General features: G+C 57.9%; 53 protein-coding genes, 1 tRNA gene and 1 riboswitch (1 of these 55 only partly in view). Of the genes, 31 read left to right on the forward strand and 23 right to left on the reverse strand.

Annotated elements, in window-relative coordinates; genetic code table 11:
• From ATHL_RS00705 to ATHL_RS00735, 7 genes are all read left to right on the forward strand, one after another.
• Nucleotides 1-423, forward strand: a 423-nt coding sequence (locus ATHL_RS00705; RefSeq protein ID WP_162787528.1) for a hypothetical protein, incomplete at its 5' end; no start/stop codon positions are given.
• On the forward strand, nt 420-1931 hold the full coding sequence (locus tag ATHL_RS00710) for an ArnT family glycosyltransferase (protein WP_062188812.1): 1512 nt from the start codon (nt 420-422) through the stop codon (nt 1929-1931). The genes ATHL_RS00705 and ATHL_RS00710, both read left to right, overlap by 4 nt.
• Entirely contained in the window at nt 1931-3361 is a 1431-nt protein-coding gene (locus ATHL_RS00715) for a DUF6056 family protein (RefSeq protein WP_062188813.1), read from the forward strand. Before ATHL_RS00710 ends, ATHL_RS00715 begins: the two co-directional genes overlap by 1 nt.
• Nucleotides 3362-3368: 7 nt before the next feature.
• On the forward strand, nt 3369-4136 hold the full coding sequence (locus ATHL_RS00720; protein ID WP_062188814.1) for a glycosyltransferase family 2 protein: 768 nt from the start codon (nt 3369-3371) through the stop codon (nt 4134-4136).
• Between the two features lie 114 nt (nt 4137-4250).
• Nucleotides 4251-4634: a YkvA family protein gene (locus ATHL_RS00725; protein ID WP_162787529.1), complete on the forward strand. Its 384-nt coding sequence runs from the start codon at nt 4251-4253 to the stop codon at nt 4632-4634.
• 94 nt (nt 4635-4728) lie between these two features.
• The gene (locus tag ATHL_RS00730; protein WP_062188816.1) at nt 4729-6066 is read left to right on the forward strand and encodes a PQQ-dependent sugar dehydrogenase; all 1338 of its coding nucleotides are present in this window, start codon (nt 4729-4731) and stop codon (nt 6064-6066) included.
• A gap of 106 nt (nt 6067-6172) precedes the next feature.
• Nucleotides 6173-6406 (forward strand): hypothetical protein, encoded by a 234-nt coding sequence (locus tag ATHL_RS00735; RefSeq protein WP_062188817.1) that lies wholly within the window; start codon nt 6173-6175, stop codon nt 6404-6406.
• Nucleotides 6407-6480: 74 nt separating this feature from the next.
• Here ATHL_RS00735 and ATHL_RS00740 read toward each other — a convergent pair whose 3' ends face one another.
• The 4 genes from ATHL_RS00740 to ATHL_RS00755 all read right to left on the reverse strand — a co-directional run bounded on the left by ATHL_RS00740 (nt 6481) and on the right by ATHL_RS00755 (nt 11628).
• Nucleotides 6481-7665, reverse strand: coding sequence for a glycine C-acetyltransferase (locus ATHL_RS00740; protein WP_062188818.1), 1185 nt, complete (start codon nt 7663-7665; stop codon nt 6481-6483).
• A gap of 146 nt (nt 7666-7811) precedes the next feature.
• On the reverse strand, nt 7812-8942 hold the full coding sequence (locus tag ATHL_RS00745) for an ATP-binding protein (RefSeq protein ID WP_062188819.1): 1131 nt from the start codon (nt 8940-8942) through the stop codon (nt 7812-7814).
• 60 nt (nt 8943-9002) lie between these two features.
• Entirely contained in the window at nt 9003-10673 is a 1671-nt protein-coding gene (locus tag ATHL_RS00750) for a hypothetical protein (protein ID WP_062188820.1), read from the reverse strand.
• Between the two features lie 22 nt (nt 10674-10695).
• Nucleotides 10696-11628 carry a diacylglycerol/lipid kinase family protein gene (locus ATHL_RS00755; RefSeq protein ID WP_062188821.1) on the reverse strand — a complete coding sequence of 311 codons (933 nt, stop codon included), beginning with the start codon at nt 11626-11628 and terminating at the stop codon, nt 10696-10698.
• 386 nt (nt 11629-12014) lie between these two features.
• On the opposite strand from ATHL_RS00755, the gene ATHL_RS00760 reads away from it, so the two are divergent.
• From ATHL_RS00760 to ATHL_RS00790, 7 genes are all read left to right on the forward strand, one after another.
• A complete protein-coding gene (locus ATHL_RS00760; protein ID WP_062188822.1) occupies nt 12015-14534 on the forward strand; it encodes an ATP-dependent Clp protease ATP-binding subunit in 2520 nt (839 codons plus the stop codon).
• 53 nt (nt 14535-14587) lie between these two features.
• Nucleotides 14588-15565, forward strand: coding sequence for a DNA-methyltransferase (locus tag ATHL_RS00765; RefSeq protein WP_236822306.1), 978 nt, complete (start codon nt 14588-14590; stop codon nt 15563-15565).
• On the forward strand, nt 15562-16341 hold the full coding sequence (locus tag ATHL_RS00770; RefSeq protein WP_062188823.1) for a PmeII family type II restriction endonuclease: 780 nt from the start codon (nt 15562-15564) through the stop codon (nt 16339-16341). Before ATHL_RS00765 ends, ATHL_RS00770 begins: the two co-directional genes overlap by 4 nt.
• 3 nt (nt 16342-16344) lie before the next feature.
• On the forward strand, nt 16345-17742 hold the full coding sequence (gene radA / locus ATHL_RS00775; protein ID WP_062188824.1) for a DNA repair protein RadA: 1398 nt from the start codon (nt 16345-16347) through the stop codon (nt 17740-17742).
• Nucleotides 17743-17814: 72 nt separating this feature from the next.
• A complete protein-coding gene (gene bfr / locus ATHL_RS00780) occupies nt 17815-18285 on the forward strand; it encodes a bacterioferritin (protein WP_062188825.1) in 471 nt (156 codons plus the stop codon).
• Between the two features lie 208 nt (nt 18286-18493).
• The gene (locus ATHL_RS00785; protein WP_084001065.1) at nt 18494-21901 is read left to right on the forward strand and encodes a GAF domain-containing protein; all 3408 of its coding nucleotides are present in this window, start codon (nt 18494-18496) and stop codon (nt 21899-21901) included.
• The gene (locus ATHL_RS00790; RefSeq protein ID WP_062188826.1) at nt 21885-22064 is read left to right on the forward strand and encodes a hypothetical protein; all 180 of its coding nucleotides are present in this window, start codon (nt 21885-21887) and stop codon (nt 22062-22064) included. Before ATHL_RS00785 ends, ATHL_RS00790 begins: the two co-directional genes overlap by 17 nt.
• Nucleotides 22065-22066: 2 nt before the next feature.
• On the opposite strand, the gene ATHL_RS00795 is transcribed toward ATHL_RS00790, so the two are convergent.
• From ATHL_RS00795 to ATHL_RS00825, 8 genes are all read right to left on the reverse strand, one after another.
• A complete protein-coding gene (locus ATHL_RS00795) occupies nt 22067-24097 on the reverse strand; it encodes a glycosyltransferase family 39 protein (protein WP_162787530.1) in 2031 nt (676 codons plus the stop codon).
• Between the two features lie 117 nt (nt 24098-24214).
• Nucleotides 24215-25342 (reverse strand): HD domain-containing phosphohydrolase, encoded by a 1128-nt coding sequence (locus ATHL_RS00800; RefSeq protein ID WP_062188828.1) that lies wholly within the window; start codon nt 25340-25342, stop codon nt 24215-24217.
• Nucleotides 25343-25411: 69 nt separating this feature from the next.
• On the reverse strand, nt 25412-25705 hold the full coding sequence (locus tag ATHL_RS00805; RefSeq protein WP_062188829.1) for a hypothetical protein: 294 nt from the start codon (nt 25703-25705) through the stop codon (nt 25412-25414).
• A 16-nt stretch (nt 25706-25721) separates the two neighbouring features.
• Nucleotides 25722-26327, reverse strand: a complete 606-nt coding sequence (locus ATHL_RS00810; protein WP_062188830.1) for a DUF5317 family protein — start codon at nt 26325-26327, stop codon at nt 25722-25724.
• A 6-nt stretch (nt 26328-26333) separates the two neighbouring features.
• Complete coding sequence (locus ATHL_RS19455; RefSeq protein WP_272897317.1) at nt 26334-26468, reverse strand: hypothetical protein; 135 nt, start codon at nt 26466-26468, stop codon at nt 26334-26336.
• Between the two features lie 142 nt (nt 26469-26610).
• Nucleotides 26611-27240, reverse strand: coding sequence for a phosphatase PAP2 family protein (locus ATHL_RS00815; protein ID WP_272897318.1), 630 nt, complete (start codon nt 27238-27240; stop codon nt 26611-26613).
• Entirely contained in the window at nt 27167-27934 is a 768-nt protein-coding gene (locus ATHL_RS00820) for a nucleotidyltransferase family protein (protein WP_062188832.1), read from the reverse strand. The genes ATHL_RS00815 and ATHL_RS00820 overlap by 74 nt, the downstream gene beginning before the upstream one ends.
• Entirely contained in the window at nt 27931-28851 is a 921-nt protein-coding gene (locus tag ATHL_RS00825; protein ID WP_062188833.1) for a hypothetical protein, read from the reverse strand. Before ATHL_RS00825 ends, ATHL_RS00820 begins: the two co-directional genes overlap by 4 nt.
• A 275-nt stretch (nt 28852-29126) precedes the next feature.
• Between ATHL_RS00825 and ATHL_RS00830 the strand changes: the two genes are divergently transcribed.
• The 4 genes from ATHL_RS00830 (at nt 29127) to rsmA (ending at nt 34441) form a co-directional block, all read left to right on the forward strand.
• A complete protein-coding gene (locus ATHL_RS00830) occupies nt 29127-32021 on the forward strand; it encodes an HD domain-containing phosphohydrolase (RefSeq protein ID WP_062188834.1) in 2895 nt (964 codons plus the stop codon).
• A gap of 36 nt (nt 32022-32057) precedes the next feature.
• A tRNA-Phe gene (locus ATHL_RS00835) sits at nt 32058-32130 on the forward strand.
• A gap of 101 nt (nt 32131-32231) precedes the next feature.
• On the forward strand, nt 32232-33611 hold the full coding sequence (locus ATHL_RS00840; protein WP_062188835.1) for a ubiquitin-like domain-containing protein: 1380 nt from the start codon (nt 32232-32234) through the stop codon (nt 33609-33611).
• Nucleotides 33542-34441, forward strand: coding sequence for a 16S rRNA (adenine(1518)-N(6)/adenine(1519)-N(6))-dimethyltransferase RsmA (gene rsmA, locus ATHL_RS00845; RefSeq protein ID WP_084001067.1), 900 nt, complete (start codon nt 33542-33544; stop codon nt 34439-34441). Before ATHL_RS00840 ends, rsmA begins: the two co-directional genes overlap by 70 nt.
• Before the next feature lie 7 nt (nt 34442-34448).
• Here rsmA and ATHL_RS00850 read toward each other — a convergent pair whose 3' ends face one another.
• From ATHL_RS00850 to ATHL_RS00865, 4 genes are read right to left on the reverse strand one after another with little or no spacing between them, the layout of a single operon-like run.
• Nucleotides 34449-35174, reverse strand: coding sequence for a polyprenol monophosphomannose synthase (locus ATHL_RS00850; RefSeq protein WP_062188836.1), 726 nt, complete (start codon nt 35172-35174; stop codon nt 34449-34451).
• Nucleotides 35171-36031, reverse strand: a complete 861-nt coding sequence (locus tag ATHL_RS00855) for a response regulator (RefSeq protein ID WP_062188837.1) — start codon at nt 36029-36031, stop codon at nt 35171-35173. The genes ATHL_RS00850 and ATHL_RS00855 overlap by 4 nt, the downstream gene beginning before the upstream one ends.
• Before the next feature lie 29 nt (nt 36032-36060).
• A complete protein-coding gene (locus tag ATHL_RS00860) occupies nt 36061-36693 on the reverse strand; it encodes a V4R domain-containing protein (protein WP_062188838.1) in 633 nt (210 codons plus the stop codon).
• A 13-nt stretch (nt 36694-36706) separates the two neighbouring features.
• A complete protein-coding gene (locus ATHL_RS00865) occupies nt 36707-37057 on the reverse strand; it encodes a roadblock/LC7 domain-containing protein (RefSeq protein WP_062188839.1) in 351 nt (116 codons plus the stop codon).
• A gap of 266 nt (nt 37058-37323) precedes the next feature.
• Here ATHL_RS00865 and ATHL_RS00870 point away from each other — a divergent pair, with 266 nt between their 5' ends.
• From ATHL_RS00870 to ATHL_RS00880, 3 genes are read left to right on the forward strand one after another with little or no spacing between them, the layout of a single operon-like run.
• The gene (locus tag ATHL_RS00870) at nt 37324-38292 is read left to right on the forward strand and encodes an ABC transporter substrate-binding protein (protein WP_062188840.1); all 969 of its coding nucleotides are present in this window, start codon (nt 37324-37326) and stop codon (nt 38290-38292) included.
• Nucleotides 38293-38310: 18 nt separating this feature from the next.
• A complete protein-coding gene (locus ATHL_RS00875; RefSeq protein ID WP_062188841.1) occupies nt 38311-39072 on the forward strand; it encodes an ABC transporter ATP-binding protein in 762 nt (253 codons plus the stop codon).
• Nucleotides 39069-39809 carry an ABC transporter permease gene (locus ATHL_RS00880; protein ID WP_062188842.1) on the forward strand — a complete coding sequence of 247 codons (741 nt, stop codon included), beginning with the start codon at nt 39069-39071 and terminating at the stop codon, nt 39807-39809. The genes ATHL_RS00875 and ATHL_RS00880 overlap by 4 nt, the downstream gene beginning before the upstream one ends.
• A 24-nt stretch (nt 39810-39833) precedes the next feature.
• On the opposite strand, the gene ATHL_RS00885 is transcribed toward ATHL_RS00880, so the two are convergent.
• From ATHL_RS00885 to ATHL_RS00900, 4 genes are all read right to left on the reverse strand, one after another.
• Complete coding sequence (locus ATHL_RS00885) at nt 39834-40733, reverse strand: 1,4-dihydroxy-2-naphthoate polyprenyltransferase (RefSeq protein WP_062188843.1); 900 nt, start codon at nt 40731-40733, stop codon at nt 39834-39836.
• A gap of 19 nt (nt 40734-40752) precedes the next feature.
• Complete coding sequence (locus ATHL_RS00890) at nt 40753-41436, reverse strand: TMEM175 family protein (protein WP_084001069.1); 684 nt, start codon at nt 41434-41436, stop codon at nt 40753-40755.
• Entirely contained in the window at nt 41403-42176 is a 774-nt protein-coding gene (locus tag ATHL_RS00895) for a CPBP family intramembrane glutamic endopeptidase (protein ID WP_062188844.1), read from the reverse strand. Before ATHL_RS00895 ends, ATHL_RS00890 begins: the two co-directional genes overlap by 34 nt.
• Nucleotides 42177-42269: 93 nt before the next feature.
• Nucleotides 42270-42998 (reverse strand): protein-methionine-sulfoxide reductase heme-binding subunit MsrQ, encoded by a 729-nt coding sequence (locus tag ATHL_RS00900; RefSeq protein ID WP_062188845.1) that lies wholly within the window; start codon nt 42996-42998, stop codon nt 42270-42272.
• Between the two features lie 153 nt (nt 42999-43151).
• Here ATHL_RS00900 and msrA point away from each other — a divergent pair, with 153 nt between their 5' ends.
• From msrA to ATHL_RS00915, 3 genes are all read left to right on the forward strand, one after another.
• Nucleotides 43152-43727 carry a peptide-methionine (S)-S-oxide reductase MsrA gene (gene msrA, locus ATHL_RS00905; RefSeq protein WP_062188846.1) on the forward strand — a complete coding sequence of 192 codons (576 nt, stop codon included), beginning with the start codon at nt 43152-43154 and terminating at the stop codon, nt 43725-43727.
• A 79-nt stretch (nt 43728-43806) separates the two neighbouring features.
• On the forward strand, nt 43807-45024 hold the full coding sequence (locus tag ATHL_RS00910; RefSeq protein WP_062188847.1) for a thiolase family protein: 1218 nt from the start codon (nt 43807-43809) through the stop codon (nt 45022-45024).
• On the forward strand, nt 45021-45995 hold the full coding sequence (locus tag ATHL_RS00915; protein WP_062188848.1) for an NAD-dependent epimerase/dehydratase family protein: 975 nt from the start codon (nt 45021-45023) through the stop codon (nt 45993-45995). Before ATHL_RS00910 ends, ATHL_RS00915 begins: the two co-directional genes overlap by 4 nt.
• On the opposite strand, the gene ATHL_RS00920 is transcribed toward ATHL_RS00915, so the two are convergent.
• From ATHL_RS00920 to ATHL_RS00930, 3 genes are all read right to left on the reverse strand, one after another.
• Nucleotides 45976-46986, reverse strand: coding sequence for a zinc-dependent alcohol dehydrogenase (locus ATHL_RS00920; RefSeq protein WP_062188849.1), 1011 nt, complete (start codon nt 46984-46986; stop codon nt 45976-45978). The genes ATHL_RS00915 and ATHL_RS00920 overlap by 20 nt on opposite strands.
• A gap of 146 nt (nt 46987-47132) precedes the next feature.
• A complete protein-coding gene (locus ATHL_RS19460; protein WP_084001070.1) occupies nt 47133-48620 on the reverse strand; it encodes a class I SAM-dependent methyltransferase in 1488 nt (495 codons plus the stop codon).
• Between the two features lie 72 nt (nt 48621-48692).
• The gene (locus ATHL_RS00930) at nt 48693-49043 is read right to left on the reverse strand and encodes an ArsR/SmtB family transcription factor (RefSeq protein ID WP_062188850.1); all 351 of its coding nucleotides are present in this window, start codon (nt 49041-49043) and stop codon (nt 48693-48695) included.
• Between the two features lie 93 nt (nt 49044-49136).
• A riboswitch (Fluoride riboswitch) is annotated at nt 49137-49199 on the forward strand.
• A gap of 66 nt (nt 49200-49265) precedes the next feature.
• On the opposite strand from ATHL_RS00930, the gene crcB reads away from it, so the two are divergent.
• The 7 genes from crcB to ATHL_RS00965 all read left to right on the forward strand — a co-directional run.
• Nucleotides 49266-49640: a fluoride efflux transporter CrcB gene (gene crcB / locus ATHL_RS00935; RefSeq protein ID WP_084001078.1), complete on the forward strand. Its 375-nt coding sequence runs from the start codon at nt 49266-49268 to the stop codon at nt 49638-49640.
• 15 nt (nt 49641-49655) lie between these two features.
• Complete coding sequence (locus ATHL_RS00940) at nt 49656-50912, forward strand: DUF190 domain-containing protein (RefSeq protein WP_062188852.1); 1257 nt, start codon at nt 49656-49658, stop codon at nt 50910-50912.
• A 335-nt stretch (nt 50913-51247) separates the two neighbouring features.
• On the forward strand, nt 51248-52960 hold the full coding sequence (locus ATHL_RS00945; RefSeq protein WP_062188950.1) for an ABC transporter permease: 1713 nt from the start codon (nt 51248-51250) through the stop codon (nt 52958-52960).
• A 4-nt stretch (nt 52961-52964) separates the two neighbouring features.
• The gene (locus tag ATHL_RS00950) at nt 52965-54272 is read left to right on the forward strand and encodes an ABC transporter ATP-binding protein (protein WP_114679451.1); all 1308 of its coding nucleotides are present in this window, start codon (nt 52965-52967) and stop codon (nt 54270-54272) included.
• A gap of 60 nt (nt 54273-54332) precedes the next feature.
• A complete protein-coding gene (locus tag ATHL_RS00955; RefSeq protein WP_062188853.1) occupies nt 54333-55478 on the forward strand; it encodes a uroporphyrinogen decarboxylase family protein in 1146 nt (381 codons plus the stop codon).
• 423 nt (nt 55479-55901) lie between these two features.
• Complete coding sequence (locus ATHL_RS00960; protein WP_062188854.1) at nt 55902-56954, forward strand: sugar ABC transporter substrate-binding protein; 1053 nt, start codon at nt 55902-55904, stop codon at nt 56952-56954.
• Between the two features lie 118 nt (nt 56955-57072).
• A protein-coding gene (locus tag ATHL_RS00965) for an ATP-binding cassette domain-containing protein (protein WP_062188855.1) crosses the window boundary here: on the forward strand, nt 57073-57280 show its start. 596 nt of this gene lie beyond the right edge of the window; the window shows 208 of its 804 coding nt (coding positions 1-208); the start codon lies at nt 57073-57075; its stop codon lies beyond the right edge, outside the window.

The following is a 57280-nucleotide window of genomic DNA, read 5'->3' on the forward strand; positions in this document are numbered from 1 at the left end:
CCACAGCAACGCTCAACGGGGGTGGGGGTGGTGCTCAGTGTGTTGCTTGTGGGGGGGCTGGTGCTGGCCACCTGGCTGGAATATGGTCGGCCTGGGCGGACCGGGGTGGGGCAGGTGGAGCGCGCGGCCATGATTTTACTGGAAGCCATGCAACCCGGAGATGTGGTGCTGGCGGTTGAACCAGACGATGCTCCATTATGGTTTTACCTGCTGGAAAAGGGGGCAGGGCGGGAATATTTTGAACTGAAGCGCGTTCCTGAATTGCGCCAATTCTATCTGGTGCTTGATCCATCGAAAGGGCAAACAGTGGAGGGCGTGCTCCGTGAGCGTGGGCTTGACCCGGCGCTGTGTCCATCTGCCAGTGTGCAGGCGTGGCGCACGGTGGGTACCCTTGAGATTAAACGCTGCAGGCTGGTGCCATGATGAAACGCGGTTGGAGCTGGAACCGGATGCACTGGGGGCTGGTAGTGTTGTTGCTGCTGGCAGGGTTGGCGGTGCGCCTGTACGATCTGGAAGACCCGCCGCTTGATTTTCATCCCACCCGGCAGCTTCATTCGCTGATCATGGCAAGGGGCATGTACTATCAACATGCGACGAATGTGCCTGAATGGCAGCGAGAGCGGGCAGTGCAACAGTGGCGCGCAGAGGGGGTCATTGAACCGCCGATCCTGGAGCGGGTGGTGTCCCTTATATATCAGCTGGCCGGGCGTGAAATCCCCTATGCGGCGCGGGTGGTTTCGAGCCTGTTCTGGTTAATGGGGGGGGTTGGCCTCTATGCTCTGTGCCGACAGTTCTTTTCGGTGCCAGCCAGCCTGGTGGGACTTGGCTTCTTTATCGTTTTACCGTATGCCATCTTTGCCAGTCGGGCTTTCCAGCCTGATCCGTTGATGACAGCTTTGATCGTCTGGAGCTGGTGGGCGTTTGCTCGCTGGTTATCTCAACCGGGGTGGAAGCAGACATGGCTGGCCGGTTTGCTGGGTGGAGGTGCCCTGCTGGTGAAGGGAACGGCGCTGTTCTGGGTGGTGCCTCCGTTGATCGGCGGGGTTGTGGCGCGGGGAGGCATCTGCCGATCCCTGCGCGATGCCCGGTTCTGGGTGCTGGGGGGGCTGGTGCTTCTGCCCTACGGCCTGTATACCCTCTGGGGTGTATGGGGAAACGGCTTTTTGCAGGATCAGTTCAGCCTGCGCTTCTTTCCACAATACTGGAGCGACCCGGCTTTTTACCTGCGCTGGTTTAATTTGCTCGATGCCGCCTTTGGCCTGCCCTGGCTGGGCCTGGGATTGCTTGGGATGCTCTTTTTGCCTGGCCGCCTCTCGCGCGGGCTGGGGTGGGGCGCCTGGCTGGGCTACCTGCTGCTGGGCCTGGCGCTCTCGCACCATATCGGTACGCATGATTACTACAGTCTGCCTCTGGTACCGCTGCTGGGATGGGGGCTGGCAGCGCTGGCGGAAATTATCCGCTCTGGCCTTGGCGAGGGAAGGTGGAAACTGTATCTGGCGGCAGGGGTATTGCTGGGCATGGCGGGAATGAGCCTCTGGCAGGCGCGCACGGTGCTCAAACGGGCCGATTACCGCAATGAACCGGCTTTTTGGGCCGAACTGGCCGATCGTATGGGGCGAGACGCCGGGGTGGTAGGTATCACTCAGGATTACGGGGCGCGCCTGGTATACTGGGGATGGATTACTCCGTCCAACTGGTTGACGGCTGCCGAATTTGACCTTCGGCGCAGTGCGGGGCAGACCTTTGACCTGCAGGCATGGTTTACCGAGCTGACCGCCGGAAAGCAGTTTTTCCTGGTGACCATGCCCGAAGAGCTGGACCGTCAACCTGAATTGAAAGAGCTTCTTCAACAGCATTACCCTCTCTTTGCACAGGGACCGGGCTATCTCATTTATGATCTTCGTTCCCCGAAGTCCGGTGGAGGTAAATAATGGCATTCTCTTCCCGAAAGTCCATGTCGGTAGATCTGGCGGCGGCGATGATGGGAGTGCTGGTGTTTGCCGCGGGAATCGCCTGGTTTGCTTATACAGGGACGTTTGCGCGCTACTGGGCGGATGATTACTGTTACAGCGCTGTGGCCCAGGATCATGGATTGCTGGGAAGTGTCTGGTTCTGGTATCTGGGATCGGGCAACCGATTTTCGACCATCACGCTGGTGGCGCTCAGTGAATGGTTGGGCAGCCGCGCGATTACGTTTATCCCGGCACTGGTTCTGGGGGTCTGGGTGGTGGGCTGGTGGTATTTTCTTTCGGGCCTGCTTCGCCATGCAGGCTGGGTGGGTCGGAAGCGCTGGTGGATGTTGATTGGTCTGCTGGAGGTGTATTTTTCTGCACTTCTGGCCCCTGACCGTTTGCAATCGCTCTACTGGCGGATGGGTACGCTCCATTACACCTTTCCACTGGGGTTGCTGCTCATCCATTTGGGGCTGATGCTTCGCCGGATAGAGCGCCCGCTGCCCCCCTGGTTTTTTCTGGGAAGCGGCTTCCTGGCATTTTATGCAGCAGGTTTTTCAGAGACGTTTGCTGCCCTGCAAACGGGCTTGCTTGGGTTGGGGCTGATCTGGGGCTGGCTGGAAGGCCGAAAGAGGCCTACCCTGCACCTGGCTCGCCTGATGGTAGCCGCCTGGATAGGATCGGTGCTGGCGATGGTGGTCATGTTCCTTTCTCCCTCCAACGTCTGGAGGCAGGCTGAGATGCCCCCACCGGCCAGCCTGTGGGATCTGGCGGTGTATACGGTACGCTACACGCTGGATTTTATGCGTTACTCGGTTCGCGGGCAACCTTTGCCTTTGCTGGTATTCGGAATGATGATGGGCATCATTGGCTTTCTGATGGCCAGTGAATGGAAACCCTCGATTTCTGCCAGAAAGGCTTTGCTGGGCAGCGGGCTTTCACTGGTGATCGGGTTGATTCTTCTTCTTTGCTGTGTGGCCCCCAGCGTGTATGCGGGTCTGCTCTATCCGGCTGGCCGGGCGCTCATGCCTGCCCGTTTTGTCTTTCTGGCCGGGGTGAGCGGCGCCATGATGGGGTTAGGGCTGGCTGTCTGGACTCTGGTACAGAAACCATCGTGGGGCTGGGTGCGGGGTGTGGCCGTGCTTTTTCTGCTGGCGGGATGTCTGTATCCGTTCAAAGCGTTGCCGGTGTTGCAACAGGAGACTTCGAGAATGGCCCTGAAAGCCGGGCTCTGGGATCAACGGGATGCTGAGATTCGGGCGGCGCGGGCTGCAGGAGATATGGAGGTGGTAGTGCGAGAGACGGATGTGGTGCAAAGCCTGCAGGAACTCGGCCCTGACCCGGAATTCTGGGTCAACCGCTGCGCTGCGTTGTATTATGATATAGATTCCATTACGGCGGTACGGTAGGGACGAGATGCTGGTAACCATTGTGACCCCTTCTTTCAACCAGGCGCGATTTTTAGAAGCGACCATGCGCTCGGTGCTGGAACAGGACTACCCTCAGATTGAATATATGGTGGTCGACGGTGGTTCGACGGATGGATCGGTGGAGGTCATTCAGAAATATGCCCACCGGTTGGCCTGGTGGGTCTCGGAGCCAGATCGTGGTCAGACGGATGCCATCAATAAGGGGTTTGCCCGGGCCCGGGGTGAGGTGCTGGCCTGGCTCAATTCGGATGACACCTATGAACCTGGCGCGGTACGGCGGGCAGTGGAGGCCCTGCAGGCCCATCCTCAGGCGGTGATGGTTTATGGAGAGGCCAATTATATTGATGAGGCTGGCCGGGTCATCGGTCGTTTCCCGGCGGCACAGACCGATTATCGTCGTTTGCGCCGCGGGTACGTGCATATTCCTCAGCAGGCGGCCTTCTGGCGCGCGGAAGCCTGGCGTGCGGTTGGGCCGCTAGACCCCACCTTTTATTTTGCGATGGATTATGATCTGTGGGTGCGGTTATCCATGCTGGGGGCGCTGGTTTTCGTTCCGGGGCAGGTATGGGCGAACTTCCGCCTGCACCGCGATGCCAAAACGATCGCAGCGGATGATCGTTGCTGGCCGGAAATGTTGCGTGTGCATCGCCGCCTGGGCGGGGGTGGGCTGGCGCCCATTGTGTTGAAGTATTATTTGCGCCGGCTGGTTGCGCCCTATATCCGATGGAAGCGGAGCCGGCTCTTTGAGCGCTGATGGGATGGGTTTGCCGTAGGATGTCCCCTGGACATGACCGCATGCAACATTTGCTCCCGTAGATTCGTATACCAGGATAGGATGAAAGAGGCCTGGAGAAAGGAAAAATCGAGAGTGACCCGTTCTTCGCGTCAGATCACGTCGCCGGGATTCTTTCAGGGGCTGGGAAACCGCCTGCGCCTGATCGCCCGGCTCATGGCAGACCGGCGAGTCAGCCCGCTGTTGAAATTAATTCCGGTGGCTTCGCTGGTGTATCTGGTCGTTCCGACCGACCTTTTACCGATTATCCCCCTGGACGATGCGGCGGTTCTCTGGCTGGGTTCGTATCTTTTCGTGGAATTGTGTCCGCAGGAAGTGGTGAAAGAACACTGGGATAAGATCCTGGCCGCGAGTAATGTGTTGGATCCATCCTCTGAAGCGCCTGAGACCCCACCCGCCAGCCCGGAAATCATCGATGCAGAGTTTACCGAGATCGATTCGCCGCATTCGTCCGAATGATGCTCCATTCTTTTGACAAAACTCCGCTTATACGGTAAAACAGACCGGAAAAGTACTGTTTTTAACCGTGAGTGTTTTCTCTGGAGTAAAGCGAATGCAATGGAAAATCATGCGATGGTTCCCGGTTTGGCTGGCTGGAGTGATGCTCTTCGTGGCGGCATGTTCGCCACAGCTGAAGCCGCCTGCCGACGGCGGTGTTCCTGCTTCCACATCCGGCACGGCTTATCCGGCTGCGAGCGTGCCCGGTTCGACGGCTTACCCCGTGGCCAGTGAGGCTTTTCCCACCGCCACACAAGGGCTTCCCACTGCCACACAATCTCCCACTGCCTCACCACTTGCGCCTGTGTCAGAAAATGTGACTGCCTTCCCTGATCCCCGTGCGTTCACCTGGCAGACAGTGGCTTCGGGCCTGGAGCGCCCAACCGACCTGGCGGGCGCCGGAGAAGGACGGTTACTCGTTCTGGAACAACCCGGACGGGTGCGTTTAATCGTAAATGGGGGATTACAGGCAGCCCCCTTCCTGGATATTACCGACCGGGTGGGGTCTCAGGGAAATGAGCAGGGATTGCTCGGAATTGCGCTGCACCCCCAATTTGCAGAAAATGGCTTTTTCTACCTGGACTATACCAATCGGGCCGGAGCAACGGTGATCTCACGCTTTCAGACTCTGGCGGATGGTACCCGCGCCGACCCGGCCAGCGAGAAAATTCTGCTCACCATTGATCAGCCTTACGCCAACCACAATGGAGGGTCGCTGGCGTTTGGGCCAGATGGTATGCTCTACATTGGCACAGGAGACGGCGGTTCGGCCGGAGACCCACAGGGTAACGGACAGAAGTTGACCACCCTGCTGGGGAAGCTGTTGCGCATCGATGTGAATGGAGGCGACCCCTACGCCATTCCAGCCGATAACCCCTTTGCGGATGGGCAGCAGGGAAGGAAGGAGATTTGGGCGTACGGGTTGAGAAATCCGTGGCGTTTCTCCTTCGATCGGCTGACGGGTGATTTATGGATTGCGGATGTGGGGCAGAACGCCTGGGAGGAGATCAATTTTCAGTCAGCCGGAGCGCCCGGCGGGGTGAATTACGGCTGGAATTTCCGTGAAGGGGCGCATCCATACCGCGGCGAGCCTCCCGCGGGGTTATCCTTGACCGACCCGGTGGCAGAGTATCCTCACCCGGAAGGTTGCTCGGTGACGGGTGGTTTTGTCTACCGGGGAGAGAAGCTCCCTGAGTTCTTCGGCATTTATCTGTACGGTGATTACTGCAATGGACGGGTATGGGGGTTGTTACGCCAGCCGGATGGCAGCTGGCAGAGTCAACTGCTCTTTGAGACGGGCACGTATTTGAGTTCCTTTGGAGAAGATGTTTCGGGAGAACTGTATCTGCTTGATCAGCGCAGCGGGTCGGTATTGACGCTGACGAGAAAATAGATGATTTTTGTCGTGAATGTCCGTGACCTTCGGGTCTGGTGTTTCAGAGCTGGTTTGGAGATATAATACGGTTACAGGGTGTTTCCTGAAATGTGGAGGTTGAAGGATGGCGAAGCGAGTCTGGCAGGAGATTAAGGTGTTGCATTGCGCCCATGCGGGCGGTGAGGTTGCGCTTGAAGCTGAGGTGCTGTATCCGGACGAGCATCTTCCCGATACACCACCGCGCGTGGTGGCACACCGTTGTTCGCGCGGGTTGGAATGTGGCCTGATGAAAGAGGCTTCGTGCGTATGGGCGGGAACAAACCCGAACTACGACCCGTTTGCAGAGAAACCAGCCTAGAATGGGTTTTTAGAAGATAAAAGGAGCCCCCGCCAGCTTGAGCCAGCGGGGGTTCTTTGATCCAGAGAAGCTTTTCAGGCGATGACCCCCAGTTTACGCCCAACCCGGGCGAATACCTCTAACCCCCGGTCAAGGTCGTCATGGCTGTGAGCGGCTGAGATCATAACCCGAATGCGCGCCTTGCCGCGTGGTACCGTCGGAAAGCCGATAGCCATGGCAAACACGCCTTCTTCGAATAATTCACGGCTGAACTGCTGGGCCAGGGGAGCTTCACCGAGCATGATGGGGGTGATGGGGGTGACGCTGACCCCGGTATCAAATCCGAGGGATTTCATTTCTTTCTTGAAGTATTCTGCGTTGGCCCAGAGTTGATCCACCAGCCGGGTTGATTCTTCGAGCAGGTCGATGGCGGCCAGGCAGGCGGCAGTATCGGCGGCGGTGACGGCAGAGGAGAACAGGAAAGGCCGTCCGCGCTGGCGAAGCCATTCCACCACCGGCGCGCTACCGGCCACAGCTCCGCCGACGACGCCAAAGGCTTTGGAGAAGGTACCCACTTCCACATCCACCTTCCCGTGCAGGTGGAAATGATCCACAATGCCGCGTCCCCCGTGCCCCAGCACCCCCTCGCCATGGGCGTCATCGACCATAAGCATGACGCCGTAAGCGGAGGTGATGTCGTAGATGCGGTCGAGGGGGGCTATATCTCCGTCCATGCTGAAAACCCCATCGGTGATCGCCAGGGCACGCCGGTAAGTGCCCTCGTTCTCGCGGATACGTGCTTCCAGGTCGGCGAGATCGCAATGGGCATAACGGACAATGCGCGCCCCTGAAAGACGGCATCCATCGATGATGCTGGCGTGGTTAAGTTCATCGGAGAAAATAACATCTTCCTTGCCGACCAGCGCGCTAATGGCCGCCAGGTTGGCGGTGAAACCGGATTGAAAAGTAATGGCGGCTTCGACCCCTTTGAAGGCGGCCAGCCGCTGTTCTAACTCCAGATGCAGATCGAGTGTTCCGGCGATGGTGCGCACTGCCGCCGGCCCACACCCGTATTTTTCGAGAGCTTCGCGGGCTCTGGCCACCAGCCCCGGGTGGTTGGCCATGCCGAGGTAGTTGTTGGAGCAGAAGTTGAGCACTCGCTTTCCGTCTACCGTCAGCCAGGCCCCCTGGGGTGAGCTGATGGTGCGAATGCGGTTATAAAGCCCGGCTTCTTTGAGGGCGTCAATCTCCTGGGTAATCCATGCGAGTCGATCGGTCATCATTTCCTCCATTAGGTTGAGTCTGACAGATGCATACGGATTATTTCACAGAAACTGGATTTTTACATCGGTCAAAAAGCCGCTTTCCTGCAGGGCATTCCTCACCTGCTATTTCCTGTATTCATGGTCTCTCTGATGAACAGGGCTCAGGGGAGGATGAAATCAAGGTAGTTCTCGCGTGTGATGCCCTGAAATTCTGCTTCCGGATAAGCCTTTCGCCAGACTTCGGGGGGGGTGATAGGTTTTTTGAACACCCACTTAAATTCATATCCGAAGAGTCTACCATCGCGTTCCTCGATGAGGTCAATTTCTTGCTGGTTGTATGTACGCCAGAAGAACAGATTGGCATGGATGGAGTGGTAGGTGAGGTATTTTAATCGTTCCATGAAGATAAAGTTTTCCCAGAGCAGGCCAACATCGTTCCGCTGGTCCAATCCATTAAATTGTGCGATGAGGGCATTTCGAATTCCGTTGTCTACAAAGTAAAACTTCGATTTACGGGTTATTTCCTGCCTGAGATTTCGGCTAAAGCCCGGAAGCCGGATGATCACAAATACTTTTTCAAGTAAATCCAGGTAGCGTTGAACAGTTTTCACGTCTACACCCGTCTGGGTTGCCAGTTCGGTCATGGATACTTCACTCCCTACCTGGAACGCGAGCAGTTTGAGCAGGTTCAATAAAGTGCGCGAACTTTTAATCCGATCAAATGCCAGAATGTCTTTGAGCAGATAGGAATTGGTAATTTCCATGAGGATGTCAATACGTTCCTGGCGCCGAGTGGTTAACCACACCTCAGGATAACATCCAAAAATTAAAAAATCGGAGAGATTTTCGCGTAATTCAAAGCGATTATATGCAGAGAGGAATTCTTCCTGAGAAAGGGGATAAAGAAGTAAAGTTCTTTTTCGTCCGGTGAGGGGTTCGCCAATTTGCCCCGATAGCTCAAAGGAAGAAGAGCCTGTGGCAATGACCTGGATCCCGGGCACCTGGTCTACAATAATTTTGAGAGCCTTACCAATTTGCGGAATACTTTGAGCTTCATCGATGGCGAGTAGTTCGTATCCTTCGACGTAAGCCAGAATTTCGCGAAAATCCAGAGATCCGAGAACTTGCTGGGTTCTCAGGTTGTCACCGGAGTCCAGTTTATATTTCAGCCTGATATTCTGGAGGGTTTTCTGTAACAGAGTGGTTTTCCCAACTCTACGGGGGCCATAAAGCACCAGTACTTTACCGGGCCGAAGATGTGCTTCCAATGGTTCATAAACGCGGGTGAACATGATTCTATGATATACCAGATCTTTAAATTTGCATTAATTTGTGGAGTTAGAATCCATAAATTAATGCAAATTTCGGGAGCGTGCTTCCTCGATGTGAGTATCAGTTAGAAAGCCGCTTTCCTGCAGGGCATTCCTCACCTGTTCCTGTGAACCCGGGCGTAAAAGTACGACGGTGGGTGAGAGCTCTTCGAGGATGAAACGTGAAGCGCGGGATTTTCGGAGAACCTCGAGTACCGCGGGAGAACTCACCCTGAGAATCAGGGCCGATTCAATGGCGGCCTGGGTGCCAGAAGTTTCCCAGCGTTCCAGAGCCTGCACCAGCGACGGGGGTATGGCCTGTGGCTCAAGGTAGCGGCGCAGAAGGGCAAGGAATTGCCGGGGGTGTAAGCCCTGTGCGCTGGCACGTTGAAGCCCCTCAGGGGCAACCCGATACCGGTATTCGCCGGATTTTTCTTCTCCCCACAGGCAAAAGCGGGCAAGCTGGTAACGCAAGGTGCGCGGAGCCAGGCGTGGTACAGTGATCTGGCCGGAGGAGGTTAACCGCACCCGTTCGGTTTCTTCGGGCAGGCCCTTGGGAGCCTTTCCCTGCAGAAGGGCCTCGGCCCATGAGGTGAAGCGGAAAGCGGCCGGGGGGGCATCCGGTGCAGGAGAAGCCAGATCGAGAATGCCCAGCCAGTGGAGGGGGCCGGTAATGATAAAGCGCACCAGAGCCCCGTCTACTTCGTCCCAATGCTCGAAGCCGCGCAGGTATTCCCCGCTTGTTTCGTGACGAATGAACCATGAATCGTAGTCGCCAGCCGGGCGTTGAAAATCGGGGTCCTGTTCTTGAATGGTGCGCACCAGAGAGGAGAGATTCCACCATCCATTTCCAGGATCGGGGACGCGGTTAAGCCAGTCGAGGATGGCCCGACGCGCGCGCAGCGGATCATTTTGCCAGTCACCTTCAAACTTGAGGCCTGGCAGGAGGCGCAACTCATTAAAGAGAGGAGATTCCATCCAGGAACGGGTGAGATGGGCCAGCGCTTCAGCCCGTGGAGCTTCTAAAAAAGCGCGGGTAGCATCAGCGCGGGGCAGGCCATTTTCGTCGATCAGCCCTGCCGCATTGAGTAATTGGGCCAGAATCGATGGAGAAATGGGCCAGTTCCGATTGCTCAGGTTTTCAAGGGAGAGGCCCATGCGCAAAGCGGCCAGCAGGGTCGTTGCGTGGTCAAGGATCCAGTCGCCAGTCAGAATGGGATGGGCGCACTCCAGAGGGGTAGCGGGCCGACCGGGGGGAGCTTCGCGGGTAGATGCCAGGGGGCGAATCACTTCCAGCAGGTCATCGGGAATGTAAGCGTATTCCAGCGGTTCGGGATCTTCCGGGCTGTTGAGAAAGGCGCGGCCGATGAGGGCGCGATACCAGAGCACTTCAGCTGGAGACGCCGGATGAAGATCGGGGCGCTCTTTTTCTCGGCGCGCCGGGCCAAGTTGCCGCACGGTTCCAAAACGGCGGGTGAAAAGTGCCCAGCTCATCCGCCCCTCATGTTCCAGAACGGCCTGCAGGGCCATTTGAGCCTCAGACGGCAAAGCCGAAAGAACCTCTTCTCGCCATGGGGCCTGCAGAATGCCCCGCACGAGCTGAGGCAGGGCGGTGGCCACGTCGGGGGCGGTGAGTTCAATTCCCCAGGCGGCGGCTACCATGCGCAGAAAACCAAAATCGCGCCCGCGCAGTGCATCGGATAGGGTCGGCATACCCTGATTATATGCAAAAAGGTCAGGATTTAAATCCCGGGGCGACCGCCCGAATGGCAGAAGGGAGACATTCGATTTTGAGATGGTTGACGGTGGAATGCATACCGGCGTAGATCTCTCCATCGGAATGAATGTAGAGGGGGCGGTCGGAGTTGATTTCAAGGGTGCGGAAAGACAGAGAATGCACGTAGGAGAGCTTCTCGTGGGTTCCGTTCATGAAGTAAGGCACGGTGAGCAACATGCGCCGCCGTCGAATGACGGGTACGCGCACCGAATTAAGCAGACCATCTTGCTGGCTGGCCTGCGGGGCAATATGAAAGCCACCCCCCTCACGTTTGCCGTTGCAGATCACCATCATGAGCAAAGATTCATCCCACTCTTGATGGTCGGTTCGCAGGTGGGCTTTGTAGGGGGTGTAATCGAGGATAAGTGCCTGCATCATGGCCAGGAAATACACGGCGAATCCCTGAAAGAGAGCCACCCGGCGCGATCGGATGTTGATGAGGGCGTCGAAGCCAATGCCCAGGGTGTTTGTCCAGTACTCGCTGTGCCCGCGGTTGTCTTCCACGTGAGCCACATCAATCTCGTGTACCGGCCCCTGGAATGCCTGCCGCAGGGCTTCTTCAGGAATCGATGAAATTCCCAGGCTGTAGGCAAAATCATTCCCGGTGCCCACCGGGACGATCCCTAAAATGGGGCGTTTTTCGGGGGGTAGCTGCATCAGGCCGTTGACGACCTCGTGGACGGTGCCGTCGCCGCCCATGGCGATGACCTTTTCATAACCCTCTTCTCCAGCCTGACGCGCAAGCTCAGCGGCGTGGGTAGGGTAGACGGTTCCCGTCCAATCCGCGCCGCCCAGCTCGGTGAGCAGGGGGCGCAGAGAAGAAGCGATCGGCCATGAGCGGCCAAGGTTGGCAATGGGATTGAAAATGAGTTTAACTTTTTTCCTGAGCATGGGTTATTCACAGAGTGGGGAATGGCTGTTATTATAACCCGTTCAGGAGATGATCGTCGCGGAAATTCATAGGTGATGTTAATATTCCTCGGTTACAATGCAATGCATTGGATGGTTAGATTTGGGGTCTATGGATGAGAACCTTGTATCGTCTAAACGGGTGACTCGACAAGCCCCTATAAAATGGTAGAATCAAAATGAGGTTTTTACCATGATGAGAATTTCGGGAAGCGCCCGAGCTGGAGCTATTTTCCCAGCACCTTCTGGAAGTCAAACCTGTAGAAGCGTGGGTTCCAGACGGCTTCCCTGTTCATGCCAACCCTTCAGGATCGAGCGATCTGTAGCCTGGGGGGAAAGCGTGTTGAGCGTTTAGAGGAGATTGTATTATGTCCGGAATGGAACGTTTCACTCAGCGAGCGCGTCGGGTGCTCAGCCTGGCTCACCAGGAAGCCGAGCGCCTGCGCCAGAATGCTATTGGTACCGAACATCTTTTACTGGGGCTGGTTCAGGAAGATGGTGGGATTGCCGGACGTGTGCTGCGTGAGCTGGGCCTGGAACCTGATCGAGTGCGAGAGATGGTTGAGAAGTTGAGCGGTTACGGGCAGTATCGCGGAGGCAAAATTGATTTATCACCTGGCACCCAGCAGGTACTGGAATATGCCATTGAGGAAGCCCGGCGCATGGGGCATCATTACATCGGCACCGAGCACCTTTTACTCGGGCTGGTGCGTTCAACCGATGGCCTGGGGATGGAAGTATTGCGAAAGCTGGGCGTCACTGCCGAGCAGATTCGGCGACAGACACGGCGAATTTTGCAGGAAAGTAGTACAACGCCGGGCGGCACAGGCACGGCTACCGGAACGGCTTCGCCGGGCCGTACCGCGTCTTCACGGTCGACTCAGGAAAAGCCCAAGACCCCGCTTGTAGATCAGCTTGCGGTTGATTTGACGGCCAAAGCCGAAGAAGGCAAACTTGACCCCGTCATCGGACGGCAGATGGAAATTGAACGGGTGATCCAGATCCTGGCACGTCGCTCGAAGAACAACCCTGCGCTGATCGGTGAGCCCGGGGTGGGCAAGACGGCCATTGTGGAAGGCCTGGCTCAACGCATCGTGGAAGGAGAAGTGCCCGCCCTGCTGCTGGGTAAACGCGTGCTGCAGCTGGATGTGGGTTCTCTGGTGGCCGGAACGATGTACCGCGGGCAGTTCGAGGAGCGCCTCAAGCGGGTGATTGATGAGCTGAAAAGCTCCGGGGCGATCCTCTTCATCGATGAGGTGCACATGCTGGTGGGGGCCGGGGCGGCTGGCTCTTCGGTGGATGCGGCGAACATTCTCAAACCGGCGCTCTCGCGCGGCGAATTGCAGGTGATCGGCGCGACCACGCTGGATGAGTACCGCAAGCACATTGAGTCCGATGCCGCTCTCGAACGGCGCTTCCAGCCGATTATCGTCAACGAACCCTCGATTGAGGAAACCATTGAAATTCTGCGCGGGATCAAATCGGCTTATGAGGAGCATCACCGTCTGATCATCACTGAAGAAGCGTTAGAGGCCGCGGCGCGCCTTTCGGCGCGGTATGTGAACGACCGCTTCCTGCCAGACAAGGCGATTGATCTGGTGGATGAGGCGGCATCGCGGGTGCGGATGTATAAGAGCCCTGCGGCCACCACCGCGCGTGACCTGATGCGGAAATTACGCGAAGTGCGGCAAAACCGCTCGCTGGCGGTAGAGGACGGGCGGAATGATGACGCCCAGGAACTGCTGGAGCTGGAAGCCGAGCTGGAAGAACAGCTTGAACGCCTGCGCACCGGGTGGGATCGGTCGAGCAGCCCGGTGGTGACCCCGGATGACATTGCTGAGGTGGTCAATATGTGGACGGGCGTTCCCGTGATGCAGATGGCAACCGAGGAATCGGAGCGCCTGTTGCACATGGAAGAGGAATTACGCAAGCATATCATCGGGCAGGACGAAGCCATCGAGGCGATTGCCAAAGCGGTGCGCCGCGCGCGGGCCGGGTTGAAAGACCCGCGCCGCCCGATCGGTTCATTCATCTTCCTTGGCCCCACAGGGGTAGGAAAGACGGAGCTCACCAAGGCGCTGGCACGCTTTATGTTCGGCAGTGAAGAGGCGCTGATCCAGCTGGATATGTCGGAATTCATGGAGCGTCACACGGTCAGCCGTCTGGTGGGTGCGCCCCCCGGGTACGTGGGTTATGAAGAGGCTGGTCAGCTCACGGAAGCTATCCGCCGCCGACCGTACTCGATTGTCGTCTTTGATGAGATCGAAAAGGCGCATCCTGAGGCCCACAACATGCTCCTGCAGATTATGGAAGAAGGCCATCTCTCGGATGCCAAGGGGCATAAGGTGGATTTCCGCAATGCCATCATTATCATGACTTCCAACATCGGCGCGGATATGATCAAACGGCAGACCTCCCTGGGGTTCCAGCTGGTGCGCGATGAAGAGCGTGAAGAAAAGATGGCCTATGAAGAGATGCGCAAGAAGTTGCTGGATTCATTGAAACGCGTCTTCCGGCCTGAATTTATCAACCGGCTCGATTCGGTGATCGTCTTCCGCTCCCTGGGCCGCGAGGATATCCGGCAGATTGTAAGCATTGAGTTGAACAAGGTAGCTGAACGCCTGGCCGATACACAGATCCGCCTGAGCGCTACCGATGCGGCGCTGGACCAGCTGGCCGAAGAAGGGTACGACCCCGAAATGGGCGCCCGTCCGCTGCGCCGGGTGATTCAATATAAGATTGAAGACCGCCTTTCGGATGCCGTGCTGGCGAAAGAGTTCAACACAGGCGACGAGGTGGTGGTGGATGTAGACCCGGAGACCGGAGAGCTGGTCTTGAGGAAGAAAGAAGAAGCCCCACTTGAGGCTGAACCGGAAAAAACGTTCTAAAAGAGGGCGGGGAAACCCGCCCTCTTTCTTTGCAGGTGAAGTAAAATGAAAGTATGGAAGAAATCAAGGATTCTGGATACGAGCCCGAAGAGATGAATGAGGCAGCCCGCGAGCCCAGAGGGGGAGGAACGCCATCCCTGTTGCCTCTTCCATTCACCGGAGAATCCTCCCTTGAAAAAACGGGGCCGTTATCTGCGTGGCTGGATCAGATTATTTGTGGCGACTGCCTGGAGGTATTAAAGCAAATCCCGGATGAAAGTATTGATTTAATCGTAACTTCTCCTCCCTATGCTGATCAAAGGGCTTCCACTTACGGAGGAATTAAGCCAGATGCGTATGTGGCGTGGTTTTTACCCCGTTCGGCGGAGTTTCTCCGTATTCTAAAACCCAGCGGTTCGTTCGTTCTGAACATCAAAGAAAGGGTGGTGAATGGCGAGCGGCATACCTATGTGTTGGAATTGATCCTGGAGATGCGGCGGCAGGGTTGGCTCTGGACGGAAGAGTATATGTGGCACAAAAAAAATTCCCACCCGGGCAAGTGGCCAAATCGCTTCAGAGATAACTGGGAGCGATTGTTGCACTTCACCCGCACCAGACGGTTCTATATGAATCAAGAGGCGGTGATGGTGCCCGTGGGTGACTGGGCTCAGACCCGGTTGAAAAACCTTTCAGAAACCGACATGCGCCGGGATAATTCGCGGGTAGGGAGTGGATTCGGAAAAAGAATCGCAAACTGGGTGGGTCGAGAGATGGTCTACCCATCGAATGTATTGTATATGCCCACCGAATGTTATAACCGAAAACACAGCGCCACTTTCCCGGTTGCTCTACCGGAGTGGTTCATCAAGCTTTTTACCCGCCCCGGAGATGTAGTTCTTGATCCCTTCAATGGCAGCGGAACGACCTGTGTGGCGGCCCAACGATTGGATCGTCATTATATTGGGATCGATATTAATCAGGAATATTGTGAGGTCGCACTCGAAAGACTCGCCCTTGAGAAAAAGAAAAATGGAAAGAATGGCAGCCGATGACCACGCCGAAAGATACCCCTTCCCTTGATCTTCATTTACTCAATGAGTTTGTCAATGAACATATCCAGAGCTTTCATGTTCGCAGGCTCGAACGATTGTCTCAGCTCACATTGAAGGACTTAATTCAGAAAAACCCTTATTTATTTCGGGCTAAAAATGTGAACAGGGCATCTGAGCTGATCGAGCAGACTATGGCGGCTTTTTTAAGTTCAAGTGAGGAAAAGATCTTTGGCGATTTTTTAGAGAGCCTGGCGCTCTTTGTTGCTCAACAGAGCAGTATTGATGCTCATAAATCGGCGACCTCTGGTTTGGATCTCGAATTCTCAAAAAATGGGGTTTATTACGTGGTTTCTATAAAATCTGGCCCCAATTGGGGGAACTCCAGTCAACATAGTAAACTGGAAGATGATTTTAGAAAAGCGCAGATTCGCTTGCGTCAGGCAAGCGTTAAACTTAATGTGGTACCTGTGCTGGGCATTTGTTATGGAAAATCGAGGTCAGTGTGGACAAAAGGCGGGTACTTAAAGCTTGTTGGGCAGAATTTTTGGGCGCTGATCAGCGGCGAAAAAGATTTTTACATCCAAATTGTCGAACCGGTAGGGTATCGAGCGAAAGAACATAATGAAAGGTACCTGCTTGAAAAAGACCGAATTGCGAACAAACTGACGAAGGATTTTATTGAACATTTCTGTGACGAGCGCGGCCAGATTGACTGGGTGAAACTGGTGCAGGCCAACAGCGGTGGTTACGATCTGGAGCAGATTCTTTCGGGGTGAGGCGTGGCAAAACTACAGACCCGTTACGTATGCCAGAATTGCGGCAAGGTTGCTCCCAGGGCGATGGGTCGCTGCCCGCAGTGTGGCAGCTGGAACAGCATGGTTGAAGAGGTTGTGGCGCCTCCTCCCACGGGGACGCGCCTGGCAGAACCCGGCGGTCGGCCAGGGCTGGGTGGAGGTAATTTACCGCGGCGGATGCGTGAAATTGAGGGAGATAGCGAAAGCCGCCTCGCCGTGCCGATGGGCGAGTTTGCCCGGGTGCTGGGGGGAGGAATCGTTCCTGGCTCGATGGTGCTGGTGGGAGGCGACCCGGGGATCGGCAAATCGACCTTGATGTTGCAGATCGCGCTGGAGATGGCCCTCCACAGCCGGGTGCTTTATGTTTCGGGGGAGGAATCGGAACGGCAGATCAAAATGCGTGCCCTGCGCTTGCGCGATGAATCCGGCCTGCCAGATGAGCTGTTCCTGGTCACGGAAACGAATCTGGAGACCATTCTTGAGCACACCCGGGCAGTTCAGCCTGCATTGCTGGTTGTGGATTCCATTCAGACGGTGTACCTGCCAGGGATGGACTCTGCGGCGGGGTCTGTCTCACAGGTGCGTGAATGCTCCAGCCGCCTGCGCGACCTGGCCAAGGCTTCGGGTATTTCGGTCTTTGTCATCGGGCATGTGACCAAAGAAGGGATCATTGCCGGGCCGCGGGTGCTGGAGCATATTGTAGATACAGTGCTTTACCTGGAGGGAGATCGTTTTCAATCCTACCGGTTGCTGCGGTCGGTCAAGAACCGTTTTGGGGCCACCAGCGAGGTGGGGGTTTTTGAAATGCGCGAGCAGGGAATGATCGAGGTGACCAATCCTTCTGAGGCTTTCCTGGCTGAGCGCATGGTGAATGTGGCAGGCTCGGCGATTGCTGTGACCATGGAAGGTACGCGTCCGCTTCTGGTGGAAGTTCAGGGGCTGACCAGCCCTACCAGCCTGGGCAACCCCCGCCGCACGCCGAATGGTATTGATATTAACCGTCTGTTGATCATCACGGCTGTGCTTACCCGGCGGGTAGGGGTACGCCTTTCGGAGCAGGATGTTTTCGTGAATGTGGTGGGTGGCCTGCGCATTACGGAACCTGCGGCTGACCTGGCGGTGGCGGCGGCGATCGCTTCATCGATGAAAGATGCTCCCGTGCGAGCTGACACAGTGTTGATCGGTGAGGTGGGGCTTTCGGGAGAATTGCGCATGGTGGGGCAGATGGGGGCGCGTTTGAATGAGGCGCAAAAACTGGGTTTCAGGCAGGCCATTGTCCCGCGGCGGGTGCGGCGTGGAGCCGAACCCTGGCCAGATGGATTGCAGATCAGCGAGGCGCGTTCGCTACGTGAAGCACTGGCGCTGGCACTTTTACAGGAATAAGCGAGGGAATGACCCTGGCCTGGTGTCGGGGAGAGCGATTCGGGTTTTCTACTTTGCACAGGAGGTGATCTCATGAAAGGAAATGAAGCAATACTTGAAACTCTCAACGCGTTGCTGGCCGATGAATTAACCGCCATCAACCAGTACATTCTGCATTCTGAAATGTGTGCCAACTGGGGTTACGAACGCCTGCACCAGGCCATCGAGAAGCGTGCTATTGACGAGATGAAGCACGCCGAGAAGCTCATCGGGCGCATTCTCTTCCTGGAGGGACGCCCGGTGGTCAACCAGCTTAAAGCGATGCACATCGGGGGAGACGTGGCAGAGCAATTCCAGAAGGATGTAGAATCGGAATATGGGGCGATTCGGGCCTACAACGAGGGTATCCGTCAGGCGGTGGCCCTGGGCGATAACGGCACACGTGACCTGCTGGAAGAGATTCTTGAAGATGAAGAAGCCCACACTGACTGGCTGGAAGCCCAGCTTGATCAGGTGAAACAGATGAGCCTGCAGCATTACCTGGCACAGCAAATCAAGAGCTGAGCAATCGTGAGACGATAATCCCGTTTTGAGCTGCACCCCGGAGAGAAAACCTGCTCCGGGGTGCAGTGTAATTCTCTACAATTTTGTTAACGCGGGCCTCACCGGTCAACCGGTATAATGGAAATAATCCAGGCGAGAGGAGAGGTTCTGCTTTTGTATGGCGTTGATCCAGGAAATCGGGCAGAGGAAGGGGTAACCACAAACCGGTATGGCGCTGAATGCAAACACCCCTGGTGACCTCTCCAGAGAATTGCAGGTATTGCATGGCATTGCCAGGGCGGCTTATGAATCACAGAGCGAAGATGAGCTTTTCGAGCGGGTTACTGCGTTAATCGCTGAAACCCTCTACCCGCACCAGTTCGGGGTCTTGCTCCTTAACCCTGAAACCCGGCATCTTGTCTTTCACCCTTCCTACCGCGGCCTTTCGGAGAAATTCCTCAGCATGCAAATTCCCCTGGGCCAGGGAGTGACCGGAACGGTGGCCCTCACGGGGGAACCCATGAACGTGCCGGACGTCTCACGTTCGGAGATCTTTTTAGAGTATGAGCCCAATACCGGTTCGGAGTTGTGTGTGCCCCTGAAGGTGCGTGGAGAAGTAGTGGGGGTCATTGATGCCGAGAGTGCTCTTCGGGCGGCGTTTCGGGAAGAAGACGAGAGGTTGATGGTGACCCTGGCGCATCAGCTGGGGATGGCGCTGGAACGGCTGCGCTCTGAGCGGGACCTGCGTCGGCGGGTGGCCCAGCTGAATGCACTGCAGGAAGCCAGCCGGCAAATTGCCATGGCCAGCCTGGACGCCGAGACCGTTTACGCCACCATCCATCGGGTGATTGCCAGTCTGATGCCTTTTGATGCGCTCGCCATCACCCTCTGGCGGCCAGAGCAAAAGGAGATCGAGGCCGTTTATCTCTTTGATGATGGGCAGCGCTTCCCGCCCGTTCGGCATAGCGATGAAACAGGCTGGTCGGCTTACGTGTTGCGGACGGGAGTGTCTTTGCGGATCGGGGATTTTTTCAGGGAGCAAAAGATTGCTCCAGCCCCGGTCCATTTTGGCAGTCAACGGCGTACCCGTTCGGTGCTGGCGGTTCCCCTCAGGCGCAGCAGCCGGCCGATGGGTGTGCTTCTGGTGCAAAGTTACACCCCGAACCGTTATACCCAGGAAGACCTGGAAATGCTGGAAATGGTTTCCGGTTACGTTGGGGTGGCGGTAGAGAACAGCCTGCTCTATGAAGAGGCCGCCCGTCAGGCGCTTACTTTTGCCAACAGTTTCGATGCCATCATTCTTACGGACGGCCAGTCGCGAATTATCGATTGGAACCCCGCCGCTGAGCGCATGTTTGGTTACAGGCGGCACGAAGTCCTCGGAAAGCCAGTCTGGGAGGTGACCCAGCCCCCGGAAGAACAGCAACCGGTGCAAAATCGTATTTTCCGGGCGATGGAAGAGAACGGCCGGTGGGATGGCGAAGTGCCTATTTGCCGAAAAGATGGTTCCAGGGGTGTGGTAGACCTGGTAGTTCTGCCCGTCTACGGGGCGAATGGAGAATTAATCGCTACCATTGGGGTAAACCGAGATGTGACCCATCTCCGGCAAACGGAGCGCGCGTTACGCAGTATCGAGGTGCGGCTGGGGGCCATCGTTGAACAGGCGGCTGAATCGATCATCCTCGCCGACACCCGGGGGCGGGTGGTCTATGTGAACCCCTGTTTTGAGGAGACGACCGGGTTCCCTAAAGCGGAAGTGCTTGGAAAGAGTGTGCGCCATCTGATGAGCGACTATCATGACTGGAGCTTCTATAAAGAGCTTCTGCGCACGGTAGCGGGTGGGCATTCCTGGTCGGGGATGCTGGTGAGCCAGCGCAAGGATGGTACCTACCTCTACGAGAATGTGACGGTCTTCCCCATTAAAGATGAACGGGGGGTAGCTGTCAATTATGCTGCCTTGAAGCGCGATATTACGGCGGAGATCCAGCGCGAGCGAGAGATGCAGGCCATTCAGACGGTTTCAACGGCCCTGCGGAAGGCCGTCAACCGGAGTGAAATGCTCCCCATCATCCTCGATCAGCTGATGGCTCTGCTCAATGCCCGGGGAGCCCTGATTGCCATGCTGGACGGGGAAACCAATTCTCTCAGAGTAGAGATAGGGCGGGGGGTTTTCAGCATCTCTGAAGAATCTTATGTGCCGCCGGGCAAAGGGGTTACGGGGTTGATTTTTACCCGCTCGGCCCCTTTTCAGACAGATGATATTGAAAAAGAAGCGGATTATCGCCCTCTGGATGAACGTTTGCCGGAGAAGGGTATTCGGGCAGTCATCGGGGCACCCCTGGTGGCACAGGGAGAGACGATGGGGGTGCTGTGGGTGGGGCGCGAGCGCCCGTTTTTGAGCGAAGAGTTCCGGGTGCTGCAGGCTGTAGCCGATATGAGCGCCAATGCGATGCACCGTGCCAGCCTGCATGAACGTACACTGCGGTATGCTGAACAAACCGTGGCCATTACCGCGGCCGGCCGGGTGATGAGCGAGACCCTGGATCGCACGGAAATTTATTCTCACCTTTCCCGTTCGATCCAGGCCCTGTTGGGTGGGATGAATGCGCTGGCCATATACCGCCTGGAAAACGATTCCGAATACTGTTCCTGTGTGTATATTTGTTGTAATGGCGAGGTGATAGAAGCTGAGAAGCTCTCGAGCCTGTCGCTGGTGGATGTTCACACCCCGCCGCTGGATGAGCTTTTCCGGGAGCATCGCCCGTACATTTTGCGTGAGCCATGGCCCGTGTTTGCCGAGATTGAAGCGCTGGTATGCAGTGCGCCGGAAAAAACTTCCAACGTGCTTGTTCCGATGGTAGCCCGCGGCAGGGTGATAGGCTTCCTGTATATCTTAAGCCTGGTCACAGAACGCTTCAGCACCGAAGAAATGGATTTGCTTTCTCTGGTGGGGAGCACAGCCGCCACTGCCATTGAAAATGCCGAACTTTACCACGGCCTGCAGCGCACCAATCGTGAGCTTCTTGAGGCGTACGACAGCACCATCGAGGGATGGTCACGCGCACTTGATCTGCGCGACCGTGAGACAGAATCGCATACACAACGGGTGACCGAACTGACCCTGCGTGTGGCGCGGAGATTTGGGTTTTCGGAAGAACAGCTGGGGCATATCCGCCGCGGCGCTTTGTTACACGATATCGGTAAAATGGGCGTTCCTGATCGCATCCTTCATAAGCCCGAACCGCTGACCCCTGAGGAATGGATGGTGATGCGCATGCATCCGGTGTATGCCTATGAAATGCTCTCGCCGATTGCCTATCTGCGTCCGGCATTGAGTATTCCATACTGCCACCATGAATGGTGGAACGGCGCGGGTTACCCGCGCGGGTTGAAGGGAGAGGAGATACCGCTGGAGGCGCGCATCTTTGCTGTGGTGGATGTGTATGATGCGCTGACCTCTTCCCGACCCTACCGCCCTGCCTGGCCGCGCACTCAGGCATTGCGGCACATTCTGGCCGAAACCGGCACACATTTCGATCCGCGCGTGGTGGAAGAGTTCATGCGGGTTGTCCCCTCCACTTTCCCGCTTGACCAGATGCAGCTTACCGGAGAAAAATCCCATGGATCAGATGCCTGAAGATGACTACAACGAACGACCACTCACAGCCTGCCCGGTTTGTTCTGCCGAGGTTGATTTAAGCTGGGCGGAGGTCGGAGAGAGGGTAGTGTGTACGGTGTGTGGGGCAGGGATGCTGGTGGTCTCTCTTGAGCCGCCCGAGGTTGAAGCCGAAGAAGAATAAGCTCAGGGCTGAAAGATCTGCCCGCAATCGAGCTCACGGTGGGCCTGTGAGAGGGCTTCCTGACGACCGGCGGAGGGGGGAATTTCGTCGCGAATACGGCGCCAGGTGGTGCAGAGATAATCGTGCATCACATAGGTGGGGTAATAGGCGCGGTCTGAGAGCTGGAGTGCGGTCTCCCACTGGCCAGTGTGCGCAGCTGCCAGAATGAAGGGTACCAGTTCGGGCTCACTGCGCGGGCGAAAACCCTCTGCCTGGGCCTGTTCCCAGAGCCGCATCATCTGTTCCCAGTCTCCCATTTGTTCGGCCAGACGGGCTTTTTGGTAGTAAAAGCACCAGGTATGAGGCGGCTCCGGGCCAAAGATGGCCCCGGGGGGCGGGCTGGATTCGATGGGGAGAATACGCGATAGATCCGAAAGGGGCAGGGCAGTGAGAATGGCTTTCTCCAGATAGGGGTTGTGTCGATCTGCCTCTGAAACGATCCACAAGCACTGATCCATTTCGGGCTGGTCTACCATCACCACACTCTGGGTAGCAGGGGCGCTGAAGGTAAGGAAGTTCTTCTCGTCGGCTACCTGGCCGTGTTGTTCAACGACCGCTTCCACATTGTAGCGATAAACATCAAAGTACCAGTAATAGGCCGGGCTGGGAAGGAGATTGGGAGAGTAGAGAAGGTTGATCGCCGAGATATTGGCCCAGGAGCCCATATAGGCTACCAGGGCGCCGTTGCCATAGAGCGCGGTGTAGGGTTCGAGGCCGGGAGCACGCCACTTCAATTGCCAGAAGAGGCGGCGTTGTTCTTCCCACGACCAGCGGTAGAGCGTGGCGTTACGCGCGTGCTGGCCTGTTGCCAGCCCCACCAGCAGACAAAGCACCAGCAACTGGGGCCTGCCGGGGCGGATGAGCCAGTCAATGAAGGCGCTTAACAGGATGGCCCCTCCGAACATGGCGGCCAGGCCAAAACGATCGTTATAGAGGAAGGTGGTATCGGTGATAAAGCGGCCAATGGACCAGCCGGGTGCGAAACCTGCCAGCAAGGCCACCCCGCCCAAAACCAGGGCTTCTCGCCGCCAGCGGTTTGCCGGAGACGCTTGCGGGGGGGAAACCCGTCGAAGGGCAACCCAGGCCATGATCAACGCGGCCAGGGCAATGAGCCAGGCCAGCCCGTTGGAGAGCGGTTGGAGAGAGAAGGCCGAGGGTTCCAGGGTGTATGCCCAGACGCCTACCATTCCATCCACCACATCCTGCATCATGCGGGTGATGAGGTCGGGCAGGGTTTGCAGGGGGGAATGAAGCAAATTAAGCAGAAGAACCGGGGTGTTGCGGTCTGTGCCGGGAGTGGGCATGAAGCGCAGCCGCCAGAGTAAAAATCCCGCCAGAAGCCCCAGATAGGGCAGCCAGTGAAGGAAGACGCGCCTGATCTTTTGAGCCAGGGGGGTGGCATGATCAAGAGCGATGAAAAGAATCAGCGGGCGCAGCAGCTCCAGCCCGACGTAAAATTCCTGCGAGAAAAGCTGAGCGGCGTCGGCCAGGATGGCCAGCACAGACCAGCCCGGGTAACGGGCGGGGTTGCGTGCAGCGTGGATCATGGCGATAAGAGAGAGAAAGTACAGGAAGAAACAGATCCAGTGAAAGCTGAAGGTGAGGGCGGAGGGCTGTTGCATGAAGAGCGGGTAGATGGCAAAGAGAAGCACCGCTCCAAGGTTTCGGCGCGGATGTTCGGGCCAGAGCATGGCCAGGGTTTTCCAGGCGGCCAGAATGGTAAGCCAGCGCCAGAATAATGCCCACAACTGCCAGCCCAGGGGAGCCTCCCCGAGGATGCGAAAACCCAGCCACCATGTCCAGAAGATCAGCGGGCGGTTCCCCCGCCAGGCATATTCCAGCAGACGAAGCGCCCCCCCGGAATGGTCCGCGGCAAGGATGATCCAGTCATCCAGGTAGAAACCCAACCACGGGGCTTGCAACCCGAACGCCAGGACACAGATCGCCAGAAGGAGTGCCGGGATGGCCAGAGGACGAAGCCGGGATGTGTTCATCAGCAGGTGTTGATTCAAATCTTACCATAAAACGCGCCCTCCCCCCGAACTGGCGGGGGGAGGGACTCTGGGGAGTGAAGCGGAAGTCAACCGACGGTTCTTAACCGTCAGTATTTGTCAGTTAAAAAGGCTGATGAACACCTGTACCACCTGAGGATCGAACTGCGTGCCCGCACAGCGGAGCAGTTCTTCGATGGCTTCCTCGTGGGAGAGGGGAGGGCGGTAGACACGTCCATCCACCATGGCCGAATACGCATCGGCGACGGTGAGAATGCGCGCTCCGAGAGGGATGCGTGTGCCGCTCAACCCGAAGGGATAACCACTGCCATCGTATTTTTCGTGGTGGGCAAGAACAAGCATGGCCACATGTTCCAGATTGGAAACCATGAGGATGATCTCTGCGCCTTTCTGGGGATGGGAACGGATGACTTCCCATTCCTGGGAGCTGAGCGGAGCAGGTTTATGGAGGACTTCGTCCGAAATGCCGATTTTGCCGATGTCATGGAGAAGGGAGGCCCAGCGAATGGCCTGAATTTCTTCCTGCGAGCAGTTCATGGCAACCGCAGTGCGCACAGCCAGTTCGGTCATTCTATCGCTGTGGTTGCCGGTGTAGTTATCACGAGCTTCGATCGCTTTAGCCAGAGCGAGCACGGTTTCGAGCTGGCTTTCTTTGAGGCGGCTGCTCAAACGCGCGCGGTAAATAGCGCTTGCGGCCTGGTCGGCCATCAGGGTTACCAGGCGCAGGCGTTCTCCGTCCTCCGGGGTCCAGCGGTCGCCCAGGGTGAGCAACCCAACGGGTTCGCCATCCACACACAATGGGGCGAGGCAAACGTTGTCAACCAGATGCAAGCCCAGGCGGCGGCGCACTGGCAGCGGAAAGGCGGAATCCTCCGCGCTTATGATCAAAGGCTGGGTGCAGGTCAAATAACCCTCCGGGATATAAAGATCGGGCCGCAGGTGGCGTACCTGTTCCTGCAGTGCTGGCGGAAAAGCCGGGTGGAAGTGAAGCGCCTGCGTATATAGCGTGCGATCAGTTTCCAGAGTGTAAATTCGGCAGAACTGCACCTGAAAAATATCTACCGCGTTACTGGCGATGTAATCCAGCAGAGTTTCAAGCCGGTTGGTCGCTACCAGCTGCCGGCTGAGGTTAAAAAAGTGATTTAACCGCTCGCGCGAAAAAACGTCCGCGCGTGGGGCGGTTCGCCGATAAAGATGGGTTAACTGTAAACTGCTACCAGTAGCCATAGGTGGGGTCCTTATCCGGACAGGGAGGAGCTTCCACTGCCAGAACCGGGAGGTGAAGACCCGGAGCCATTAATCGGCGGCGGCAGGAGCACTGCTTTGCCGTGAAGAATCGAGGTTGTGCAACTGCGAGGCAAATTCGGCCAGGCTGGTGGCATGAATAGAGGCCAGGCGTTTTCTTTCTTCTCTGGGAAGCTGAAAGCTTTCACCACCATAGCCGGCGGCGATAGCCTTATCGGGGTTGGTGAGGAGCATTTTTCGGAATTGAGAACTGATCACCGCCGCGGTAAGCAGGCGGCTGAGCTCCTGCTGGGGATAGGTTTCGGAAGGTCCGGTGAGATTACTTTCATGAAATTGGGTAACCATGGTCGTTTCCCTTCTTTCATTGCGAAATCGATAAACTCTGGTTGGGCCCGGTTGCCAGGGGATGTGTGGCGGGGGCGCTGAGGGCCCAGAGCGCGAGGATAATCCCGCAGGAAACCAGGGCGTCTCCCAGGCTGAAGGCTACGTAATGACCGGCGCCATAAGGGATGAGAAAGCGATCGGAGAGGAACCCCAGGCGGGTCTGCTCGGTGGGGAGCAGGATGTCTTTTCCGGTGCCGAGGCGTTCTCCGAGGGGCAGGCTGGCGGCGGTTTGGGGGAAGATCACAGCTACCGTCTCGGGGCTGATCGGCATCAGACCGCCGTTAAGGAGGATGACGGTCAGATTGAGGATCAGCCCCAGAGAGAGTAGCCAGAACCCCGGTTTGGAAAAGTTCAGGAGAGCGAAGATCAGCAGGGCGATTTGTGAAGTCACGAGTGCAGCGGGGGCCCAGTGATCGGGGAAGGTTGCCCGGGTGGGCAGAACGAAGGCGAAGAGTTGCGGCAGGAAGGCAACGAAGACCAGCCAGCTACCGCGGACCTCATAGGAGCGCAGGGGACGCCGAAAGATCGCCGCGCGGATCAGCGTGGCAGTCAATCCCAGGAGGACCGCTGATAGGAGAAACATGCCGGTTTAGTGATAGAAACCGCCGGTATCTTCGGGGGCGCCAGCGCCCAGGATGAAAAGAACAAGGGTGAGGATCAACAGCGCCAGGCGAACTTTCTGGCCATCCATGCGGGTGATGAAGAGTTGAAAAGCGGTTTTCATGGTCTCCCTCCGAAAAAACTGGAATTTGATGTTTTTATCCTAGCAGGGGGGAGGCTACAAAACAGGCTACAAAACGGGCCCGATGGGGGCCGAATCTCAAACTCTCATCCAACTCTTAACTTATTTTAATGTTTTCGGGGTGTTAAAACAGGAAGGAAAGCATGGTGCTCAGCGTGGGTTGGGCCGCAAGGAACGCGCCGCCCATAAGCAGGCCGAGGATGGCTCCGGCGGCAATGTCGGAGAGGTAATGCACGCCGGTGGCCACGCGTGCCAGTGAAACGAGGGGTGCCCAGAAGGCAAGCACCAGGCTCAGCCAGGTGGGGCCGTTCCCGGCTGCCAGAACAGCCAGCAAGAAGGCGCGGGTAGCATGCCCGGAAGGGAAGGAGTGAGGATCAAAATTACGGTACAGGGTACCCCATTCACCGGGTGGGCGCTGGCGTCGGATGGTTTGTTTGAGGGCAAAGATGCTCAGGGCCTGAATGCCCACCGCTACGGCAAAGAACACCGCCCAACGGCGTAAGGGTGGGTTGCCCACCAGCCAGAGCAGGAGGAACCCGCTCATCCAGAGCCAGGAATCGCCGGAATGGGCCAGAAAGACAGCCGGTGCCCACCACCGGCTGTGCTCTGAAGGGAGGCGGAGGCGGGCGGTCAGGCGGGCATCGAGTGAGAGAAGGGTCTGGAGCATGAGGTCGTGGGGTTCAGGGATGAGAAAGATCAGCGCGTAACAGATCCAGCTGGAAGGGTTTGTCCACGTCCATGCCAATTTCAGCATAGGGGCAGGGCAGGGCGCGGCCATTCATGCCCAGTCGGTGGCTGACGCGCGCCTCAGCCTGAGAGAGGTCAAGCTGCCCCAGAAGCAGAAGAATGAGGGTATCGAACCCCACCAGGGCGGCCTGACGCAGGGGGTTCTTGCGGGCTTCGATCAGCCTGCGGGTGAACGGATGTTCGCCCAGGGCAAGCGTCAGGCTGACGGCGTTCAGATCTCCTCCACAGAACTCTCCCCCTTTCAGGCGGACGTAGGTACGGCGAGATTGCGGAAACCGGGCTTCCATCACCTGCCGCTGAACGACGGTGTAATAGAGATCAGCCCTGGATTGCTGTACGTGCTCGATCAACCAGTCTACCATTTCACCGCGCAGGGCGGGGATATCGGATGAACACACCAGGAAATGGGTGGAGGTTGGGTCAAGCCGGGCAAGGTGATGCGCCCCGGCCTGAATGTTGGCCAGCATCTCGCCCTGATCGGGGAGAATTTCCAGCGGGCGGCGGCTGAAGAGCTCAGTCCGGGGGGGAAGCCCAACGAGGATAATTCGTTCTACTGCCTGCGCTTCGTTAAGCGCGTCGAGCACCCATTGCACCATGGGTTTCCCGGCAATCTCCAGCAGAGCCTTGGGTTCTCCATGAGTCAACGGGTAGAGAGGGTCGCCAGGAGAGGGGCGTCCACCGGCAGTAACGACGACGTTCATGCCTGTAACTCCTGCACTTTTGGGGTGAAAGGAAGTTGATCAAGCAGGTTGTTAAGCCAGGTGAAGTAATCGCCGGGGTGGGCATAATCTACGGGGGTTTTCCGGCCAGAGGCAGCCAGGATGGCGGCTTCCATCATGTTGGTGCCAAAAGAACGTCCTTCAAGCACGGGGGTGGTGGTGATCAGGTAGCGCACGCCGCTTTCTCTGAAGACGGCCACGTCTTCAGGGGTGGTGGTGTTGGTGATGATGACTTTCCCCTGCATGTTTTCAGGCATGTAGCGGTAGATGTAGTGGCAGTCTCCCAGGATGACATCGGCCTGGTCAAAAAAACGGGTATGGGTGGGGTGACGCTTTCCCTGAGATTCACCGACGGGATAAACCCAGTGGAAGGGCAGACGGCTGACCAGCGGGAGAAGCACCGCTGCCAGAACGCGAATGCCACGGGTGGTGCGGATGGGAAGGGGAATGCCGAGGGAGTAAATCAGGTCACCGAAGGTACAGTGTAAACCGGCCTCCTCAGCGGCGCGTGCCAGCCCCCAGCGATCTACGGCAGTGGTTACGAGAGCGGTTTTCCGGGGAAGAGCTTCGGCTACCTGCCGGAGTGCGTGCAGGGCGCGGGGTTCAAGGGTGGCCTTCAGGCCGTTACCGTCTACCACCGGGGTGTGGCGTACGAAGCGGGTGATCTGCCGGATAGAATGGAGAGGATACCAGCGGTTACCGACGAGAAAGCCCAGGTCGGTACCGCCCACTCCAAAGGCATCCACCTGACCATCGAGCTCTCGATAAAGTTGAGCGGCCTTTTCCAGGTCGCCGTCGGTGCCGATGCGTTCGATGCGAACAGTTTCGCCAAGCAGGGAAATTTCAACCGTTTTATTGCGTTTGGATGAGCCAATGCTGATGCTGACGGCGTGTTTCATCCTCTTTACCTCCGGGGTGTTCACGAGTATACCCCGATCGGGACGATTTTACCATTCCCGGCTGCGTTCGGGCAGGACGCGATTGGGAAGCACCAGAGTGACCTGACCCTGACCCTTGTTTCATGTCTCGAACCGGGCAGATGTTTTTAACCTGTGAGAGGCTCGATCTATCCGGGGATGGGGTGCTTTACTTTTCATCTTTTAGGTGTTTAATAGGAAAATGAGTTTGACCGATGTGCAGGCAGTGTTGTATCTGAGTCTTTCGGAATGACCCTGTGAAAACAACTTTCCATTCCCGCCGTTTAGAAGTGATCCTTCGCCGCATGTTGACCCTCAACCTGCTGTTACCGGTGTTGCTGGCTACCCTGCTCACCGGCCTGGCGGCGGGTGCTCTAGCGGCCAGGGCGTTGGAGATGCGCCAACAGGTGCTGCTCCGGTATCTGGAGGAGCGGGTGACCCTGGAGCTGGGATTAATCCAGCAGGGGGTGCTGGCGGTTGCCCGGACAGGCGGGGGTGATGAGGCGCTTAACCTTTTCCATGCGGCGGCGCCCCGGGTGGATGTGCTCTACCGTCTTGATGGGCGGGGGCAACTGGTGGCCATTCAACCCCCGGAATGGCAGAGGTACGTGGGGATGGATTTTTCGAACCAGGTATTTGCCGGGCAGGAAGGTGAATGGGAGAAGGTGAGCATTTCAACCCCGGCCACATCACCTCTTACCGGGAAGCGGGTGGTGTACCTGACCACGCCATTGGCTGATGGAGGCCGTCTGGCGGCTGAGGTAAGCCTGGAAACCCTGCGGCAATGGCTGGTGGAGAGTGTGAAGCAAAACGATGAGCTCAGGGGGGTAAGCCTGTTTGATGCATCCGGGGCGCTCCTGGCGTATAGCGGTGAGGTTTTAGCGATGGATGGCGGGAGCGGCCTTCAGCGAAGAGGAAGCACGTGGGTGCTGGTGGAGACGGCCCGCCTTGCCAACGGGTGGGTGATGCGCACTGCGGCCAATGTATCCGGGGGATGGGTGGGATTTGTTCCGGCGCTGGTGGGTTTGCTGCTGTTTGTCCCGTGGCTGTGCATCTGGCTGATTTTACGGTTTGGGCGGCAGGTGAGCCAGCTTGTTTTACGCCCGTTGAAGCTGCTTAACGAACGCACTGCTCAGATTGCCCGGGGAGATTTCTCTCGCTGGGTGTCTTTCGATACGGTGGTTTCCAGTTTTCAGGAAGTGGCCGAGCTTGCGGCCAGCTTTCAGCGAATGCAGCAGGAGGTGCAACAGCGCCAGGCGGCCCTGCAGGTGAGCGAGGCGCGCTTTCGTGAGATGGCCGACTTGCTACCGGACATGGTTTTCGAGCTGGATGCCATGCGCCGTATTCGCTATGCTAACCGGGCGGCAGTGGCTCTGCTGGGCGAGCAGGAGACGGGCAACCATCAGCTCTTCGATCGTCTGCTTGAGCCTGACGAATTGCGCGGCTTACAGGAAATCTTCCGGCAGGCGGCTGCCGGGAAGCTACCTCATCATTCGGTGATGCGTTTCCGCCGCCCGGATGGTTCCACCTTCCCGGGCGAAATGGCGGTGAGTGCTCAGCGTGGAGCAGATGGTAATCTGCTGGGTTTTCGCGGGGTTGTGCGTGACATCACCGAGCGGCTTTCTTTTGAGGAGACCCTGCGGCGTTCGTATCAGTTATTTACTGAGGGGCCAGTGGTGGTTTTTCGGGTTCAGGGAGGAAAAGAACGCCGGCTGGAATATGTGTCGCCTAATGTGAGCCAGTACGGCTACTCGCCGCACGATTTCACCGGCCAGGAAGACTTTTTCCGGCAGGTAATCCATCCTGAGGATCGGGAACAGGTGGCGGAGAAAATGCGAAAGCAGCTGGAAGGGAAGGAGCGCTTTTTTGATCAGGAATACCGGCTGGTGCGAGCCGATGGTGCGGTGCGCTGGGTCTACGATTTTACCAGTATCAGCCGTGATTCTTCCGGGCAGGCCACCCATATTGATTGGTATCTGCTGGATATTACAGAGCGGAAGCTTGCCGAGGAGCGGATTAATACCCAGCTCCGGCAGATGGCCGCCCTGCAACTGGTGGATGCTTCCATTTCGGCCAACGCCGACCTGAAAATTACCCTTGATTTACTCAACGCTCAATTACTTGAGCTGCTTGGGGTAGATGCGGCGATGGTGTTGCGTTACAATCCGAAAACGCAGCTGCTGGAAGGGGTTACCGGACGGGGGCTGGGGAGTTTAAACCCGGCGGATGTGCGTTTACGGATGGGAGAGAGTTACGCAGGCCGGGCCGCTCGCCAGCGTCGGGCGATTACCCTGACCATGCCCGATGGACAGCTGGCCCGGGGGTTTAAAATGGCTCAGCTTGCCGCGGAGCACTTTGTATCTTATGCGGCACTGCCGTTAATGGCTAAAGACCAGGTAATGGGGGTGCTGGAGATTTTCAGCCGTGCTCCCCTGACTTTTGAACCCGCATGGATGGATTTTCTGGAGATGATGGCGGCGCAGGCGGCGATTGCCATTGACAACGCTAACTTGCTGGAAGACCTGCAACACTCCAACGAAGAACTGCGAGAAGCCTACGAGGCCACCATCCGCGGGCTTTCGCGGGCGCTGGAATTGCGGGATAAAGAAACCGAGGGCCACAGCCAGCGCGTCAGTGATCTCACGGTACGGCTGGCGCGGAAGGCCGGTGTGGAAGAGGAGGCCATTGAATTTATTCGCATTGGTGCTCTCTTGCACGATATCGGCAAGTTAGGCGTACCTGACACTATCCTGCATAAGGAGGGTCAGCTAACCGAAGCCGAGTGGGAGATCATGCGCCGCCATCCTGAGCTGGCCCGGCAAATGCTTGCCACGATTGAATACCTGCGTCCGGCGCTGGTGATTCCGCAGTATCACCATGAACGCTGGGATGGAAGCGGGTATCCCTACGGGCTGGTCGGTGAAGATATTCCTCTGGCGGCACGGGTGTTCGCGGTGGTGGATGTGTGGGATGCGCTCAGTTTCGATCGTCCCTATCGATCGGCGTGGCCGATGGAAAAAGTGATTGAATATCTGGTAAACGAGGCTGGCAGGCAGTTCGACCCCCGCCTGGTGGCTTTGTTCCTGGAAGTGCTGGTGGAAGAGGCAGAGGCTAACCTGGAAGGGCAAGCGAAGAGCGAGCTAAAAGCTTGACACGTTTTCACCTTACGGGTAAAATCACACACGCAAGCCGAGGTAGCTCAGTTGGTAGAGCACGCGACTGAAAATTGCGGTGTCGACAGTTCGATCCTGTCCCTCGGCACAGACCACCCGGAAACCCCGGGTGGTTTTTTTCCTGGAGAGCGCATTCGGGTATAATGCGCAGAGAAATGGGTCCGGGCGTTTCCGGGCTTGATAGATGGAATGAACACAACTCATCGCGTTCTTTTACCGGTCGGTCTGATCTTGCTGGGATTGCTTTTATGGGGGGGATATTTCACCCAGCCGGTGACCCTGGTGGTTGACGGTGAAGTGCTGCAGGTACGCGGCCTGTTCCTTACCGTGCAGGATGTGCTTCGTTATACCGGGCAACCGGTGCGCCCGGTTGATCGGCTCGATCCCTCTCTCGCGGCCTGGATTCCTGCCGATGGAAGGGTGGTGCTGGAGCACGCCCGACCGGTTTCGGTCTGGACGGGGGGGCTTCCACTGACTTTCGAAAGCCCGGAGCGTATTCCGGCAAATTTGCTGGCGGCTTTGAACCTGAAGCTTTTCCCGGAAGATGAGGTTTGGGTGAATGGCCTTCGCATCGATCCTTCGCGCCCCTTGCCCAGGGCTGACCGGCTTTACCTGCAGTTTCGTCCGGCGACAAGGGTGGAGATTCAACAGGATGGAAACCGGCAGGTGATCTATGCTGCCGGTGACACACTGGGGCAGGCTTTGTGGCGTGCCGGGCTGCCGTTGAAGGCGGGAGATCGGCTCTCTTTACCGCTGGAGACGCCATTGCGTGAGCCAGTGGCAGTGGAGATGCGCCGCGCCCGGCAGGTAACCGTGCGGTGGCAGGACCAGGAAGTAACCTCGCGTACCGCGGCAGTTACGGTAGGTGAAGCTCTGGCAGAACTGGGTCTCTCGCTGCAGGGTTTGGATTTCAGCCAGCCGCCGGAAGACGCGCCCCTGCCCGCTGATGGGAAAATCCGCGTGGTGCGGGTGCGTGAAGAGGTACTCCTCCAGCAGACGAATGTACCCTATGGTAAACAACTGGTGGCCGATCCCACCCTGGAACTCGACCAGCGGCGGGTGATCACCCCGGGGAAGTTTGGGGTGAAGGTGAGCCGCCAGCGGGTGCGATACGAGGACGGACGCGAGGTAAGCCGCCAGACCGAAGCCGAATGGGTGGCCGCCGAGCCGCAGGATCAGGTACTGGGGTACGGCACGCAGGCAGTGGTCAAAACGCTCAACACCCCGGAGGGCACTTTTGAATATTATCGGGCTGTGCCGGTATATGCCACCTCCTACTCACCCTGCCAGCAGGGAACAGGGCGGTGTAGCCGCAGTACCTCCAGTGGAATGCTTTTACAGAAAGGCGTGGTGGCGGTGACCCTGCCGTGGTATCGCCTCTTCCGAGGGGCACGTGTGTATATTCCCGGTTACGGGGTGGGAGTGATCGGCGACGTGGGTGGAGGGATCGCCGGAGTGTACTGGATAGATTTAGGGTACAGTGATGAGGACTATGTTCCATGGGCACAAACAGTGACGGTTTACTTCCTGACGCCGGTTCCAGCGAACGTCCCGCCGATTTTACCCTGAGCCTGCCGCCACTGGAGATTGGCGCGCTCCTTCGGGCGCATGGGCTCAGGCCACAGCGAGACCTCGGGCAGAATTTCCTGGCCGATTCTTCCATTTTACGGCGCATCGTGCAGGCGGCAGAATTGCCACCCGGCGCAGCGGTTCTGGAGGTGGGGCCGGGACTGGGCTCTTTAACGCGCTGGCTGGCGGTAGTTGCCCGGCGGGTCGTGGCGGTGGAGCTGGATGCCCATCTTTTACCGGTGCTCGAAGATGTACTTGGCGGGCTGGGAAACGTGGAAATCGTCCAGGGTGATATCCTGCAGCTCGACCCGGCAACACTGATGAATGAAGATGGTTATTTCGTTACCGCGAATATCCCTTATTACATCACCTCGGCGTTAATTCGGCATTTGCTTGAGGCACGGGTGAAGCCCAGGCGCATTGTGTTGACTGTGCAGCGTGAGGTGGCGGAGCGCATTTGTGCCGTGCCGGGGGAGATGAGCCTGCTGGCTCTGAGTGTGCAGATGTATGGCCGCCCCAGGGTAGTGTTACGTATTCCCGCAGGAGCGTTCATTCCGCCGCCGAAGGTGGATTCGGCGGTGGTGCGCATTGACCTTTACGAAACGCTCCCCTATTCGGAAAGTACGCGCGAGGGGATCTTCCGGATGGCAAAAGCAGGCTTCAGCCAGAAGCGAAAGACCCTGCGCAACGCTCTGGCAGGCGGGTTGCAGATTTCCACGGCAGAAAGTAGTGCTCTGCTGGAAAGGGCCGGGATTGACCCGCAACGTCGGGCTGAAACCCTCACTCTGGAAGAGTGGGCTGCGCTGGCACAGGCTCGGGGTTTGGATTAACGGGGGGTTATTGCTTCTGCAGGTCGTGGTACATGCCCAGAAGCTGCCAGGTGCGTATAGCGGCTTCTACCTGGATGCGGAAATTCATTTTCGATTGTCCCCATCGCCGATCGGCAAAGTAGATGGGAATCTCGCAGGCGTGAAACCCCAGACGGGAGGCCACGTAGTTCATTTCTACCTGGAAGACATATCCGTTGGATTTAATCCGCTCAAGGGGCATGGCGCGCAGGGTGGAAGCTTTCCAGAGCTTGAAGCCACCCGTGACGTCTCGAATTGGGAGCCCCAGAATGGTGCGGGCGTAGAAGTTTCCCCAGCCCGAGAGCGCCTTGCGCCAGAAAGGCCAGCGTTCATCCAGACTGCCCCCGGGTACATAACGCGAGCCAATGGCGTAATCGCAGGTCTGGAGGGCGTCGATCAACGCGGGCACTTTTTCTACGGGGTGGGAGAAATCGGCATCCATCTGGCCGATGGCGTCTGCTCCCTGCTGCATGGCGCGTTGAAACCCCTGGATATAGGCTGAACCCAGCCCCAGTTTGCCAGAGCGGTGAAGCACATCAACCCGCCCTGAGGTTTGCACGGCCAGTTCATCGGCAATACGCCCGGTGCCATCGGGGCTGTTGTCGTCTACGACCAGCAGGGATAATTCTGGCAGAGGAAGATCGAATAAAGCGGAGACCAATCTGGGCAGGTTCTCCGCTTCGTTATAAGTGGGGATCACAAAAGTGACTTTCACGTTGGTTTACAGTAGCGCTCCAGTTCCGATTTTACCGCAGACAGGCTGTTTAATGGGGAGTTCAGAAGGGAGAGCTCGCCGATTTGAACAGCCAGCTTCTGCCCCTGGAACGAGTTGCTATCGCGGTGCCTGTCGCTGTAAAAAAAGTCGAAGGAGCGCTCTAACTGTTTTCGGACACGTTCTTTCAGCCCGGGAGCGTTCTCTGGCAGGGTGATGATGAGAAAGTCGGTGGGGGAGAGTTGCCCCAGAAAATCGCTGGCAGAACCATAATCGCGCACCACATCGCGCAGCAAAAGCGCCACCGCACGGAGCATATCATCGGCGGCAACAAACCCATACACCTCGCGGAAGGGTTCAATGTGTTGCAGAGAGACCACCAGCAGTATGTTGCGGCGATGGGCGATGGCGTTGATCAGGGCTTCATCCAGCAGCGTGCCTTCGGGCAGGCCGGTGATGGGGCTGGTGAGCGGACGCTGGCTGGCACGCTGAAGGGTGTTGCGCACCCGCAGGCGTAGCTCCTGAATATCAAATGGTTTGGTGATGTAATCGTCTGCCTGCAGTTCCAGGCCTTTAAGCCGGTCATCGCGGGCGCGCTTTTCGGTGAGAAAAATAATGGGGATGGTGCGTGTTTTGCGGTTCGTGCGCAAACGCCGGGCCACTTCGAAGCCGTCGATGTCGGGCAGGCGAATATCCAGGATGATCAGGTCGGGGGTGTTGCTCTGAGCGGCGCGAATACCATCTTCACCCCAGTTGACCGTCAGCACTTCATAATCCTGGACGCGGAAGTATGCGGTGAGCATATCGGCAATGTCCAGGTCGTCCTCGACGATCAAGATGGTCGGTTTGGTTTCGGTCATGCACAACCCCCCTTCCCACACGGAGAAGGTCAGGCGATGGGCTCTTTGTAAATCACGAAATCGCAGGTAGAGTCACCCGCGGCGATGCAATGGGTTTCAACGACTTTGAATTCTCGCCCGCCGGAGACCCACTTCAGACCTTCCTGGAGTAAGCCTGTGGCCATGTGACAGCAGGGCTTATCGGTATGGCGCCCGTAACACACCGGACAACGATGGATGGTGTAGACGAAGTGGTCTTCCTTCTCTTCGACGGTGGAGAGCTGGTCGCTGGTGGTGGAGAAGATCTTTGCCATGGCGGGGAGGCCGATGCGTAACTTGGTAGGCAAAGGGAGAATTTTAAAGGCCAGGTCTCCTGCGCCAGCCAGGGCACCGAAGTTGCGCAGTCCTTCCATGAAAACGGCCCGCCCGGCGCGTTGAGCCAGCCCGCGCCCACCGCGTGGGCCGTACATTTCTTCAAGCGCGCCGTTAAGCGAGGAGAAATCGGCAAAGTCAAAAGCCCGTTCGAGGTTATCAGCGGGCAGATTGTCGATGAGATGAGAAAGCCCCGCCAGGTTGAGGATGGCATTGAGGCCATTTTTCCCCATGACCTCTTCGAGGGCTCCCAGGGCAAGACGGGCAATTTTATTCGGGTAATACAGGCCGCTCTTGGGAATTGGCTCCATGAATGGTTTCCTCTCAGATGAGTTTGGTCAGGTCTTCGGCGGCCCGGCGCATATCCAGGAAGATCAGGCCGAGTTTGGCCTGTTCGCGGGCCAGCGCGGTGAGCACGGCTTCTTCGCCGACCGACATGAGGACGACGTAGCCCTTTTCGCCTTTGATATAAACCTGATCGAGAGAGCCGCGCCCCAGTTCGGTGGCAATGCGCTCACCCAGGGAAAGCATGGCGGCAGACATGGCCGAAACCCGATCTTCTTCCACGCCTTGCGGGAGGGCAGAGGCAATTGTCAGACCGTCCACGCTCACCACCGCCGAAGCTTCGATATCGGGAGAGGAAGCCTGCAGCTCGCGCAGCCGGTCAACCATCATTTGCGTGCGTGATCTAGTCAAGGTGGCGCTCCTTACTGGGATTCTGAGGCAAAAGCGGATTCCTTAAAGAAACCCTTTACAACTTTAACACAGCCGTTGGGTCGTGTCAAGTTGAGGGAGTAGCCCAGGCGTGGTTAAAAAATGGATTGTAAAGCAACTGTTAGGTGTGTTATCATCCAGGGTTGCGGCAAGGCGGTTCTCTTTCTGAAAGACGTGCATGTTTCATGCCAGCCGCAGAGATGATTACTCTTATCGGAGGAGTCTCAATGAAGCGAGTTCTTTTGTCGTTCCTGGTAGTTTCTCTCTGGCTGGGGATGCTTTCGGGCTGTGCCCCGACCTCTTCTCAGGCTACCCCGGCGCCGGTGACGTTGAAAATTGTCGCCCTTCCTATTCTGGATACGTTGCCTATCCTGGTGGCGCAAAATCAGGGGCTGTTTGAGAAGAACGGGGTGAAGGTGGAGTTTATCCCTGCCGCTTCGGCGCCGGAGCGTGATCAACTCATTGCCTCAGGGCAGGCTGACGGGATGATCAATGAATTGCTCTCGGCGATGTTCTTCAATAAAGAGAGTGTGCGCGTGCAGGTGGTGCGTTATGCCCGCTCGGCTTCCAGTGGCTCGGCTCTGTTCACATTGCTGGCATACCCCGGCGCCGGCATTGCGACCCCTGCCGATCTGAAAGGGAAGGCCATTGGGATTTCGGAGGGAACGATCATTGCTTACCTCACCGAGCGAATGTTAAGCGCCGAGGGGGTCAATCCTTCGGAGGTTAAATTTATTTCGACCCCGAAGATCGATGGCCGTCTGGCGTTGTTGCAGAGTGGTGAGCTGGATGCCGCAGTGTTACCCGAACCCCTGGCCAGCGTGGCGGCCAAAGGCGGCTCGGTGGTGGTGCTTGCGGATACCCGCCATCCTGAATTCAGTTTCAGTACATTGAGTTTCCGCAAGGAAGTGCTGGAGGCCAACCCCGAGGCGGTAAAAGGCTTTCTACGGGGCATCGAGGCTGCCACCGATTTGATCAACAAAGAGCCGGCAAAATGGAAGCAGATTCTGGTGGAGCAGAAGATTCTGCCACCGGCGCTGGTGGATACCTTCCAGGTACCGCAATTTGTTAAGGCCGGAGTACCCACCGAAGCCCAGTACAATGATGCCCTGGCCTGGGCCAAAGAAAAGGGTTATCTGGATAAGGACATTCCCTACGCTGATTGTGTCAACGGGAATTTCTTGCCCGGCAAGTAGCAAGGAAAGCGCCCCCGGATGATCACCCTGGAATCGGTCACTTTTCGATACGGGACGGGAACGCCGATCTTCGACCATTTCAGTTGGACGGCGGCGCGGGGTGAGGTCTGGGCGGTGCTGGGGCCTTCAGGGTGTGGAAAGAGCACCCTGCTCCATCTGCTGGCCGGGTTGCTCCAGCCAACAGGGGGGAGGGTGATCATCGATGGGCAGCCCCTCACACGCCCACGTCCCTACACCGGGTTGATCATCCAGGATTATGGCCTGTTACCCTGGGCCACCGTGCGTGAGAATGCCGCCCTCGGTTTACGCATCCGTAATTTTTATGGGCCGGATGGCACTCACGCCCCGCGCGATTACCGCCCTACCCTGGAGGTCACCCCGTGGCTGGAGCGGCTGGGGCTGCTGGAGGTGGCTGATCATTTCCCGGGGCAAATCTCAGGAGGACAGCGCCAGCGCACCGCCATCGCACGGACGCTGGCGCTGCACCCGGATGTGTTGTTGATGGACGAACCTTTTTCCTCTCTGGACGCCCCCACCCGCGAAAGTCTGCAGGGGTTGGTGCTTGACCTGTGGAGAGAACAGGCCCTCACGCTGGTGATGGTGACCCATGCGATTGAGGAGGCCGCGTTTGTGGGGCAAAAAATCCTTTTGCTGGGTCAGCCGCCCAACCGGGAAGCAGTCGTTCTGGATAATCCCGGTGCTGGAAGCCCATCTTACCGGGAATCGGAGCCGTATCAGGGGATGTGCCGGGAACTGCGGGCAAGACTGGGGGGGCGATGAAAAGGCGCGATCTGTTTCTGGCTACGGCGACACTCCTGGTCTTGTGGCAGATTTTTGCCTGGATCGTCCGGTTACCCATTCTGCCAGCGCCGCTGGTGGTGGCCAAAACTCTTGTGGTGGAACTGGTGAAGGGGGATCTCTGGCGGCATTTCCTGGCGAGTCTCTGGCGGGTGGTGGCCTCTACTGCGCTTTCCATCGGGCTGGCGGCTCCAGCAGGGCTGGCGCTGGGGCAAAGCCGAAAACTGAGCAAGGTTTTCTTACCGGTAATCTACATCCTTTATCCCATTCCCAAGGTGGTTTTTGTCCCGGTGCTGTTACTTTTCTTTGGTATCGGGGATCTTTCCAAAATTCTGGTGATCTTCCTGGTGCTCTTCTTCCAAATTCTGGTGCTGGTGCGGGATCAGGCCGCGGCCCTGCGCCCTGAGCTGATCCTCTCGGTGCGCAGCCTGGGAGCTGGAAGGCGGGCGCTCTTTCGCTTTGTGTATTTACCGGCCAGCCTGCCAGCGATTCTGACCGCCCTGCGCCAGTCGATTGGCACGGCGGTGGCAGTGTTGTATGTGGTGGAGTTCTTTGCTACCAATCTGGGTCTGGGATATTACATCGCCTTTCAGGGGAGTACGCTGCTCAATTATCCGGCCATGTACGCCGGGATTGTGATGATGAGCCTGCTCGGGTTATCGCTGTATTTTCTTGTAGATCGGTTGGAGAAGACCCTCTGCCGGTGGCAGGGTCAGTAAACGGGTTAAGTTAAGAACAAGGGGTCAGAAAATCTTACCCATGATCAGCCCGATGGAGAAGAGCAGGCAAAACAGCAGTTCAAGCTGACCGCTGCCAGCCAGAGAGGCGTTCAGCGCGCGTCCCGAATCGCGCCAGACGGCCCGGGCCAGCCGCACGGCCACCGGCAGTGAGCCCCAGCTCAGAAATACCCATGGGGTGAATAGCCCGGAAAGGGCCAGAATGCCTGTGCTGAGGTAAGCCAGTACCAGAATGACCAGGTATTCGCGGCGCGCCCAGGCTTCGCCGAAACGGGCGGCCAGGGTATGCTTCCCGGAGGCCCGGTCGGTGGGAATATCGCGCAGGTTATTCACAACCAGGATGTTCACCACCAGAAAACCCACCGGAAAGGAAGCGGCCAATGCGGCCAGGTTGATCTGGCGGGCCTGGACGTAGTACGACCCGGCCACTGCCGCCAGACCGAAGAAAAGAAAAACGAAAACTTCCCCCCATCCACTGTAACCGTAGGGCCGTGGCCCCCCGGTGTAGGCAAGAGCTGCCAGGATAGAAGCCAGCCCGATAACGGCGACCGGCCAACCGGCCACAAAAATCAGGTATACGCCGCAGAGGGAAGCCAGGGCAAAAACGACCCCCGTACCGCGCATCATTTCACCTTCGCTGAGCAAACCCGCCTGGGTAACGCGCAGTGGCCCGAGGCGATGGGCGTTATCGACACCTTTCTGGTAGTCGAAGAGGTCGTTAGCGTAGTTCGCGCCGATTTGAATAAGCAGTGCCCCCATCATGGCAGCCAGGGCGGGGAGGAGCGCAAATAGACCATCACTCCAGGCCAGGGCGCTACCAACGATGACCGGTGCGAGGGCCGCGGGTAGAGTACGCGGGCGGGCGGCAAGCCACCAGGCGTGAAGTTTTGAGTTTTGCCTCTGCATCGCCCGGAGTATATCACAATCACCGCCCGATGAAGGCGGCTGGAACCAGCAAAAGCCAGAAGAATCGGGCGGTATCAGAGTGGATCAGGGCCAGAGCGATGGAAAGCAGGAAGACCCCGGGGATGATCAGGGAGCGCAACCCTTCCCGGCGAACCTCAGCCGGTGGAAGAGAAGGATCGATCAGAGAAGCGCGGGAGGAAGCATACCACCACAGACCTGCGGAGAGCAATCCGGTGCAGGTCATCGACAGAGCATAAAAGATGGTGGCGGTGCGGTTGGTTGAGTCGCTGATGAGGGTGGTAGGGAATGGAATGAAGGCCACACTCATCAGCAGGAGCAGGTTTAGAAGGATAAGCCGGCGGTCGTACTGCCGGATGTGTCGAAATTTCCGGTGATGGCCGATCCAGAAGGTGCCAATGACGAGAAAACTGAGTGCATACGCCAGATACCGAGGCCAGATCTCCAGTAAGGCAGTGAAAAGCCGGGCGTCATCTGGGGCCGTTTCACCTGCGGGGAGGTGGATTTCAAGCGCGAGGAGGGTGATGGCGATGGCAAAGACCGCGTCGCTGAAGAAAACCAGCCGTTCGAAGCCAAGGGTATCTTCCCTGCGGCCGGGTGGCACCTCAGGATGGGAGGAAGGGTTTCCGGTTGCTCTTTGCTTTTCTGGCCTCACAGGGCGGGGGTTTCGGGTGTGGGTTTCCATGTTCGAAGGAGATAAATTCCAAAGAGCATCAACAGGGTAACCTGGAGAACATCCAGAGGAATGGCCGGAAACCGGGTATATTTCAGGGCCAGGTCGTGCAGACCATGGAGAATGACCGGAATCCAGATAGTATTGGTGCGGAGACGGATGGCGCCGAGGCCGATCCCGTGCACAAATGCCCCTACCATCTGGGCCAGAACAATAAACGGGTTGCGATAAAGCAGGTTACCCACATGGATTAAGGCAAACAGGAGGGCGGAAAGTACTACACTCCGTGTTACCCCGGTAGGTTTGAGCACCCGCATCACGATGCCGCGCATCAGGCCTTCTTCCATGAAACCGGTCAGTGCATACGCTACGACCAGATAGAGAAAGCTCTTCCATTCGACCGGCTGAATGCCCCCAAGGAAAGGCAAGACCAGTACTACGATTGCCGGAAAGATCATCAGCCGCACGTCGCGCCAGGCAGATGGGGGGTTAAACCCGGCTTCGTGCCATAAGTGCCAGACCGAAAGGGCAATGGCCACGACGATGGACATGGCGACCAGGGCGATAAACTCGGGCTGGAATTGGGGAAAAAGGGCTTTGGCCGCGAGGCCAGCCAGGGTTGCCAGAACCAGATAAGCCAGGAACAAAAGCCAGGCAGAGCGAACGGGATGTTTTTGAAAGGAGTCGGGCAGGGTGGAAATAGATGGATCGCCAGGCGATCGGAGAACGGGTGAGGTGGTGTCGAGGTTCATGCAAAATCCTTCTTAATAAGGTAAATATTATCCTGTAAGCAAATTATAATAGCTCTGCGGTTGTTTGTCCAAAAAATGGAATGGACGGAGGTTTTACCGCTCAGGATGGATTTTCCTTGAGGGAAGGAGTGTATGCAGTTTCCCGGCAAGTCGGCGCCGCACAGCAGGGAGGCGCAGCCCAAGTAAAAGGAGCACTACCAGCCCGGCCAGTAAGGGCCGGAAGACATCGCCCTGCAGGCGGAGGAAATCACCTTTAACCGCCCAACCGAAATGAAGGACAATCAGCAGGTTGATGAGGTAAGTCAGGCGGTGCAGGCGCTTCCAGTTTTTCCCGAGGCGCACCTTCCAGGTGTTGAAGGAAGTCAGGGCCAGCGCCGAAAGCAGGAGAAATCCAGCCAGACCCACGAGGATGAAGGGCTTTTCTGTGAGGGCCTGGAGTAGCAAACGAGCGTTAAAGCCGTAGTCGAGGCCGATGAATAGGAGAAAATGGAGGAAGGCGTAAAAATAGGCGTACAACCCCAGGGGACGACGTGCTTTGAGCACGCTTGGCCAGCGCAGGAGGGTGTTGAGGGGAGTACATGCCAGCGAAAGGATGAGCAGGGTGATGGCAATATCACCGGTGCGTTGTTCCGCGGCCTGAATGGGGTTTACCGTCAACCTGCCGGTGAAGGCATCGAAAGCCAGGAGCAGTAGCGGCAGCCACGCGCCAATGTTCACCACCCAGAGCAGTATGGTGCCGTGTGACCGCCTTGCGGAAGTGCCACGGTTTGACTGCGGGTTGACCGGATCAGGCCGGGGTGGTGAGGAGAAAGGGCAGGGCATGGGATGATCTGCAAATACCGAGCAATCCTTTGGGGTATTGTACTCTCAGGAAGGCAGGTTGTGGAAAAGTTTGTATGACCCCTAAAAGGTGAGAGAATGACGGTAGAATAAAGCTTTTAAATGGTATTGTAGAGCTAAAAGGAGGATCGGTAAATGGTTCAATCATCGCAAGAACAAGGTGCATCCACGGGAGCTCATCTGGAGGTGGCTACCCTGGCAGGGGGGTGTTTCTGGTGTCTGGAGGCTGTGTTCGACGACCTGAAGGGAGTGGTGGATGTTGTTTCGGGTTATACGGGGGGGCATGTTCGTCATCCATCTTACCGGCAGGTGTGCACCGGGACGACCGGCCATGCCGAGGCAGTGCAGATCACTTTCGACCCGTCGCAGATCACATATCGTGAGCTGCTGGAGGTCTTTTTTTCTATCCACGACCCCACCACGCTCAACCGGCAGGGCGCTGATGTGGGAACGCAATATCGTTCGGCTATTTTTTACCATACGGCTGAACAGAAAACGATCGCTGAAACGGTGATGGCAGAATTGCAGGCCGAAAACCCGTGGGGCAGGCCCATCGTAACCGAGCTGGCTCCGATGGAAGTGTTCTTCCCTGCTGAGGATTACCATCAGGAATACTTTGCAAGGAACCCGGAGCAAGGGTACTGCAGGGTAGTGATCGCTCCCAAGCTGGAGAAATTCCGGCACACATTTATGAATCGTCTTAAGGGATAGGAATTCCGGCGATTTCTGGCGGGGTAACGGGCATTTCATTGTAGAATCAGGGTATTCAGGCTGTTTTCGGGAGGTGGTCATGCCAGAGGCGGTCATCATCGATGCAGTACGTACCCCGATCGGTGCACTGGGAGGGGTGCTGGCGCATGTACGCCCCGATGACCTGGCGGCGCATATTCTGCGAGCTATCCTGGAGCGCACCGGAGTAGACCCGGCGCTGGTGGAGGAAGTTTATCTGGGGTGCGCCAACCAGGCTGGAGAGGACAACCGCAATGTGGCGCGCATGGCTTCCCTGCTGGCCGGGCTGCCGGTGGAGGTGGCCGGGGTGACGGTTAATCGACTCTGTGCCTCTGGCCTGACGGCGGTTAACATGGCGGCGCGCGCCATTCGCTGTGGTGAGGGAGAAGTGTTTCTTGCCGGGGGGGTAGAGAGCATGTCGCGTGCGCCCTATTCTTTACCCAAAGCCGAAAGTGCCTTTGCCTTTGGCAACCTTACCGCTTACGATACCGCGCTGGGATGGCGGTATCCCAACCCGCGTATGGCCGAAAAATACGGGCTGGAGTCGATGGGTGAGACGGCTGAAAACATTGCCGAGCAGACGGGTATCAGCCGGGAGGCGCAGGATCGATTTGCGCTGGAGAGTCACCGCCGGGCCATTGCGGCGATCGATTCGGGCAAATTTGCGCAGGAGATCGCTCCGGTGATTGTTCCGCAGAAAAAAGGAGACCCACTTCTTGTGGATACTGATGAGCGTCCGCGACGGGATACTTCGCTGGAGGCGCTTGCGCGGTTGAAACCGGCCTTTCGTAAAGACGGAACGGTAACCGCAGGCAATGCTTCGGGGATGAACGACGGCGCGGCGGCTTTACTGTTGATGAGCGATCGTCGGGCATCGGAACTGGGCCTCCGCCCCCTGGCGCGCATTGTGGCGTCGGCGGCGGCAGGGGTGGAGCCGCGTGTGATGGGGCTGGGGCCGGTGCCGGCCACCCAAAAGGTCCTTTCCCGCGCCGGGCTGAAGCTGGATCAGGTGGGGCTGGTAGAGATTAATGAGGCCTTTGCGGTGCAAACACTGGCCGTGATGGATGCCCTGGGCCTGACGCATGAGCGAGTCAATGTAAATGGCGGGGCGATTGCTCTGGGGCATCCTCTGGGGTGTTCAGGGGCACGCATTCTAACGACCCTGCTTCATGAAATGAAACGGCGCGCACCGGCAGAGAAGCGTCCTTACTATGGGCTGGCAACCCTGTGTGTGGGGGTGGGGCAGGGAGAAGCCACCCTGGTGGAGTGGCTGGCATGAGAGCGTTGGTCACGGGGGCCTCTGGCTTTATTGGTTCTCAGCTTTGTCGGGCATTGCTTGCCCGGGGGTTTCAGGTGCGGGCCTTTCATCGCCCAACCAGTCCATTGCGGTTGCTGGAAGGGTTGGAGGTGGAACATGCCGTAGGCGATCTGACCCGCCCCGAAACGCTGACCGCGGCGATGCAGGATGTGGAAGTGGTGTTTCATGCTGCCGCCTGGATGGGCGGAAATGATCCCGGACGGTTCTACGCAGTGACGGTAGAGGGAACCCGCGCAGTGCTGGCTGCGGCGCTTCAGCATGGGGTGCGCCGGGTGGTACATACCAGCTCGGCGGCGGCGCTTGGGGTGCCAGAGGTCAAAGGTGACTGCCTGATGAACGAGAACCACACCTGGAATCTGCGCCCGGATGTGTATCCCTACGGTTATGCCAAATACCTGGCTGAGATGGAGGTGCAAAAGGCCGTGGCGCAGGGGTTGGATGTGGTGATCGTCAATCCGACGATGGTTTTCGGCGCGGGAGACCTGTACCGGCAATCCCGCTCCATCCTGATGCAGGTAGCGGCGGGTAAGGTGGGGGTGACGATTGAAGGGGGGATCAACGTGGTTCACATTGCGGATGTGGTTGACGGGCACCTGGCCGCCTTTGAAAAAGGGCGTACCGGCGAGCGTTATCTTCTGGGGGGAGAAAATCTCTCTTATCTTTCCATGCTCCAGAAGATGGCCGCAGTTACCGGAGGGCCAGCTCCCAGTCTGGTGATACCCGCCTGGCTGGCACGGACTCTGGGCAGGGTAGCGAGGGTTTTCCGTAACGTTCTCGATCTGCCCGTTGAGCCTGATCTGCTTCAGCTGGCGGGGTATTCTTTTTACTATGATACGCGTAAGGCCGAGGTGGAGCTGGGTGTTCGCGCTTCACGCCCGGCTGAAGAGGCTTTTGCTGAAGCCTACGCGTGGTTTACTTCACAGGGAAAATAACTGCCTTCATCACGCCCTGTTCCACTTCGCACACTGTGCGGTAAATGGCAGGGAGCTCTTCCAGTGAACCGCGATGGGTGACCAGCACATGCGGGTCGATCTGCCGGGTGCGCATCAGTTCCATCACCTGGCGGCCCTGGTGCATGCCTGAGTACCAGCTTCCCTGAATGCGCAGGGTACGGCGGATGATTTGATCGCTGGGGCGTAGGGTGATTTGCGCTCCCTCACCCACCGAAACGAGCGTGCCCCCAACGCGCAGAGAGGATAAAGCCAGCGGGTAGGCGGAGCTCTTTCCGGAACATTCCAGGGCCACACGCACCCCCAGCCCTGAAGTTAAATCTCGAACGGCGTCAGGTAGCTGTTCATCGGGCGGAAGAGCGGCATCGGCCCCCAGGCGGAGGGCAAAGTCTCGGCGATAGGGGAGGGGGTCGGCGGCAATCACGTAAGCTCCGCGCAGTTTGGCGAGGATGACCGCCGCCATGCCGATCGGCCCCAGGCCGGTGATGAGCACATCGTCGCCATGGCGTACCTCGCCACGCTCCAGGGCCCCATACGGGGTGCCGAAATTATCGAAGATGAGACAGGCCGCTTCGTCATCCAGGTCGTCGGGAACGGGCAGGCAGTTTCGTTCCCAGGCGGCTACCAGTTCGGCATACCCGCCATTGATATCTAGGCTGCCATCCCATTGCGGGCAGAGAATAAAGTCACCGGCGCGGCATGCCGGGCAGTGACCACAGCCACCCACATTATTAACAGCCACACGTTGACCAACCCGCAGGCGCGTTACCCCCGGGCCGAGGGCAATCACACGCCCGGCCACTTCATGACCGATGATCCAGGTCACCGGCTCGGGGTGGCGCCACATCCATTTATCTGAACCGCAGATACCGGTGGCGGTGATTTGAATGAGCACCTGGCCCTCTGAAGGGGCCGGGTCGGGAACAGTCACAAGGCGTACATCACCCGCTCCAAAAGAATGAATGGCTTTCATGCTCTTCTCCCTCTTGAACCAGGAAAGGTGTATTTCACTGGATGCTTCTGAATATTATGGCCCAGGGTGATGAAAGCGCAAGAGGAGACCGGCTTAAAAAATGCCCCTGGCAGACACCAGGGGCATGGTAAAGAGAAGGAAGAATTTCAGGAGGAGCCGCAGCCACAGGGGGTTGAGGCAGGCTCTCCGGTTGGACGGCGGGCGGAGATGCCCGCACTGTAGATCGCTACATCCCCGGCCTGCCCCAGCGTTGGGCTGCGCCGTACGATGATGTCAGTAAAACCGGCCTGAGCCATGAGGTCGATGTATTCTTTCTCGGGCAGGGCACCGGTGATGCACCCGGCCCAGCCTGCGGAGTCGATTTGAAGCTCGAAGGGAAGAGGGCCACTGGCGACCACGTCACTCACTTCGAGACGGCCCCCGGGTTTCAACACCCTGAAGGCCTCGCGGAAAACCTGTCCTTTATCTTCGGTGAGGTTGATGACGCAGTTGGAGAGGATAACATCGACAGACTGGTCAGCTACAGGCAGAGCTTCGGCCTCACCCTGGCGGAACTCCACATTGGTCAGGCCGTTGCGCGCGGCAGTAGCACGGGCGCGTTCGAGCATGGCGGGGGTCATGTCCACACCGATCACCCGCCCCGCTGGGCCTACCTTTTGCGCTGCCAGAAAGGCGTCCAGACCGCCCCCGCTGCCAATGTCGAGCACCACTTCGCCGGGCTTCAGGCTGGCAAAAGCAAAAGGATTCCCGCACCCCAGAGAAAATTCGGCGGCTTCAGCGGGTGCACCGGTCAGCTCGTTGGGAGAGTAACCTGCCGCAAAGTTGACCTCATTCTCCCCCGGTGCGCAACAGCAGGGGATATTTCCTTCAGGGGCTGTGCTGCAGCAGGAAGCAGACTCAGGCGATGGCGTGCAATGGCATGAAGCCGGACTCGCAGCGAGGGCGGCATAATTCTCCTGAACGGCCGCCCGCATGGGCAGTCGCCGCGTACCGGTGGCGACGAATACGCTGATGACTGCTTCTCGCCCGGCAGGATCGGAAATGGCCGGGCTGGCAGACCGGGCACAGCACGATTGCCCTGTGCAATCGACGATGATGTTGACCAGCCCGGCTTCTCTGAACCAGTTTCGCACAGACTGGCGATCAAAACCCTGCCAGACGTCCGCCATTTCTTCCTTAAGCCAGGCGTACGGGTGTTCATCCATGTCGGTGATCACCAGCCGTCCGCCCGGGCGCAGGACGCGCACCATTTCGCGAATGGCAGCCTGAGGGTCGGGGGTGTGATGAAGATACATGTTGGCGAACACGGCATCCAGGCTTTCGTCAGGGAAGGGCAGAGAAAGGCCATCGGAATGGTGAAATTCAACGTTGCTCAGGTGGCTCAGGTTCTTCCGGGCTACTTCAAGCATTTCTTCTGAGGCGTCGACGAGGTAAACGCGCCGTACCAGCGCGGCAAGGGCCTCGGTGAGGAAGCCTGTGCCGCCCCCCACATCTGCAACGGCCATTTCGGGGCGGAGGTAGGCTTTAGCGATGGCTGATTGACGCACCTCAGGGCCAAAATAACCGGCGCGTATCTGGTCCCACTGCCCGGCTACCTGACGGAAATAACGGGATGAAGCTTCGGTCATGGACATGCTTGATTCCTTTCGTGAAAGATGCTTGATCGCAAAAATACGATAAAAGAAGGATAAAAAAAGAACCTGCTTCTAGCAGCAATCGACGGGCGGGCGTTCGGCTTCTGAGGAGCAGCAATCGGGCAGCCAGCGGGCAATTTGCTCTTTCAAAAAACGAATGCCTTCTGGATGGATGCAGTAGCAGGTGGCGGGGCCTTCGATCTCCCCTTCGATCAGCCCGGCTTCACGCAATACCTTGAGGTGCTGGCTGACGGTAGACTGAGCCAGGGTGGTGAATTCTACGATGTCTCCGGTGATGCAGGCCTGCCGGTGTGCCAGAAATTGCATGATGCGAAAACGCACCGGGTTGCCAAGTGCCTTAAGCATGCGGGCGAGGCGCTGCTCTTCGGCGGTCATCTCGTGGATCAACGGTACTTCTTTCATGTTCCGGCTCCTTTATCGTAATTTTACGATAAAAGGGGACGCTGTCAAGGGTTTTGGGGAGGAATTTCTGGCAGATGTCGCAGGATGTGGTAAAATCGGGCTGGCGATGAGGCTCGCCCGAATTGTCTTCTCCAGACTGATGGCCTCTACGAAAGATGCTTTCGTAGAGGTTTTTTGTTGGATATTTTTGGAGACAGAATGCGTTTTTATCGGAGCAGATCCTTGGAAACCTTTCTTCTTATCTCTCTTGGGGCAGTGCTTGGGGCCAATCTGCGTTACTGGGTGGGCGGCTGGGTGGCCGAACGACTGGGAGCTCAGTTCCCTTTTGGCACCCTGATGATTAATCTGACCGGGAGCCTGGTGCTGGGTTTTTTTCTTACCCTGGCTACCCAGCGGTTTCTGATTGACCCGCGTTTGCGGGTGTTCTTTACCATCGGGTTTTTAGGCTCGTACACCACGTTTTCGACGTACACTTATGAAAGCGTGGTGCTCATGACGACGGGTCACTGGGTGATGGGGTCACTCAACCTGCTGGGCAGTGCACTGCTGGGGGGGGTGGCGGCAGGGTTGGGCGTCTGGCTGGGACGCCTGGTGTAAAAAAGGAGGCGGATTATGACATTCTCTCCCCTTGCGCGGAATGCCAAACGCTTGCGGATTTATTTTGGAGAAAGTGATCAATGGCGCGGCAGGCCGCTTTACCTGGCTCTGCTCGATGCATTAAAGAAACAGGGGCTGGCCGGGGCGACGGTAGTGCGGGGTGTGGCTGGTTTTGGGGCGCATTCGCACATTCATACGGCGTCTATCCTTCGCCTGTCGGAAGATCTGCCTCTGGTCCTGGAGGTGATTGATACTCCCGAAAAGGTAGAACAGGCGCTGGAGGTCGTCTCGGCGATGGTGCGAGAGGGGCTGGTCACTCTGGAGGATGTGGAGGTGGTGTCTTATACGCACCGTTATCTTCACCCGTTACCCGCCGACCGCCCTGTGCGTGAAGTGATGACCCGCGACCCGGTTTCGGTGCAGGCAGAGGGAGCGGCGCTGGACGCCTGGAAGAGTATGCTGGCGCATGGTGTGAAGGCTCTGCCAGTGGTGGATGAACAGGGGCTGGTGGTGGGCCTGCTCACCAGCGAAGACCTGGTGGAACGTGCCGGTTTAAGCGCCCGGCTGGCGGTAGCACAGCGCCTGGATGAGGAAACGCTTCAGGCAGAAATGGAGCTGTTGCGCCGTTCAGGGTTACGGGTGAAAGAGGTGATGTCGCAGCCGCCCATTACGGTGCGGGCCGAAGACTCGCTTGGCCTGGCCGCTGCCCGCATGGTGCGTTATGCGGTGACGCGCCTGCCGGTGGTGGATGAGCAGGGGCGGCTGGTGGGGGTGATCTCGCGCCTGGATGTGCTGCGCCAGGTGATGGAAATGCCGCGGCGCCCGTTGCGGCAGGCGCCCCCTCATGAGGCCGCACGGCTGGTGGGTGAGGTGATGACCGGCGATGTGCCCAGGGTGCATGAAGACGCCGATTTATCAGAGGTGATTGGGGCGTTCCTTGCCAGCGGGGAGCACCGCTTGATCGTGGTGGACGGAGAAGGCCGACCGGTGGGGCTGATCAGCGACAGCGATGTGATCGGGCGCATTCAGCCGCAGGAACGACGGGGGGTGCTGGGGGCGTTGCGCGGGCGCAATGTGGCCGTAAGCTTAAAAGTGCAGGCGCGTGAGCTGATGTCTCCGGGAGTGGAGACGATCCCGGCAGATACCACGATTGTGGAGGCTGTGCACCGGATGCTCTCTCTTGGCCGCAAATGGCTGGTGGTAGTTGATGAGAAGGGCAGGCCCCTCGGGCTTATTGATCGTGAGATTGCGCTGGAATCGCTGATTCGCTAGAAGGGGAGCCTTTCAGGGCTGCTTTCGGGTGCAACCGGGGGTTGGGGCGGGGCATGATTGCCCCGGGGGTGTGTCATGCCCCAGAAGTTCAGGCCCGGAATTGCCAGAAAAGAGTGTTTACATTTCTTTAAGATCGTTGTACAATCACCCTGGTATGGACGAGAACCTGTCAACCGATGCCAGTTCTGATTCAGTGCCCCTAGCGGGTGCGGCTGAAGTTTTGGCTTATCTGAACGATGGCTGACGCATAAAGCAGAACATCGCTGGATGGTCTCTGCCCTGCGTCATGCCTGCGCAGGGCATTTTCTTTTCAGGAGAGCAGCGCGATGAAATGGATGATGCGTCTCTTCAATGCCGGGTTAGAAGATGAAAAGGCGTTCGACTGGGGAGATGTGTTTGTTCTCCTTCTGCTGGTGGCCCTGCTTTATGGCGGGGCCCGGTTGGCCTTCCAGGCGCCGGAGGTCATCCAGGGGCCAACGATTTCGCTTTCTCCTTCCATGTTGCCCTATTACACCCTGCGGTCGGTGGGGCGCATGGCCGGCGCGTACCTGCTTTCCATGATTTTTACCCTTTTTTACGGGCGGACGGCCGCCTACAACCGCACCGCCGAAAAGGTATTGATGCCCCTGCTGGACGTGCTCCAGAGTGTGCCGATCCTCTCTTTTTTGCCGGTAGTTTTGCTGGGGTTGAGCGCCCTGCTCCCCGTGAGCCTGGCGGCTGAGCTGGCTTCGGTGGTGCTCATCTTTACGAGCCAGGTGTGGAATTTGACCTTTGCCTGGTATCAATCTCTGACCACCATTCCCAGAGAATTGCGAGAGGCGAGCGCGATTTTCCGCCTGAATACCTGGTTTCAGTTTAAAACGCTGGAGCTGCCTTTTGCAGCGATTAGCCTGGTGTGGAACAGCATGATGAGCTGGGCGGGGGGCTGGTTCTTCCTGATGGCGGCAGAAATCTTTACGGTGGGCCAGCGCGATTTCCGCCTGCCGGGGCTGGGAGCTTACCTGCACGAGGCGGCCAATCAGCAAAATATGCAGGCCATCGGCTGGGGGGTGGGCGCCCTGGTGCTCACGGTGGTGTTACTCGATCAGTTCGTCTGGCGGCCATTAATGGCCTGGACGGAACGCTTTAAAGTGGAAATGGTGGAAAGCGATACCCCGCCCACCTCCTGGTTTTACGATCTTTTAAACGGCTCGCGCATCCTGCGCTGGTTTGGTCAGCGGGTGATGCACCCGTTCATGGAGGCCATCGATCGCTTCATGCTGCGTATCGAGCCGCCCGGCCCCCCGCAGGAGAAACCCGCGCGGCTTTCCTGGCCGTTGAGGCTGGGGCCGGTGGCGGTTGGAGGGGCGGGGTTGTATTTTGCTTACCGCGCTGTGCTCATGCTCCTCACGATGGCGCCGGAGCACTGGGCACAGGTTGCCCTGGGGGTGGCGGCAACCCTGGCGCGGGTGCTGATTGCCCTGCTGGTTGCGCTGGCCTGGACGATCCCTGTGGGGGTGATCATCGGTACCAACCAGCGCCTGGCAACGCTGTTACAGCCGCTGGTGCAGGTGATTGCCTCGGTACCGGCTACGGCGATCTTCCCGGTGTTTGTACTGTTGCTGGTGCGCCTTCCGGGTGGGCTGAACCTGGCGGCGGTGTTACTCATGCTGATGGGTACACAATGGTACCTGCTCTTCAATATTATTGCCGGAGCCAGCGCGATCCCGCAGGACCTCAAATATACTGCCCGGCTTATCCATCTCAGCCGCTGGGAGCGCTGGCGCACGCTCATTCTGCCGGGGCTGTTCCCCTACCTGGTCACCGGGGCGATTACGGCCTCGGGCGGGGCGTGGAACGCGAGCATTGTTTCGGAGTACATTACCTTCGGGGGCAAAGCCTTGCATACGGTGGGCATCGGCTCGCTGATTGCCCAGGCCACGGCGGCGGGTGATTACCCCCTTCTGCTGGCTGCCACGTTGAGTATGATCCTGGCGGTGGTGCTCATCAACCGCCTCTTCTGGCGCAGGCTGTATCAGACGGCTGAAGAACGTTATCGAATGGAGTGACCCTATGCTGCAACAGAATCCGCTGGTGGAATTGAAACATGTGGAGCAAATTTACGGCAGTGGCGCGCGGCGTTTTACCGCGGTGCAGGATGTCAACCTGACCATTCAGGAAGGGGAATTTGTGGCCCTGCTGGGGCCTTCGGGTTGCGGCAAAAGTACGCTTCTGCGCATCATCACCGGCCTGCAAAAGCCCGATTCCGGGGTGGTGCTCTATCGCGGTCAGCCTTTACAGGGGGTCAACCCGCATGCTACGATCGTTTTCCAGACCTTTGCGCTCTTTCCCTGGTTAACAGTTCTGGAGAACGTGGAGCTGGCCCTGAAGGCACGGGGTGTGCCCGAAAAGGAACGGGTGCGGATTGCGATAGACCTGCTTGACCGGGTGGGTCTGGACGGCTTTGAAAATGCGTATCCGCGCGAGCTTTCGGGGGGGATGCGCCAGAAGGTGGGTTTTGCGCGTGCCATGGCCGTGGAACCGGAACTGCTCTGTCTGGATGAACCTTTCTCGGCACTCGACCCGCTTTCGGCGGAGTCGCTGCGTGGCGAGTTGATGGAGTTGTGGACCTCCAACGCCATTCCCACCCGGGCCATCCTCATGGTGAGCCATAATATTGAAGAGGCAATTTTCATGGCTGACCGCATTGTGGTGATGGATAAAGATCCCGGGCGGATCATTTCGGTGCTGGAGGTGGGTTTGCCGCATCCGCGCCAGACGCGTTCACCGCAATTTCAGGCCAAGGTTGACCTGGTCTACTCCATTCTGGCCGGGCAGACTCAGCCCGAAGCCGTGGAATTTGGTTCGGCGCCTGGTGAGCCGGGGCGCACGCGTGCCCTGCCGCAGGTTCAGATCAACGACCTGACCGGTTTACTCGAACACCTGGACGAAATTCCCGGTGATCGCACCGATATTTACCGCCTGGTCGATGAGCTGGGGATGGACTCGGATCACTTGCTGCTGTTGATCGAAACTGCCGAGCTGCTGGGTTTTGCGCGCATTGACAAGGGCGATATCATGCTCACCGCGCTGGGTGAGACCTTTGCCGAGGCGAGCATTCTGGCGCGCAAGGAGATCTTCGCCACGCGCATTCGCCGTCTGCCGCTCTTCCGCTGGCTGCTGGGGATGCTGCAGGCCAGCGAACGACAGAGCCTGCGCGGTGAAGTGGTTCGAATGGCGCTGGAGCTGGAGTTCCCTCCCGAAGAGGCCGAGCGGCAGTTGAACACCATCATTCACTGGGGCCGGTATGCCGAGTTGCTCTCGTATGACGATGACACGGAAACGATCTACCTGGAAAGCGCCGTTCCGGTAGCGGCATAAAAGCAGCGAAACCGCTATACAATGGTAGAAAGGATGGTTTGAATCGCAGAGGTTACGAGTATGCCCAAAGAGACCCTTTCTCCGCGCGAACGCTGGCTGGCGGTACTGCGCCATGAGCTCCCGGACCGCGTGCCCATGGATTACTGGGCCACGCCTGAGTTTTCGGCCAGACTGATCCGCCACCTGGGATTGAGTGACCGCCCTGAAACTGAGCTGGCCGCTGAACTGCGCGGCCCGGCGTATGATAACACCCTCAAACCGGTGGAGAGTCATGCACTGCTTTTGCAGGCCCTGGCACTGCTCCATGTTGATTTTGTCATCAGTGTGGGGCCGCGCTACGCTGGGCCGCCCCTGCCGCCGGATACAGACGTCTTCGGGGTGCGTTATCGCCCGGTAGATTACGGCTCCGGCATCTACGACGAGGCGGTCTCGCACCCGCTGGCGGGGTTTGAGTCGGTGGAGGAGATCGAGGCGTGTTACCGCTGGCCCGACCCCGACTGGTGGGATTACTCCCAGATTCCCGCACAGATTGCCCCGTGGGAAGGGCGCTACCCAATCCGTGGAGGTGGCTCGGAGCCATTCCTCACCTACAAGAACCTGCGGGGAGATGAGCAGGCAATGATGGACCTTGTGCTTCACCCGGAGATCGTGGAGTATTGCCTGAGTAAGCTCTTCGACCTGGCCTATACCAACACCCTGCGCATCTTTGAGGCCATCCCCGGTAAGGTAGACCTCACCTACGTGGCGGAGGATATGGGCGGGCAGGAATCCTTGATGTTTTCCAGGAAGCACATCCGGCGCTTTTTGTTGCCGGGTATGAAGCGCATGGCCGAACTGGCGCACCAGGCAGGGGCGTATGTGTTTCATCATAACGACGGCAACTGCCGGGCAATTTTGCCGGAGATGATCGATGAGGTGGGGATTGACGTGCTCAACCCCATTCAGTGGCGTTCGAAAGGCATGGAACGTGAAGGCCTCAAGGCCGATTTCGGTGGACGGCTGGTGTTCCATGGGGCGATGGATAATCAGTACACCCTGCCTTTTGGGAGTGTCGCCGAAGTGGAACAGGAAGTGCTGGATAACCTGCGCATCCTGGGGGCGGGCGGGGGATATGTGCTGGCGCCCTGCCACAACATTCAACCGGTAAGCCCGGTGGAGAACGTGCTGGCCATGTACCGGGCGGGTTTCGAGCACGGCTGGTATTGAGCGGTATTTCTGGCGTGGCTTTCGAGCGCCGGGCTTCTCAGAGTGAAGCCCGGTTTTTTTTGAATTGGTCTCGCCGTGGTGGTGGGTGAAACCCTCTTGAATTTTCAGAATGATTATTGTATGATGAAAGCGTTCTGATAACGTTCACGGTCATCGATCCCTGACTTATCGTTCCTTACCTGTATCGGGTGGTTTCTCCGCAGTTCGTGTGGTTTGAACGAAAGGAGGTGAGACCCTGTCCGCCCGACCGGTCCCATCGAATGATTTCATCCTGTTTTTCTTAACCGGCAGAGGGGGTGCCTGACGTCCCGGTTGGGCCCGGCTGATGTGTTATGTGTCTCCGTTGGTAGGTGCAAACTGACTTGCATCTGTTCTATTCCACTGGCTCAGTTGTGAATTCTATTTTTCTCTAAGGAGGGGAAAATGAAACCCGGTGTATCACCTGTTCGGTTCTTCCTGACCTTCCTGTTCATTCTCGCCACGCTGGCGCTGGTAGCCTGCCAGGGCGCTTCAACTGCCACACCTACCCCGGCCCAGGCTGGCGCCGAGGCCGCTCCGAGCGGCAAATGGTGCAGTAACGTGCGTATCGTCTTCTTCCCCGGCGGCCCGCAGGGTGGGGTCTTCGCGGTGAACGTTTATAACGGGGCGCGGCAGGCGGAGGCCGACCTGGGCCCCAAGGTGGATTACGTCTGGTCGGACTGGGATCCGCAGAAGATGATCCAGCAATTCACCGAGGCGGCCGCCACCAAGCCGGATGGTATCGCGGTGATGGGGCACCCCGGCGATGAAGCCTTCGACCCGCTCATCGAGGATGCCATCTCCAAGGGCATTATCGTGACCAGCCAGAACACCATGCTGCCCAAGATGGAAGCCAAATACGCCTCGAAGGGGTTTGGCTATGTGGGGCAAGACCTGTACGGCGCCGGGCATGCGCTGGGGGCAGAAGCGGTGAAGCGCTTTGGCCTCAAGGCGGGCGACCGGGCGATGGTCTGGGGTCTGCTTTCTCAGCCGGCGCGCGGTGAACGCACCAAGGGCGTGATCGATGCGCTTAAGGAAGCCGGGCTGACGGTGGACTATCTGGAGATTGACGCCGCCACCAACAAAGACCCGGCGGCAGGCACCCCCACCTTCACCGGTTATGTTTCTTCGCACCCCGATGTCAAACTGGTGGTGACCGATCACGGCGGCCTGACGGCCACCATGGAAACCTACCTTAAAGCGGCGGGGAAAGGCCCCGATGACATCATCGGCATCGGGTTTGACCTCTCACCGGCTACGGTGACGGCCATCCGTGGGGGTTGGACCGACCTGGTGATTGACCAGCAACCCTGGCTGCAGGGGTATCTGCCGATCCTGCAGATCTGCCTGACCAAGGTGTACGGCTTCTCGGGCCTGCACATCGATACGGGCGGCGGCTTTGCCTCGAAGGATAACGTGGAACTGCTGGCCCCGCTGGCCGAGAAGAACATCCGCTAATCTTTGATCCGCCCACCGGCGGCGCATCTCTGCGGCGTGGGTGAGTGACGGGCTGGCCTCCCCACGCCGCAGCCGATCAGGTGGGGGCGCTGCTTCAGAAGGCCGAGGAGTGGAGCGTATGGACTATTTTTTACAGATGAGGAATATCTCCAAAACGTTTGGTGAGGTGAAGGCCCTGCGCAACGTGAACTTTGAGGTGGGCACGAATGAGATCGTCGGCCTGCTGGGAGATAACGGGGCGGGAAAATCGACCCTGATCAAAATCATCATGGGCTATCACCGCCCTGACCCCGGCGGCGAGATCATCCTCAAAGGGAAGAAGGTGG

Origin of the sequence: Anaerolinea thermolimosa, assembly GCF_001050195.2 — a bacterium.
GTDB classification, from domain to species: Bacteria; Chloroflexota; Anaerolineae; order Anaerolineales; family Anaerolineaceae; genus Anaerolinea; species Anaerolinea thermolimosa.

Coding starts and splice junctions, on each gene's coding strand:
- ATHL_RS00710 (WP_062188812.1), top strand. CDS start 420: ATGATGAAACGCGGTTGGAGCTGGAACCGGATGCACTGGGGGCTGGTA.
- ATHL_RS00715 (WP_062188813.1), top strand. CDS start 1,931: ATGGCATTCTCTTCCCGAAAGTCCATGTCGGTAGATCTGGCGGCGGCG.
- ATHL_RS00720 (WP_062188814.1), top strand. CDS start 3,369: ATGCTGGTAACCATTGTGACCCCTTCTTTCAACCAGGCGCGATTTTTA.
- ATHL_RS00730 (WP_062188816.1), top strand. CDS start 4,729: ATGCAATGGAAAATCATGCGATGGTTCCCGGTTTGGCTGGCTGGAGTG.
- ATHL_RS00735 (WP_062188817.1), top strand. CDS start 6,173: ATGGCGAAGCGAGTCTGGCAGGAGATTAAGGTGTTGCATTGCGCCCAT.
- ATHL_RS00740 (WP_062188818.1), bottom strand. CDS start 7,665: ATGACCGATCGACTCGCATGGATTACCCAGGAGATTGACGCCCTCAAA.
- ATHL_RS00745 (WP_062188819.1), bottom strand. CDS start 8,942: ATGTTCACCCGCGTTTATGAACCATTGGAAGCACATCTTCGGCCCGGT.
- ATHL_RS00750 (WP_062188820.1), bottom strand. CDS start 10,673: ATGCCGACCCTATCCGATGCACTGCGCGGGCGCGATTTTGGTTTTCTG.
- ATHL_RS00755 (WP_062188821.1), bottom strand. CDS start 11,628: ATGCTCAGGAAAAAAGTTAAACTCATTTTCAATCCCATTGCCAACCTT.
- ATHL_RS00760 (WP_062188822.1), top strand. CDS start 12,015: ATGTCCGGAATGGAACGTTTCACTCAGCGAGCGCGTCGGGTGCTCAGC.
- ATHL_RS00765 (WP_236822306.1), top strand. CDS start 14,588: ATGGAAGAAATCAAGGATTCTGGATACGAGCCCGAAGAGATGAATGAG.
- ATHL_RS00770 (WP_062188823.1), top strand. CDS start 15,562: ATGACCACGCCGAAAGATACCCCTTCCCTTGATCTTCATTTACTCAAT.
- bfr (WP_062188825.1), top strand. CDS start 17,815: ATGAAAGGAAATGAAGCAATACTTGAAACTCTCAACGCGTTGCTGGCC.
- ATHL_RS00785 (WP_084001065.1), top strand. CDS start 18,494: ATGGCGCTGAATGCAAACACCCCTGGTGACCTCTCCAGAGAATTGCAG.
- ATHL_RS00790 (WP_062188826.1), top strand. CDS start 21,885: ATGGATCAGATGCCTGAAGATGACTACAACGAACGACCACTCACAGCC.
- ATHL_RS00795 (WP_162787530.1), bottom strand. CDS start 24,097: ATGAACACATCCCGGCTTCGTCCTCTGGCCATCCCGGCACTCCTTCTG.
- ATHL_RS00800 (WP_062188828.1), bottom strand. CDS start 25,342: ATGGCTACTGGTAGCAGTTTACAGTTAACCCATCTTTATCGGCGAACC.
- ATHL_RS00805 (WP_062188829.1), bottom strand. CDS start 25,705: ATGGTTACCCAATTTCATGAAAGTAATCTCACCGGACCTTCCGAAACC.
- ATHL_RS00810 (WP_062188830.1), bottom strand. CDS start 26,327: ATGTTTCTCCTATCAGCGGTCCTCCTGGGATTGACTGCCACGCTGATC.
- ATHL_RS19455 (WP_272897317.1), bottom strand. CDS start 26,468: ATGAAAACCGCTTTTCAACTCTTCATCACCCGCATGGATGGCCAGAAA.
- ATHL_RS00815 (WP_272897318.1), bottom strand. CDS start 27,240: ATGCTGAAATTGGCATGGACGTGGACAAACCCTTCCAGCTGGATCTGT.
- ATHL_RS00820 (WP_062188832.1), bottom strand. CDS start 27,934: ATGAACGTCGTCGTTACTGCCGGTGGACGCCCCTCTCCTGGCGACCCT.
- ATHL_RS00825 (WP_062188833.1), bottom strand. CDS start 28,851: ATGAAACACGCCGTCAGCATCAGCATTGGCTCATCCAAACGCAATAAA.
- ATHL_RS00840 (WP_062188835.1), top strand. CDS start 32,232: ATGAACACAACTCATCGCGTTCTTTTACCGGTCGGTCTGATCTTGCTG.
- rsmA (WP_084001067.1), top strand. CDS start 33,542: ATGGGCACAAACAGTGACGGTTTACTTCCTGACGCCGGTTCCAGCGAA.
- ATHL_RS00855 (WP_062188837.1), bottom strand. CDS start 36,031: ATGACCGAAACCAAACCGACCATCTTGATCGTCGAGGACGACCTGGAC.
- ATHL_RS00860 (WP_062188838.1), bottom strand. CDS start 36,693: ATGGAGCCAATTCCCAAGAGCGGCCTGTATTACCCGAATAAAATTGCC.
- ATHL_RS00865 (WP_062188839.1), bottom strand. CDS start 37,057: ATGATGGTTGACCGGCTGCGCGAGCTGCAGGCTTCCTCTCCCGATATC.
- ATHL_RS00870 (WP_062188840.1), top strand. CDS start 37,324: ATGAAGCGAGTTCTTTTGTCGTTCCTGGTAGTTTCTCTCTGGCTGGGG.
- ATHL_RS00875 (WP_062188841.1), top strand. CDS start 38,311: ATGATCACCCTGGAATCGGTCACTTTTCGATACGGGACGGGAACGCCG.
- ATHL_RS00880 (WP_062188842.1), top strand. CDS start 39,069: ATGAAAAGGCGCGATCTGTTTCTGGCTACGGCGACACTCCTGGTCTTG.
- ATHL_RS00885 (WP_062188843.1), bottom strand. CDS start 40,733: ATGCAGAGGCAAAACTCAAAACTTCACGCCTGGTGGCTTGCCGCCCGC.
- ATHL_RS00890 (WP_084001069.1), bottom strand. CDS start 41,436: ATGGAAACCCACACCCGAAACCCCCGCCCTGTGAGGCCAGAAAAGCAA.
- ATHL_RS00895 (WP_062188844.1), bottom strand. CDS start 42,176: ATGAACCTCGACACCACCTCACCCGTTCTCCGATCGCCTGGCGATCCA.
- ATHL_RS00900 (WP_062188845.1), bottom strand. CDS start 42,998: ATGCCCTGCCCTTTCTCCTCACCACCCCGGCCTGATCCGGTCAACCCG.
- msrA (WP_062188846.1), top strand. CDS start 43,152: ATGGTTCAATCATCGCAAGAACAAGGTGCATCCACGGGAGCTCATCTG.
- ATHL_RS00910 (WP_062188847.1), top strand. CDS start 43,807: ATGCCAGAGGCGGTCATCATCGATGCAGTACGTACCCCGATCGGTGCA.
- ATHL_RS00915 (WP_062188848.1), top strand. CDS start 45,021: ATGAGAGCGTTGGTCACGGGGGCCTCTGGCTTTATTGGTTCTCAGCTT.
- ATHL_RS00920 (WP_062188849.1), bottom strand. CDS start 46,986: ATGAAAGCCATTCATTCTTTTGGAGCGGGTGATGTACGCCTTGTGACT.
- ATHL_RS19460 (WP_084001070.1), bottom strand. CDS start 48,620: ATGTCCATGACCGAAGCTTCATCCCGTTATTTCCGTCAGGTAGCCGGG.
- ATHL_RS00930 (WP_062188850.1), bottom strand. CDS start 49,043: ATGAAAGAAGTACCGTTGATCCACGAGATGACCGCCGAAGAGCAGCGC.
- ATHL_RS00940 (WP_062188852.1), top strand. CDS start 49,656: ATGACATTCTCTCCCCTTGCGCGGAATGCCAAACGCTTGCGGATTTAT.
- ATHL_RS00945 (WP_062188950.1), top strand. CDS start 51,248: ATGATGCGTCTCTTCAATGCCGGGTTAGAAGATGAAAAGGCGTTCGAC.
- ATHL_RS00950 (WP_114679451.1), top strand. CDS start 52,965: ATGCTGCAACAGAATCCGCTGGTGGAATTGAAACATGTGGAGCAAATT.
- ATHL_RS00955 (WP_062188853.1), top strand. CDS start 54,333: ATGCCCAAAGAGACCCTTTCTCCGCGCGAACGCTGGCTGGCGGTACTG.
- ATHL_RS00960 (WP_062188854.1), top strand. CDS start 55,902: ATGAAACCCGGTGTATCACCTGTTCGGTTCTTCCTGACCTTCCTGTTC.